We start from the raw sequence: 57,671 nt of genomic DNA, 5'->3' as shown, positions 1-57,671 counted from the left end.
TCGGCTATGGCGTGGCGTTCTGGATGCTGACCCTGGTGGTGCGCACCGTGCCGGTGGGCGTGGCCTACGCGGTGTGGGCGGGGCTGGGGATCGTCATGGTCAGCATCGCGGCGCTGTTTATCTATGGGCAGAAGCTCGATCTACCGGCGATGCTGGGAATGGGCCTGATTGTGCTGGGGGTGGTGGTGATTCAGTTGTTTTCAAAAACAGCGGGCCACTGACCTTCTACAGTTGTTGATCCTGGGCAAAGATCCCGCTGTCGAGTCTGTATACTTGGCCTCTTGTTCTGAACACTGAGGTCGCCCCATGCCATCCGTTATTTCCACCGACGTCCTGATTGTCGGCGCCGGGGTTGCCGGCCTCTGGCTCAATGCGCGCCTGCGCAGCCAGGGGTTTTCCACGCTTGTGGTGGAGAACGCGACCCTGGGTGGTGGGCAGAGCGTGAAGTCCCAGGGGATCATTCACGGTGGTGCAAAATACGCCCTACATGGCGCCCTGACCGGTGCCTCCGAAGCCATTGCCGATATGCCACGACGCTGGCGCGAAGCCCTGGCGGGCACCGGCGAGCTGGACCTGACGGGCGTGCGCCTGCTGTCCCAGGCCCATTACCTGTGGTCGCCGGGCACCCTGGCCGGCAACCTCACCAGTTTCTTCGCCAGCAAGGCAGTGCGGGGCCGCGTCGACCAGGTCAAGGGCGACGATTTGCCGCCGGCCCTGCAAGACCGCCGCTTCAAGGGCAAGGTCTATCGCCTGGCCGAACTGGTGGTGGACGTGCCGAGCCTGATCGAGCGCCTGGCACAACTGGCTGGCGACGGCCTGCTCGCCGGGCAACAGATCGAGCCGCTGCTGGAAGGTGGCCTGCTGGTCGGCCTGAAAGTCGATGGCCGGGCGATCCGCGCCCAGCGCATCGTGCTGAGTGCCGGCGGCGGCACCGCCGAGCTGCTGACGGCCCTGGGCCTGAGCCAGCCGGCCATGCAAAAGCGCCCGCTGCATATGATCATCGCCAAGGGCCCCGGCCTCAAACCCCTGTATGCGCACTGCCTGGGCGGCGGCACCAAGCCACGGATCACCATCACCACACACCCGGCCGCCGATGGCAACTGGGTGTGGTACATGGGCGGCGATATTGCCGAGACCGAAGGCGTGCACCGCACGCCCGCCGAACAGATCGCCACGGCGCAAAAGGAGCTGGCACAGCTGCTGCCGTGGATCGATATGAGCCAGGTCCAGTGGGCGACCCTGCGGGTGGATCGCGCCGAACCCCTGCAAACGGGCCTGACCCGGCCAGACAACGCGTTCCTCGCCGAGCAGGGCCGCCTGTTGGTGGGCTGGCCAACCAAGCTGGCCCTGGCGCCGGACTTCGCCGACCGCGTGCTGAGCGCCCTGGAACGTGACGGCATCCAGCCAACGCCAAGCGCACCGCTGCCCGAGCTGCCACGCCCGGCCATCGCCCAACCCGCCTGGGAGCAATTGTTGCCATGAGCCTGCCGACCCTGCATGACCTTCATCGCCCCCTGGGCAGCACCGGCCTGCTGGTGTCGCCACTGGGCCTGGGCACCGTAAAGCTGGGGCGCGACCAGGGGGTGAAGTACCCCAATGGTTTCCAGATCCCCAACGATGAAGAAGCGCGGATGTTGCTGCGCCAGGCCCGCGAACTGGGGATCAACCTGATCGACACCGCCCCGGCCTATGGTCACAGTGAAGAACGCCTGGGGCCGCTGCTGCGGGGCCAGCGCCAGGACTGGGTGATTGTCAGCAAGGTCGGCGAAGAGTTTGCCGACGGCGTGTCCCGTCACGACTTCAGTGCGGCCCACACCCGGTTGTCGGTGGAACGCAGCCTGAAACGCCTGGAAACGGATTTTATCGACCTGGTGCTGGTGCATTCCGACGGCAACGACTTGCATATCCTCAACGATTGCGAGGTCTACCAGACCCTGGCGCAACTCAAGGCCGAGGGCAAGATTCGCGGTTTCGGTTTCTCGGGCAAAACCGTCGAAGGCGGGGTGAAGGCTCTGGAACAAGGCGATTGCGCGATGGTCACCTACAATCTGAACGAGCAAAACGAAAAAGCCGTGATCGATTACGCCGCCGCCCATGGCAAAGGCATCCTGGTGAAAAAGGCCCTGGCCAGTGGCCATGCATGCCTTGAACCAGGAATGGATCCAATTCATGCCAGTTTCGTCTTGTTGTTTGCGCAAACGGGCGTGGCCAGTGCTATTGTCGGCACCATCAACCCGCTGCACCTTGCCCATAACGTGGCAACCGCTGCCCAGATCATTCGCCAATCCTGATGCCGCCGACGCGGCCGACCCCGACGCAAGAAGGAGCCGACATGCCGCGAACGCTCATAAGAAAAAACCCCAGCAACTTCAAGACTCTGCCGCTGTACGTCGAAGCCACCCCCGAAGGCCTGAGCTACCAGAGCGTGGGCATGCCGCTCAACTTTGCCCAGACCCTGCAACGACGCAAGCCGGTGGAGGTGGCGGATGCCGAGCGCTTTGCCCTGGAGTTGGCCAACCTCGGGGTATCGGTGCGCCTGACCCTGCATTGGCAAAACCGCGATTACTGGGTCTTGGTGCGCCAGCGCCGGCAGGACCGGGGCGATGTGGTGCTCAAGCTGATTTCCGGCTACGTGCCGGCCCACGAACTGAACCTGCCGCTGCACACCGCCATCCAGGAAATCGCCGAGGAATGCCTGCTGGAAACCCCGGAAGGCTGGCTCGGCGGGCGTTTCAACGACACCTGGCTGCCGGCGCCCTACTCCGCCGCCCTGCATTACCGCGAGGCCTTGCCGTTTCGCCTGTCGCCATTGTCCGGCGCCGCCCGCCCGGTGCGCTGCGCCAATATGCAGTTGATCGAGCGCCCGCGGGCCTATGTGCACCTGCCCACGGCCTCCCTGCAATTGATCTATGACCTGCGCCTGGAAGTGCCCAAGGAAGCCAAGTCCCTGAGCCTGTTCCATGTGGACGAACGCCTGGAGGGCGACCAACTGGTGGCGCGCCTGGACCGCCAGCGCCCGGACTTGTACCTGATGCCCCTCAAGGACGGCCAGCCGTGCGCTGAGCTGTATACCCTGAAGAAGGATCAACTGATCCCGGCGAGCACCCGTGGGGTGTACCTGGCCGAGAGTTTTGCCCAGCAGGAAGGCTGGCTGGTGCGTGACGAGCGGATCAAGTGGAAGGATTGGCTCCAGCAACAGGGCCTGAGCGCGCCAGAGAAGGAATCGAAGTTGAAACAGCTGACCGGGCGGGCCAGGCAGATCCTGCGCAAGATGGTGCCGAAGAAGGCGGGTCGCTGAAGCAGCCCCGCCTGTGGCGAGCGATGCCTACGGGTTGAGCAGCTTTTCCAGGCCAACCTTCAACGGTGTCGGCTCAGGCAATGTGAAACTCGCCGCCAAGCGCTGGTTATTAGCCCTGGAATGCCGGATATCCCCCGAGCGCGGCGCCGTGTAGCTGACAGCCGGCAACGCGCCGACAATTTCCGACAGTGCCTGCAGCAGCTGCTTGAGGGTGGTGGTGCGGTTCCAGCCGACATTGATCGCGCCCAGAGGCGCATCGGCCATTTCCACGGCTTGCACCAGCACAGCCACCAGGTCCCCGACGTACATGAAGTCACGGGTTTGCTCACCGTCGCCAAACACGGCAATCGGCAGGCCTTTTTGCACGCGCTCGCTGAAGATGCTGATCACCCCGGAATACGGCGATGAAGGGTCCTGGCGCGGGCCAAAGATATTGAAGAAGCGGAAAATCACCGGCTCCAGGCCATGCTGGCGCCGATAGAAGTCAAAGTAGTGCTCGCTGGCCAGCTTGTCCGAGGCATACGGCGTCAACGGGGCCTTGGCGGTTTGCTCGTCGATGGAGTCGCCCTCGCCATTGTTGCCATACACCGCTGCGCTGGAAGCAAACACCACGCGCTTGACCCCAGCCTGGCGCATGGCTTCGCAAACGTTCAGGCTACCCACGAAGTTGCTCTGGTGCGTACTGACCGGGTCATCCACCGACGCCTGCACCGAAGCGACGGCCGCCAGGTGCACCACCGCCGTCGCCCCTACCGCCGCGCGCGCGACCAGCGCCGCATCGGCCACATCGCCTTCGAGCAGTTGCAGGCGCGGGTTATCCAGCGGCAGGTTGCTGCGCTTGCCGGTGGACAGGTTATCCAGCACGCGCACCGCGTAGCCCTTGGCCAGCAGTGCATCGACCAGATTGGAACCGATAAAGCCGGCACCGCCGGTAATCAGTACAAGAGCATCAGACATAGCGGTAAAACCTATTGAGCGGCATCGTTGGTTTGGCGAATTTTTTCGACAATCGCGGTGGTCGAGCTGTTTTCCACCAGCCCCAAGACTTTGACCTTGCCACCATAGGCGTTGACGATATCGGCACCGACCACCTGGTCGACCGAGTAATCCCCCCCCTTGACCAACACGTCCGGCTTGACCTGGGCCAGCAGGTTTTCCGGGGTGCCCTCGGAGAAGCTGATCACCCAGTCCACCGCGCCCAACCCAGCCAGCACCGCCATGCGCCGGTCCACACTGTTGATCGGCCGACCCGGCCCTTTCAGGCGGCTGACCGACGCATCGTCGTTGATCGCCACGATCAGGCGATCACCCTGGGCGCGAGCCTGCTCCAGGTAGGTCACATGGCCAGCATGCAGGATGTCGAAACAACCGTTGGTGAAGACGATGCTTTCGTTATGCGCCCGGGCATCGTCAATCGCCAGCAGCAATTGCTCAAGGCTCAACACGCCACGCTCCGAGCCTTCCTCACGCTGGATCGCGCGACGCAGTTCCGGGGCGCTGATGGACGCAGTACCCAGCTTGCCCACCACGATGCTCGCCGCCAGGTTGGCCAGGGCCACCGCGTGGGGCAATTCCTCGCCGGCCGCGATCGCCGCCGCCAGGGTGGAGATCACCGTGTCGCCGGCGCCGGTGACATCGAATACTTCCCGCGCCCGCGCCGGCAAGTGCATGGCCGGGTGGCCGGGGCGCAGCAGGGTCATGCCGTGTTCGCCACGGGTCACCAGCAAGGCGCCGAGGTCGAGGTCGGCCATCAGGCTGGCGCCTTTGCTCACCAAATCGTGCTCATCGACACAACCGCCGACGATGGTTTCAAATTCGCTGAGGTTCGGCGTAATCAGGCTGGCGCCTCGGTACACCGAGAAGTCCTTGCCCTTGGGATCGGCCAGCACCGGGATACCCCGGGCCTTGGCGGCCTGGATCAGCACCTGGTGGTTTTTCAATGCACCTTTGCCGTAGTCCGACAGCACCAATACCTTGATGCCTTCGAGCAACGCATCGACCTGGTCACTGAGGGCCAGGGCGTCGGTGGCAAAGGGTTCTTCAAAATCGATACGCAGCAATTGCTGGTGACGGCTCATGACCCGCAGCTTGACGATGGTCGGCTGGTGGGCAATACGCTGGAACAGGGCACGCACGCCAGCGCCGCGCAGGCTGTTGGTCAGGCTGTCGGCGGCTTCGTCGTCACCGGTCACGCCGACCAGGGAGGCCGGGGCGCCGAGTGCGGCGATGTTAAGGGCGACGTTGGCAGCGCCGCCTGGGCGGTCTTCGATTTGCTCGACCTTGACTACCGGTACCGGTGCCTCAGGGGAAATCCGTGAGGTACCGCCATGCCAGTAACGGTCGAGCATGACATCGCCGACCACCAAGACAGGGGCTTGATCGAATCGCGGCATGGACAACTTCATGGAGCAACCCACATACAAAATGAACAGGGGCGCGATATTAGCACAGGGAAAAGCATCGACCGCTTCAATCCTGGCGGTCGATCCCGGCCCAGCGGCCATGGCGCCTCAATAGGCATCCGTCACGTGGGTGGGCGCCACCGGGTCGCCCTCTTCAAACTCCTTGGCGTGCAGCCGCGCGTAGTAGCCATTCTTCGCCAGCAGCTCGACATGGGTACCGCGCTCGACAATCTGGCCGTCGTCCATCACCAGGATCAGGTCGGCTTTCTCGATGGTGCTCAGGCGGTGGGCAATCACCAGGGTCGTGCGGTTTTTCACCACATGGTCCAGGGCCGCCTGGATATGGCGCTCGGACTCGGTATCCAGAGCCGAGGTGGCCTCGTCGAGAATCAGCAGCGGCGCATCCTTGAGCAGGGCCCGGGCAATCGCGATGCGCTGGCGCTGGCCGCCGGACAGCAGCACGCCGTTCTCGCCCACCAGGGTTTCATAGCCCTGGGGCATCTTCACGATGAACTCATCGGCATAGGCTTCGCGAGCAGCATGGAGCACCGCATCGGTGGGCGCGCCGGCCAGGTCGCCATAGGCGATGTTGTTGGTCACGGTGTCGTTGAACAAGGTGACCTGCTGGGTCACCAGGGCAATTTGCCGGCGCAGGTTGCGCAGGGTGAAATCCTGCACGCGTACGCCATCGAGCAGAATCTGCCCCTGTTCGTGCTGATAGAAGCGTGGGATCAAGCCCGCCAGGGTGGATTTGCCGCTGCCCGAACGCCCCACCAGCGCGACCATTTGCCCAGGTTCGACGATAAAGCTGATGTCGTTGAGCACCTTCTTGTCGCTATCGGGGTATTGGAAGCTGAGGTTGCGCACTTCGATGCGCCCGGCCAGGCGCTCATGCTCAATCACACCTTGGTCAACTTCTACCGGCTCATCCAACTGCTCGAAAATACTCTCGGCACCCGCCACACCCTTCTGGATGGTGGAACTGACTTCGGACAGCTGGCGGATCGGCTTGGGCAGCAGGCCGGCCATGGTGATGTAGGCCACCAGGTCGCCGGGCGAGGCATCGCCACGCAAATACAGGACCAGGAACATGACCACAGCCATCGCACTGTAGGTCACCAGTTGCAGCATCGGCGTGTACACCGCGCCGGTCTTGGTCATTGCCAGTTGTTTCTCGGTATTGCTCAGGCTCGCCTGCTCGAAACGCACCTTTTCATAGTGCTCGCCGCCAAAGCTGCGGACCACGCGGTAGCCGTGGATCGTCTCGGAGGCCACATGGGTCACATCGCCCATGGACACCTGGATTTTCTTGCTTTGCTTGCGGAATTTACGGCTGGTGCTGTTCACCATCATGCCGATCACCGGCAGGATCGCCAGCATCACCAGGGTCAGTTTCCAGTTCATCCACACCAGGGTGCAGAACAGGAAAATCACGGTCATGCCTTCGCGGATAACCACCTTGATCGCATCGGTGGCCGCGCCGGTGACCATGGTGACGTTGAAGGTAATGCGTGAAATCAGGTGGCCGGAGTTGTTCTTGTCAAAGAAGCGGTTGGGCAGCTCCAACAACTTGTTGAACAGCACCACGCGCAGGTCATGGACCAGCCCCAGGGAAACCCGGGCCAGGAAGAAGTTACCGAGGAACGAACCCACGCCCTGCCAGGCCGCGATCAGCACGATCATCAGTGGCACGGTTTCCAGCAACTGCAACTTGCCCAGATAGGGGTTGCCGGGGAACAGGCTGGCCTCGGGGTTCGCCAGGCCATCGACGAAATATTTGAGAATGTAAGCGAGCATCGGCTGGGTCGATGCGAAGATCAGGAACCCGACGATACTCAGGATGAACAGACCCACATAAGGCCGTACGTAAGTCAGCAGGCGAAAGTAAATCGCCAGCGTCGACTGGGTTTTCGGTTCAGGACTGCTCATGGGAATCCGCGCAAATCAGTAAGGCGCGGATCATATCACAGGCCTCTTCCCCCCAAAAAACATGAGCAGGGGCCAGCCTTGCATCAAGTCGGTTAAGATAACCGGCTATTGATGGGAGTCAGGCATGCAAGTAATCGATCACAACACCTATGAGGCATTGCGTGCTGGCGCGCAGGTGCTGGAAGCCGATGGTTCTGGCGACAAGGTGCTCCGGTTGACCGATGGTTGCATGCTCAAACTGTTCCGGCGCAAACGCCTGCTCAGCTCGGCGTTGTTCTACCCGTATGCCCAGCGTTTCGCCAACAACACCCGCGCCCTGCAGCAACGGGATATCCCCTGCCCGCGCATCATTGCGGTGTATCGCATCCCCAGCATTGCGCGGGATGCGGTGTATTACAGCCCGCTGGCCGGGGAAACCATCCGCCAGCTGAAACTCGCCAAGGCCGAGGCCGACGCCTTGCGTGTGCGCCTGGGCTGTTTTATTGCGCAACTGCATGAGAAGGGCGTGTACTTTCGCTCGCTGCACTTTGGCAACGTGGTGCTGACGCCGGAAAACACCCTGGGGCTGATCGATATTGCCGACCTGAGCTGCCAGAGCGCCCCGCTGAGCCAGAACAAGCGCCTGCGTAACTTCAGCCATCTGCGGCGCTATCCCGAGGATAGGCAATGGCTGCTGGGCGATGATGCCGGGCAAGCCTTCTTCAATGGCTATCGCCAGGGCTTGCCGGCAGGCAGTCAACAGGCGCCGTTGATTGAGCGCCTGCGACAACTACTGGACTGACTTCACTGGGTGATGACCAACACCGTGGCGCCTCGACGATTGGCGAAGCGCTCGACGATGCGCAGGTTGCGCTCGGCCAGCCAGCTGGTGAGCCAGGGCTCGTTACCGCGGGCTTCGATCAGGAAGTAGCGGAATTTATCGGCGTGGGCCGGTGACATGGCAGCCTCACGGGTCAATTGCTTGAGCCGATAACCACGCCCGGCGTAATAGCCGATCCTCCCGTCGTCGAAATACGCAGGGGCGTCCGGCTCGACGTTCGCCGCCATCCAGCGCCCCGCTTCGACGTACTGGACCTTACCCGGTCCGCTGGACACCACATTGGACAGCATCACCAACAGGCATACCGCCACCAGGGCCTTGCCCAGGCGCGGGAACTGTTGGGCAAACATCTGCAGCGCCAAGGCCAGCGCCGGCACAAACAGTAGGTTCAGGAAGCTCATGTAGCGCAAGTTCATGAACTGCTGCTGGATAAAGAACAGCAGCAATATCAACAGGTACAACAGCGCGGCCCAGGCAAAAGGCCGGTATTCATGCCAGTAGCGCTTGATTGCCTGCCAATTGCGCCCGCGCAGAAACGGCACGGCAAAAGGACCGCAAATATTCACAAAGCCGATGGCCATGGCCGCCAGGATGCCAAAAAAGATGATGCGTCCGGCTTCATCCTGGGAGTACTTGTTGATCAGCGAGTTGGCGAACTGCTCGCGCAGCAAATCAAATGACGCCAGCACACTGCTCGGGTTGATCAGGTCCAGATAGTAGGCAACGCGCGCCGATGAAAAACCACCCGTGACCGAGACCAGCACCATCCCCGCTACAACACCCAGCAGCGGCAGTGCGACAAACTGCAGCAGCGCCAGACGCCGCTCGCGCACCCACAGGCCAGGCATCTGCCACAGCCCCAATGCAGGCAACAGTAACAAGGCTTCCAACCGGAAGGCTGCCGCCGCGACAAGTGCCAGGTGGAGGGTTGCCGCCCGCAGCCAGCCCCCGCGTGCCTGCCAACGCATGGCCAGCCAAAGGGTCAGGATGCAGAAGAACCAGAAGCCAAACTCACGCAGGATTTCGCCACGAAACTGGTTGAACGCCGGCATCGCCAACACCACCAGGCAGGCCCAGGGCGCAAGCTGCACCGAGCGCTGGCGCACGCAGTCAACCAACAGCGCGCAGGTCCCGGCAGCGAACAGCGCACACCACAAATAAGCACTCAGTTCTATGGGCAGGGCGGAAACCCAATGGGTGCCCGCCAGGAGCAGGGAGAACCAGGGCCAGTTGAATACGGCAAAGGCGGCTTGCGGGCCATCGACTTGAACGTCCTGGGCAATGGTCAGGTAGAAAGCAGCATCACGCCCGACAGTCGCTGCGCCCAACACCGCGATCAGGGACAGCAGCAGGCTCCCAAAAAATGCCACTCGAACAGGACGCTCGACGACAATACTCAACATCCGGGCCCACCACTTGCTGCCTATACCAACCACACCCCCCCCTTAAAACCTGGCGTCACATCATGTGCACAAGATTTGAAAACATATATTCCAGAAAAACCACTGCACCACGAAAACCCGGCGCCAAGTCATTGCAATCAACTCAGGCGCTGCCTAGGTCATTCCCGGCGTAGCGTAGCAGGCTATAAAACGCTTACTTGAACATCAGCTGAAGCGCTTTGCGTGTGTACGACCAGCGCGTCAGGGCGCGCCAGTCTGTACGTATCGCCTGGCAGTAAAACTGCTTGGCAAGCGTGTATTCCCCAGCGCTAAAGCAATTGCGAAACAACGACAGGCAGCGCTGCGCGAGAAACGCACTGCGCAGGCCCTGCAACTCTGCAGGCATACGCACCGGCGAAAACACCTCGTCTACCAGGCTCACGCCAGCCGCGACACTGTGGTTGATGTCATGTCGCAAGCTGTCCGCATGCTTGTAGATCAGCGCCAGTGGCTGGTCGATGACCGTGCAAGGTACGCGCGCCAGGGCCTGGGCAAACACCGGGATATCCTCGGCGTTACGCATGCGCTCCGGGTAGTTGCCCACCGCGAAGATGTCACGGTGCATGGCGCAGGCGCCATTGGAGATCGCGATGGTCTTCTCCAGCAAATACCCGCGCACCCGCTGATAAGGTGTGGCGGGCAGCGGCTTGACAGCATGCAGGCGGCGCTTGCCATCCTCGAACACCGACCAGTGGCCACCGATGATCAAGCGACTGTCCGGGTGAGCGGCAATATGCTGCGCGACCAGGGCCAGTGCACCGGGAGCCATTTCATCATCGGCATCCAGGAACATCAGGTACTGGCCAGTAGACTCTTCAATCCCACGGTTGCGCACCGAGGCCAGGCCGCCATTGGGCTTGCGCAAAACCCGTAAACGCCCCGGGTGCTTGGCCATCAACGCCTCGAGCACCTGCGGCGTCTCGTCGGTAGAACCGTCATCGATCACCATCAACTGCGCATCGGCTTCGTCGAGTTGCGCCAACACCGATTCAACCGCGCGCCCCAAGGTGCGCGCATAGTTATAGGCGGGGATGACGACGCCAATCAGTACCTCAGTCAATGACTTGCCCTTCCACGCCGTCCTTGACTACCAGAATATCTTCCATGATCAGGTACTGCAGGTCGGAGCCGAAGAACATGTTCAGGGCATCGGTCGGCGAGCAGATCATCGCTTCACCACGGCGGTTGAGCGAGGTGTTCAAGGACACGCCGTTGCCGGTCAGCACTTCCAGCTCTTTCATCATGTCGTAGTAGCGCGGGTTGTACTCGCGCTTGAGCACCTGGGCGCGGGAGGTGCCATCTTCATGGACCACTTCCGGCACGCGGGTTTTCCATTCTTCGGCCACTTCAAAGGTGAATGTCATGAACGGAGCCGGGTGATCGACCTTGATCATCTGCGGGGCCACGGTGTCGAGCATCGACGGGCAGAAAGGCCTCCAGCGCTCGCGGAACTTGATCTGGTGGTTGATCCGGTCAGCCACGCCCACGGCGCTCGGGCAACCGATGATCGAACGACCGCCCAAGGCACGCGGACCGAACTCCATGCGGCCCTGGAACCAGGCCACCGGGTTGCCGTCGACCATGATCTGGGCGATGCGCTTGGGCATATCGTCGATCTGGCGCCACTTTGGCTTGCTCGGGTGCTTGGCGCACGCGGCAATCACTTCTTCGTTGCTGTAGGACGGGCCGAGATAGACGTGCTCCATCTTCTCTACCGGTACACCACGGGCATGGGACACATAGGCCGCCGCACCCACGGCAGTGCCGGCATCGCCGGACGCCGGCTGTACGAACAGCTCCTTGACGTCGTCGCGGGCAATGATCTTCTGGTTCAACTTGACGTTCAGCGCGCAGCCGCCGGCAAAGGCCAGCTTGCCGGTTTCCTTGAGGATATCGCCCAGGTAATGGTCGATCATCTGCAAGGCCAGCTTCTCGAACAGCGCCTGCATGCTGGCGGCATAGTGGATGTACGGCTCGTCGGCGATATCGCCTTCGCGCTTGGGACCCAGCCACTCAATCAGTTTTGGCGAGAAGTAGAAGCCCTTGCCCTTCTCTTTATAACGGCGCAGGCCAATGACGTTGGCGTAGTCGGTGTTGATCACCAGCTCACCGTTCTCAAAGGAAGCCAGGCGCGAGAAGTCGTACTTGCTGGCATCGCCATACGGCGCCATGCCCATGACCTTGAACTCGCCGTCGAGCATCTCGAAGCCGAGGAACTCGGTGATCGCGCCATACAGGCCGCCCAGGGAGTCTGGATCGTAGAACTCCTTGATCTTGTGGATCTTGCCGTTCTCGCCGTAGCCGAAGAAGGTCGTGGCGTACTCGCCTTTACCGTCGATCCCGAGGATCGCGGTCTTCTCCTGGAAGCCCGAGCAGTGATAGGCGCTGGAAGCGTGGGCCAGGTGGTGTTCAACCGGCTCGATCTTGATCTTCTTCGGATCGAAACCCAGTTGCTCCAGGCACCAGACAATCTTGTTGCGGTAGCGCTTGTAGCGCCGGTTGCCCATCAGGATCGCGTCCAGGGCGCGGTCCGGGGCGTACCAATAACGCTTGGCATAGTGCCAGCGGGCCTCGCCGAACAAGCTGATCGGGGCAAACGGGATCGCCACCACATCAACATCAGAAGGCTTGATGCCAGCCTGCTCCAGGCAGAATTTTGCCGATTCGTAGGGCATGCGGTTCTTTGCATGTTTATCGCGTACGAAGCGCTCTTCTTCGGCGGCCGCGATCAGCTTGCCGTCGATATACAGGGCTGCGGAAGGATCATGGCTAAGGGCGCCGGACAGGCCAAGAATCGTCAATGCCACTGGGGTCTAGCCTCTTTTAGTCTGCATGCAGGCGCTGGCGCCTGAAAAAATGTGTGCCCCTCGCCTCGGCGAGAAAAGCTAAAGGGCGGGATTATAGCTTAAAAGCGGCAAAACGCCTCTAGCCGAAAATGCCCCGGAGAAACAAGAGGCATCATCGGAAAATCTCGATACTGCCGTCGCGGTTCTGCCGGTAGACGGTATAGGGCAGTACCAAAGTATCGAGAACGCCCGACAGGGCAAAATCAATGGCGATCCAGGGCACCGAGGCGATTTGCTGGTCATCCAGGCTTTTCTTGCCGTTGGGTTCGCCATTGAGGGAGCAGAAGTCATACACCACACCACTGTAGATACGGGGCACGCTCTCGCAGTGGCTGCGCAGGTCCTTGAGTTTCTGGCTGGCCACCGCGTCCTCGCGAAATACGGTGTCGAGGGTACCGCAGGCCGTGGTCGAAAGGACAATAGCGGCAAGCAGCAAAATGTTTATAGGATTCACGGGCAACCCTCTTTGGCATGGGGCCAACAGCCTAACGCAAGACTGCGTAAGACGAATATGCCGGCATTTTGCAGGAAGATTCTTCGTAAAGGCCTCGCAGAATCATTAAACTCGCGCCCTTTTTTTCCGCGCTTGCGCTGCACCTTATGAGCGTTGGTTGGCTCATGAACGTCGTTGCTCCCTGGCCTACACCCGTCTGCAAGCCACCTACGACAGTGAAATCCGCATCAACCCTTACAAAACATAAAACCCCAACCAACACACCGGCCACCCCATCAATGTAAGCCCCGGGCTAAACATAACCACGCACAGACATGACATACCGACCTATTTCGACAAGCGTTGCTGGGCCAATAGTTCATGCTCTGGCACCTCGTCGCTTTATACATTTGCCCCAGCCCCACAAGCCCCTCTTTAAGCAATCACCGATCAGCTTTTAATTGCCCCCCATAAACCAGCTCATGATCTATGGATTCTCGATAGGAAGGACCAAAGTTCACATAACCACCATCACCCTTGCCATTAGAGGCCGTTGGCTGCCACTCCTGGCTCTCGGCGCTAAAAACTCGGCACCCTCGCCAGCAGTTTTATCCAATGGGTTACGGTGATCCCCCCGAACCTTGTCTATTTTACCGTCTGATCCCTCCTTCTTTACTGGCTTGCTTTTATCAAATAAAACATTATTTATAAAAAGCGGAAGAAGAAATGTTATTGCACTCATTTTTACACCCCCAATATCAATACCTAGAGCATTCAACCAAGGCTACCTACACAGGCATCCTCGTTGAATATCGATGCAACCTATCAACCTAAAAAGTAATGACTTAATCAAAATATCAAGTCGCACTAACCATCTGCCTTTGCAAGCCCACCAGCGGCAGGGCACGGTCGCCGTGACTCATGAATCAATAAATCTTCGGTAAACAAACACGACAACCCGCCTGAGAGCATGCGCAACATCCTGGCCTATCGAGAACTATCACTCTCCCCCATAAAGGATATCTGAGCGACCATCGCCCCCGGAATCACCGGCAACAACAAAGTGTCCACCTTCCCGAAGAACGTAGATCCCAGGTTCAAGAGGGGTTTCCTTATCATCCCTCGGCTCTCCAGCCGGGCGATCACGATCATTGACCAGAGGCTTATCCACGTTCCTATCGCCTGCATCCTCAAAATATTTAACATTAGCAGCAAAAAAAGCAGCAGCATTAATAGAAGACATAATCAAACCCTCTTAACCAAGAATCAAAACCAAAACAACGCTGACAAATAAAAAACTACACAACAGCCCACTTACTTTCAACACAACAAAAATATCAAATCAGCAGCAAACATCACAGAATGTAAAGCCTCATAGACTCACACATACAACTTCCAAGCCCGCCATCAGACAAATCCGACGCACAGCCTTTCCATAGTCCTTCTGGAATAGTCTCCATGACTTGATTTTGCAATCTCAAATATTTATCACGCCAGGTCAGCGTTAATCATCGCCACGATGAAACATAACGAATAAGTTGGACAGCCGGCGCCCCGCCCCATAGGCGCCGGTAAGCCGATGGCTACAGGTCAGTGTCGATGCGTTTGGGCAAGCGCTGGTCGATCACACGATACAAAGCGCTGTCAGCCGGCCAGTTGCGCATAAACCGCGCACGGTCCTTGGCAAACGCCGGCGCAAAGCTGCTCAGCGAGCCATGCTGGCACATCGAATCCAGATCAATCAGCACCCAACGTCCCCCCTGCCAGAACAGGTTGCGTCCCTTGAAGTCGCCATGGCTGATCCGCTCGCGAATCAGCTCGCCAAACAAGCGCTCCAGGGCCAGCAGTTCAGGTTCGGGCACTTCGCCGCTGTCCACGTAAGGGGCCAGATGCTCAATCAGGTCTGGCCCGGACAGGTGCTCGGTGACCAGATAAGCGCGGCTGCGCAACCAGAAAAAGCGCCGCTCCAGGATTGCCAGGGGCTTGGGCGTGGCAATGCCCAGGAACGCCAGGCGATTGCCTTCGCACCAGGCGTGCCAGGCACGACTTGGCCGCCAGAAACGCCTGAGCCAGTGGGCAAAGCCCTTGATGTTGTAGCGCTTGATCACCAGCGGTCGCCCCGCGACGTCCACCCTGGCCACCGTGGCCGAGGCGCCGGCCTTGTACATCTGGCCCTGGCCCATAAGCCCATCGACCTGCGCCAGGACCGGCAACAGGGTCGGTGCTTCTTCACGGCGGATCGCCCGCAGCCCAAAGGCCCCGCGCACCACGCTGAACAAGGTGCAGTCGCGGCCGACCTTGCCCAGGAAGTCTTTCAGGCGCCAGGCCCGCACTTTGCGCACCTGTTTTTGCAGGGCTTCCAGGGGCAAGGCGTGTTCGCCATTGCTCAGCAAATAATGCACCAGCAGTTCTTCGGTAAACGGTTCGAGATTGCTCGGCAACTGGGCAAAAAACACCCCGAGGTTTTCCAGCACCCGGTTGCGTGACAGGGGTTTGCCCGCCTGTTCGACGCAGATCCCGCCACCGTCGATCAAATACAGCGTGTCGCCCTGACGCATCAGGTTGTCCAGGTGCAGGTCTTCCTGCCACAGGCCCTTGGCGTGCATCTGTGCAATCGCACCCAGCGCTTCGGCCAACACAGCCTGTTGCTCATCCGCCAGGGGCGGCATTGCTTCAACAGCCGCCCAGGCCTCGGCCAGGCTTTGTGCGCCGTCGAGAAACTCGAACAGCAACCAGCTGCCCTCACCGTCTTGCAAACCGTCAGCCAGCAACAGCGGCGTGGTCAGGCCTTGTTCGGCCAGCAGGCGCACGCCCTGGAGTTCACGCTGGAAATGCCGGGCGGCGCTGCTACCCACCAGCAACTTGGCCAACACCGGCCGGCCGCGCCAAACCGCCGCGCCCACATAACGCTGGCCCGGCAACACTCGCAACAGGCTCAGCAGTTGCAACTGCCCGGGGCCGGCCGCATCCGCCAACTCAATACTCATGGGCAACGTGGGCGTACGCCCGGCGCTTTTGAGTTCAGACAAGCGCATCAGCGGGCCTCCTTGTGACTGCGGCGCCCAGCCAAGTACTGTGCCCACGTATCCACCAGCGAGCTGTCCACCGGCTGGTCGAGGTAGGCCGCCAGAAATTGCCGCACCTGTTCGGCGGTCCATGCGCCAGCACGGCGCAGCAGTGGTTCCAGGTCCTTGACCCGGTCACGCCGGCCCAACAACAGTGGCCGGGTTTTTTCCAGGTCGATCAACTGCGCGGCGTAACCGTCGCCAGTGGCCTGCAGGAAGATATGCTTGGGGTAAAAACAGCCATGCACTTGGCCGACACCATGGAGCGTGCGCGCCAATTGGCCACAGGCCACGAGGATCGCGTGGTGCTGGGCGTCGCTCAGGGCCGGCCACTGCTCCAGCAGTGAATCAAGGTCATTCCAGCCATCGAGCGCGCGGGTCAGCAGCAAGGCGCGGTATTCGCCGGCGACTTTGCGCTCGCCATAAAAGGCCGCCTGCAAGGCCGGGATCGCCTTCTGCCGATAGCGGCTGATATTGCGAAACTCGCGGGCAAAGGTCGGCTCGCCAAAGGGCCGATGCAGGGTACGCGTCAGGTAGTTGCTCTGGCGCTTGAGGTAAAAGCCACGGCCCTCCAGCTCCAGGCGGAACACGCTGCTCCAACCGCCGCGGCTGATATTGGGTTCGTCCACTGCATCCAGTTGCCTGGCCCACAGGGCGTCGAAGTCAGCCAGGCCATTGCGTTCCAGCAAGGCCCGGTCTTCAGTTGCCAGGAAGTCGTTCATTCGCGCCCCTCGAAAAACTTCAGCACATGGCGAATCCGCTGTTTGTCCGATTCGCTCAGGTGGTTGCGCCGACAATATTGCATGTAGAAACGTAGGCGCTGGGTGGCCGACAGGTGGTATTTGGCGACCTTGTCCAGGCACGCCAAGTCCTTGGTGATCCGGTACTTGAGCCAGAACCCGCGCCAGAAGTCGCCATTGGGGCAGTCGATCAGGTACAGGGTCTGCTGGTCGTCGATCAACAGGTTGCGCCACTTCAAATCGTTGTGGGTAAACCGGTGATCGTGCAGGGTCCGGGTGTATTCGGCGAGCTGGCGGCTGACCTTGTCGACCCACACCGGGTCGGACAGTCGCGGGTCCTTGCGCTCAGCCAGGGCCGCCAGGTCTTCGGTGCGGGGCAGCTCGCGGGTGATCATCGCCCCACGGTCATAGGCCAGGCCCTTGCGCTCCAGGCCCCAGGCCACGACGTCGGCCGTGGGGATGCCCCACTTGGCGAAGCGCTTGAGGTTCTGCCACTCGGACTTGACCCGTGGCTTGCCCAGGTAACGGCGCAAGCCTTTGCCGGCGCCGGTGTAGCGCTTGACGTAATAGTTGACCCCGCCACGCTGCACACGAATGACTTCGGACAGCGGATCACGGGTCAGCCGCTCGCCTTGCAGGGCAAACACCGCGTCGAGGCTACCAAAGTCGTGCACAAGCTCCGAGTAAGCAGGTTCCAGGTTCCAACCCGCCATCAGAGCGCGCCTCCGTAGCGGACTTTACGGTCATAGAGCTTGCTGGCCTTGCGCTCCAGCCACTGCAGCAACGCGCCTTCCTCGGCCAGGATCTGGCGCAGGGGCTGCTGGAAGTAGCCTTTGAGGAAGCGCAGCTTGTCGCGGCGGGTCAGGCCGATATCCAGGATCGAGAAATACAGGGCTGCCAGGTCCTTGTTGCGCCAGCGCTGGCTGATGCGCGGCCGCACCTGGGCGCGGTGCAGGTCGATCACCGACAGCTTGAAGTCATCGGCCGTCACCGGCTTGTCGGTGTGCAGCAGGAAGTGGCAGATGTAGCAGTCACGATGGTTGACGCCTGCGCGATGCATCATCCCGGTCATGCGCGCCACCTCGGCAATCAGTGCACGCTTGAGACGCGGCTCGGGCGGCTGCCGGAGCCAATCCATGCTCAAGTCTTCCAGGCTGACGGTCGGCGCCAGCTCCTCGGTGACAATAAAGGAATGCTGGTCGGCCGGGTTGGCGCCGCGCTCGCCGTAGGCCACGGCGGTCATGGTCGGTACACCCACTTCGTGCAGGCGCTGGATCGCCTGCCACTCCTGCCCGGCGCCCAGCACCGGCAATTTGGCGGTGAACAGGTTCTTGAAGATCTCACCCCAGCCGATGCCACGGTGGATTTTCACAAAGTAGCCGCGCCCCTCCACCTCGGTGCGCAAGGTGCGACGGGCTTCCAGTTCACGGTAAACCTCACCCTCCAACAGCTCGACTTCAGCGAACGCATCGCGCCCGGCCCAAAGGCTCTTGAACGGTTCGGCAAGAATCAACTTCATCAGTGTTGCTCCGCCAGAATTACATCCGCAGCGTGCTGCGGCATGCTATAGAGGTCGGCCGTCTCGGCGAAGGCCAGACCATTGCGGCTCCAGGCCGCACGTTGCTGCTGATCACTGAGCATCCCAGCCAGGTACTGATTGAGCTGGGCCTGCTCGAAAGGTTCGTCCAGTACGCGCCCGCAATCGGCCTCACTGATGTAATGGGCATACCCACACACCGCCGTGACCAATACCGGCAACCCGGCCACCAGGGCTTCGAGCAGCACGGTCCCGGTGTTTTCGTTGTACGCCGGGTGAATCAACAGGTCGGCGCCCAGCAGGAAACGCGGGATATCACTGCGCCCCTTAAGGAACTGCACATTGTCGCCCAGGCCCAGGGTAGCACTCTGCAATTGGAATACTTTGGGGTCGTCCTGGCCAATTACAAACAGGCGAGTGCGCTTTTTCAGCTCCGGTGGCAGGGCGGCCAGCGCCTTGAGGCTGCGGTCCACGCCCTTGGTCTTGAAGCCCGAACCGATCTGCACCAGCAGCAGATCGTCCTCGGCAAGGTTGAATTCGGCACGGAAGCCCGCGCGGATCTCGGCCGCATTCGGCGGCGCCCGACGGTCCTGGGCGATGCCCGGCGGCAACAGGTGGAAGCGCGCCAGCGGCGTGTCGTAATGCTTGATAAACAGCGGCTGCTGGACCTCGGAGATCATCAGCACTTGGGTCTTGGCGTCCCTGGCAAACACTGCGCGTTCGTACTCGGAAAAATGCCGGTAGCGGCCAAAGCTGCGGTACAGCGAGTGCCGCAGGTTCTGCGCCTTGTCCTCAAAACAGCCGTCTGCCGCGTAGTACACATCCAGGCCGGGCATTTTATTGAAGCCGATCAGGCGGTCCACCGGGCGCTGGGCCAGGTCGGCCTGCATCCAGGCCGTCAACTTCTCGTTGCGCCGATGGTTGAAAAACGCCTTGACCGGCGCCACCAGCACTTCAAACCCGGGCGGTACGTCGCCTTCCCAGATCAGGGTGTAGACACGGATCTGGTGGCCGCGCTGCTGGCACTCCAGGGCGATGCGCATAAAGTCGCGCTGCAAGCCACCAAAGGGGAAATATTTGTACAGTACAAATGCCAGTTGCATCAGTGCAGCTCCTCAGCCAATAACAACGTGCTCAGTCGGCTGGCCACACGCTCAGGGTTCAGGCGAGTGAAGCACAGTGGCCACTCGCGCTTGAGATCAAACCGGCGCTGGTCTTCAGCGGTCGGTTGGTAGGTGCATTTCTTTTGCAGGCAGGGCGCGCAGGGGAAATCGCTGCCCAGATGGATCTGCGCCTTGCCGTAGGCCCCGGTCAGGCCCGGGTTGGTCGGGCCGAACAGGGAAATTGTCGGCACATCCAGCGCGGCGGCCAGGTGCCCGAGGCCAGTATCCACCGCCACACAAGCCCTGGCTCCGGCCAATACCCGCGCCACACCCGCCAGGTTCAGCTTGGGCAGCACCTCAGCATTGGCCAGGCCCTGGGCCAGGCGTTCGGCGCGGGCTTTTTCGGCGGCATTGCCCCACGGCAGTTTCACATCCACCCCCAGGCTACCCATGCGCTCGGCCAGCTCGCGCCAATAGGCTTCGGGCCAGTGTTTGGTGTCCCAGGTGGTGCCGTGCAGCAGCAGCACAAAAGGTTTCTTCGGCGGCAGGCCGAGCAGTTTTTCGGTGCTCAGGCCGTAATCCCCCAGGCCTTTGGGCAGGTCATAGCCCAGGGCCACGGCGAACAACTGGCGCAAGCGCTCAACCGCATGCTGGCCACGGGCAACCGCCAGGCGCCGGGAGTAGAAACGTGCGGCAATTGGCTCGCGGGCCGACTGCTTGTCGAAGCCGGCTACCGGCGCCCGCACATAGCGGGTCAGCCAGGCGCTTTTCAACAGGCCCTGGGCGTCGATCACAAGGTCGTATTTAGTCGCCTGGATCTGCTGCTTGAAGCGCCGCCATTCGCCGCTCTTGAAGGTCTGCCAGAGGTTCTTGCGCCAGCGGCGAATCGCCACGGGGATCACCTTGTCCACCGCCGGATGCCAGGTGGGGATTTCGGCAAAGCCTTCTTCCACCACCCAGTCAAAGCGAATCCCCGGGATCGCCCGGGCCGCGTCGGTCAATGCCGGCAAGGCGTGGATCACATCGCCCAAGGATGAGGTCTTGATTACCAATACCCGCAACTCAGTGAACCTCGACCACGTTGCCCTGCAAACGCTGCAAGGCCTCGGCTACCGAATCGGGCAGCAACTGGCGCAGGCAGTTGTAGTGGCCGAAACGGCAGGTGCGGTCAAAGCAGGGGCTGCACTCCAGGCCCAGGCGCACCACTTCGACCTTGTCGGCCAATGGCGGGGTAAAGCCCGGCGAGGTGGAGCCGTACACTGCCACCAATGGGCGGTTCAGCGCGGCGGCCACGTGCATCAGCCCAGAGTCGTTGGACACCACCGAATCGGCGCAGGACAGCAGGTCGATGGCCTCGGCCAGGGATGTATCGCCACTGAGGTTGACCGCTTCTTCACGCAGGCCGGGGATCAGGCGCTGGCGGATGTCTTCACCCACCGAGTGATCGTTTTTCGAGCCAAACAGCCAGACTTGCCAGCCTTCGCGGATTTTCAGCTCGGCGACCTTGGCGTAATGCTCCGACGGCCAGCGCTTGGACTCGCCAAACTCGGCGCCCGGGCACAGCGCCAGCACCGGCCGGTCGAGGCTCAGGCCGAACTTGGCCAGGGCCGCGTCGCGGGTGACCGGGTCAATTTGCAGGCTCGGTCGCGGATACGGCGTCGGCAATTCGGCACCGGGCGCGTAGGCCAGGGCCATGAAGCGCTCGATCATCAGCGGGTAGCGGGCCTTGTCGAGCTTGCGCACGTCGTTGAGCAGGCCGTAACGGAACTCGCCGCGCCAGCCGGTACGCTTGGGGATGCCGGCGAAGAACGGCACCAGGGCCGACTTCAGCGAGTTGGGCAGCAGGATCGCCTGGTCGTACTGGCCGGCCAGGGACTTGCCGATGCGCCGTCGGGTCGCCAGTTCCAGCGCGCCGTGGCCGAGCGGGAAGCTCAAGGCCTGCCGGACTTCGGGCATGCGCTCCAGGATCGGCCGGCTCCACTCGGGGGCGAGCACGTCGATTTGGCAGTCGGGATGACGCTGTTTCAGGCACTGGAACAGTGTCTGCGCCATCACCATGTCACCGACCCAACTGGGCCCAACGATCAGAATATTCATGTAGTTTCCACAAACGATTCGGGGAGGCTCATGCCTCCCCGCCTCGATAATTACTGTAGGTCACGGTGTGTGTGGGAGCGGGCTTGCCCGCGATAGCATCACCGCGTGCTGTCAGCCAGACCGCAGCGCCTGCATCGCGGGCAAGCCCGCTCCCACATACAGCCGGTCTCCACATTCAATTGGGGTCGCTGTAGTGTTTTAGCTTAACCCCAGTTCTTGCCAGATCCGTTTCACCTGGCGCCGTTCGTCAGCAAACTGATCCCCGGCAACCACGCCCGCCTCGTTCTGCAAGGCCTGGCGATGGGCCGCCGAGCGGTAGGCCTTATACACCTCACGCAACAGGTGGGCATCGGCGGCGGGCATCAGCCCGACCTGCTCCAGGCCTTCCAGGATGCGGATATTGTCGGTGTAGCGCAGCAACGATGGATGTTGCGCAGACCACGCCAAAGCGGCGTATTGCACCATAAATTCAATATCGACGATACCTCCGGCGTCCTGCTTGAGATCGAACACCGCCGTGGCCTCGAAGGCATTCGCCGCCGTACCGGCCGCCGTGGACTTGGTGCCCAGGTTGTCACGCATCTTGGCGCGCATCTCGCTGACCTCCTGGCGCAGCTTCGCCAGGTCCTGCGCGCGCCCCAGTACCTGTGCGCGCACGCCTTCAAACGCGCGGCCCACGTCCTGGCTGCCCACCAGCACCCGCGCCCGCACCAGGGCCTGGTGCTCCCAGGTCCAGGCCTCGTTTTCCTGATAACGGGCGAAGGCCCCCAGGGAGCTGACCAGCAACCCGGATGCGCCAGAAGGTCGCAGGCGCATATCCACTTCATACAATTGCCCGGAGTTGGTCTGGGTGGTCAGCAGGTGAATAATCCGCTGGCCCAGGCGGGTAAAGAACTGCGCACCATCGATCGGCTTGGCGCCATCGGTCTCGGCCTGGGGATCACCGTCGTGGATAAACACCAGGTCCAGGTCCGAGCCATGCCCCAGCTCGATGCCGCCGACCTTGCCATAACCGACGATGATAAAGCCGGGGTCGCACAAGGTGCCGTCCAACCGTTGCGGCGTACCGTGGCGCGCCACGGTCTGGCGCCAGGCCAGGGCCAACACCTGTTCCAGAATGGCCTCGGCGAGCCAGGTCAGATAGTCGCTGACCTTCATCAACGGCAAGCTGCCGGCGATTTCCGAGGCGGCGACCCGCAGGCGGTGCGCCAGCTTGAAGTGGCGCAGGGCTTCCATCTGCTGCTCAAGGTCATCCTCGGGGATACGCGTGAGGCGCTCGCGCAGTTCGGCGGCCAGCTCCGGCGCCAATGGCGGTTTGAACAGGCGACCTTCGTTGAGCAACTCGTCCAGCAGCAGCGGGAAGCGGGTGATCTGCTCGGCAATCCACGGGCTGGCAGCGCACAGGGTCAACAGCCGACGCAGGGCGTCAGGGTTTTCCGTCAACAGCACCAGATAAGCGGAACGCCGCGCCACCGCTTCGACCAGCGGCAGTACGCGCTCCAGCACCAGGTCCGGGTTGGCGTGCTCGACGGCCTGGGCCAGCAGGCGCGGGATAAACGCATCCAGCCGCTCACGCCCCAGGCGTTGCATCGCCCGCAGTTGCGGGCTGCCGCGCAGGCTGGCCAGGGCTTTCAGGGCCTTGGGCGCGTCGGCAAAGCCGCCTTCGGCCAATTGGCGACAGGCGGCCTCCTCATTTTGGGATTCTTCCCACAAGGGCAACCACTCGCCACCGACCACCAATTCGCTTTCTCCCCCCTCCTCTTCATCTGGATCGGCAATCACCTGGCGGAAATGCCAGTCCACCCGGCCGCGCCAGTACATCAATTGCTCATGGAACGCGCTCCAGTTGGCAAAACCCATCATGAATGCGATGCGCGCCTGATCTTCATCACTGTTGGGCAGCATCTGGGTCTGACGGTCGGCGATGGCCTGGATCGCATGCTCGGTGTAGCGCAGGAACTCATAGCCGCTGCGCAACTCGGCAATCACCGCCGGCGGCAGGTAGCCCTGGCCTTCCAGGGTGCCCAGCACCTTCAGCAATGGCCGCTGTTGCAGGCTCAAGTCGCGGCCGCCGTGAATCAGTTGGAACGCCTGGGCGATAAACTCCACCTCGCGGATGCCGCCCGCGCCCAGCTTGATATTGTCGGCCATGCCCTTGCGCCGCACTTCCTGCTGGATCAACTGCTTCATGGTGCGCAGCGCTTCAATGGCAGAAAAGTCCAGGTAGCGCCGATAGACGAACGGGCGCAGCAGATCGAGCAGTTGCGCACCGGCCACCTGGTCGCCGGCCACCACCCGCGCCTTGATCATCGCGTAGCGCTCCCAGTCGCGCCCCTGGTCCTGGTAGTACTGCTCCAAGGCATTGAAGCTCAACACCAGCGCCCCGGCCGAACCATAGGGTCGCAAGCGCATATCGACACGGAACACAAAGCCATCGACGGTCATCGGGTCCAGGGCCTTGATCAGCTTCTGGCCCAGGCGGATAAAGAACTCCTGGTTGTCCAGGGCACGCTTGGCCCCCACGGTCTCGCCGCCTTCGGGGTAGGCGAAGATCAGGTCGATGTCCGACGACAGGTTCAACTCCACCGCGCCCAGCTTGCCCATGCCGAGGATGACCATCTGCTGCGGCTCGCCGCTGCGCCCGCCGGTGGGGGTGCCAAATTGCGCGCAGTGGCGCTGGTACAGCCACTGGTAAGCCTGGTCGATGCTGGCGTCGGCCATGTCCGACAGGTCGCGGCAGGTCTGTACCAGGTCCGCCTGTCGGGTCAGGTCGCGCCAGATAATCCGCACCTGCTGGCGGGTGCGCTGGCGACGCAGCATGCGCCCCAGCTCATCTTCTGTTTCAGCCTGTTGCACGGCTGCAGCAATCTGCCCACACAGCTCATCGGGTGCAAAGCCGCGGTCCAGCTCGCCCCAGGCCACCAGTTCAAGCAACATCAAAGGGTCACGAACACTCTGTTCAATCACAAAATCACTGGCGGCGCACACCCGGGCGAAGTCGGCCCAACGTTGCGGCGTCCACGCGGACAGGCCATGATCGTCATCCAGCCTGGCCACGGCGTCACGAAATGACTGCTCGGCCCGGCTCGCAAATGGCAACAGAACAGCAGGGAGTTCAACCAGCACGGGAAGGCTCATAGTCTATCCTTGATCGGCGCGTAAATGGCTTGTGGCTGTGAACGCAAGAACCACGCTCGATGAAGGACTGTCGAACAAAGGTTAGAAATAGCTGAAAAAATATTAATTTTGGCAGGTAACATTAAACTTCTACCTTTTCTTGTTCACAAAAGATCAACAATAACGATTATGCTCATCAGCCAGACCGAGCAACCCCCTCGGTCTTGTGTAGTTTTACTACTCGTATATACATCCGAAAGGCTGAAATGGCCGACGATTTGTAGTAAAACTACAGGACGCCGAAGCAACCTTCGGCCACCCAAGAATTTATGTCGTCTGCCCACAAGGCCAGTCGCAAACTTCAGGCAACCGATTCTGGTAGCCTTTCCGCCCTGGAGCAAGCCATGCAAGACCTCGATCCCGTCGAAACCCAGGAATGGCTGGACGCCCTGGAATCGGTTCTCGACAAAGAAGGCGAAGACCGTGCGCATTACCTGATGACCCGTATGGGCGAACTCGCGACCCGCAGCGGCTCGCAACTGCCTTACGCCATCACCACGCCATACCGCAACACCATCCCCGTGACCCACGAAGCACGCATGCCTGGCGACCTGTTCATGGAACGCCGCATTCGCTCGCTGGTACGCTGGAACGCCATGGCGATGGTTATGCGCACGAACTTGAAAGATTCTGACCTGGGCGGTCACATCTCCAGCTTCGCTTCCAGCGCAACCCTGTATGACATCGGCTTCAACTACTTCTTCCAGGCCCCGACCGACGAACACGGCGGCGACCTGATCTACTTCCAGGGCCACACCTCGCCAGGCGTCTACGCCCGTGCGTTCATGGAAGGTCGCATCAGCGAAGAGCAGATGAACAACTTCCGCCAGGAAGTCGACGGGGGCGGCCTGTCGTCCTACCCGCACCCTTGGCTGATGCCTGACTTCTGGCAGTTCCCGACCGTCTCCATGGGCCTGGGCCCGATCCAGGCGATCTACCAGGCCCGCTTCATGAAGTACCTGGAAGCCCGTGGTTTCATCCCCGAAGGCAAGCAGAAGGTCTGGTGCTTCCTGGGCGACGGCGAGTGCGACGAGCCGGAATCCCTGGGCGCCATCTCCCTGGCCGGCCGCGAGAAGCTGGACAACCTGATCTTTGTCATCAACTGCAACCTGCAGCGCCTCGACGGCCCGGTTCGCGGCAACGGCAAGATCATCCAGGAACTCGAAGGCGTGTTCCGCGGTGCCCAGTGGAACGTGACCAAAGTCATCTGGGGCCGTTTCTGGGACCCACTGCTGGCCAAGGACGTCGACGGTATCCTGCAACGTCGCATGGACGAAGTCATCGACGGCGAGTACCAGAACTACAAGGCCAAAGACGGCGCGTTCGTGCGTGAACACTTCTTCAACACGCCTGAACTCAAGGCGATGGTTGCCGACCTGTCCGACGACGAGATCTGGAAGCTCAACCGTGGCGGCCACGACCCGTACAAGGTCTACGCGGCGTACCACGAAGCGGTCAACCACAAAGAACAACCGACCGTCATCCTGGCCAAGACCATCAAGGGTTATGGCACCGGTGCCGGCGAAGCGAAGAACACTGCGCACAACACCAAGAAAGTCGACGTCGACAGCCTGAAGTTGTTCCGCGACCGCTTCGACATCCCGGTCAAGGACGAAGAGCTGGAAAACCTGCCGTTCTTCAAGCCGGAGCCAAACAGCGCCGAAGCCCGCTACCTCAGCGAGCGTCGCACTGCACTGGGCGGTTTCGTACCACAGCGCCGCGCACAGAGCTTCAGCGTACCGACGCCGGACCTCAGCACCCTCAAGGCCATCCTTGACGGTTCGGGCGACCGTGAAATCTCCACCACCATGGCTTTCGTGCGGATCCTCGCGCAGTTGGTCAAGGACAAGGAAATCGGTCCGCGCATCGTCCCGATCATCCCGGACGAAGCCCGTACCTTCGGTATGGAAGGCATGTTCCGCCAGTTGGGCATCTACTCCTCCGTCGGCCAGCTCTACGAGCCAGTCGATAAAGACCAGGTGATGTTCTACAAGGAAGACAAGAAGGGCCAGATCCTCGAAGAAGGCATCAACGAAGCGGGCGCCATGAGCTCCTTCATCGCTGCCGGTACTTCGTACTCCAGCCACAACCAGCCGATGCTGCCGTTCTACATCTTCTACTCGATGTTCGGCTTCCAGCGCATTGGCGACCTGGCCTGGGCAGCAGGCGACAGCCGTACCCGTGGCTTCCTGATCGGAGGTACCGCCGGGCGGACCACGCTGAACGGCGAAGGCCTGCAACACGAAGACGGTCACAGCCACATCCTGGCTGCCACCATCCCGAACTGCCGCACCTTTGATCCAACCTACGGCTACGAGCTGGCGGTGATCATCCAGGACGGCATGAAGAAGATGACCGAAGAGCAGCAGGATGTTTTCTACTACATCACTGTGATGAACGAGTCCTACCAGCAACCTGCCATGCCGGCCGGTGTCGAGGAAGGCATCATCAAGGGCATGTACCTGCTCGAAGAAGACACCAAGGAAGCGGCACACCACGTACAGCTGATGGGCTCCGGCACCATCCTGCGCGAAGTGCGTGAAGCGGCGAAGATCCTGCGTGAAGAGTTCAACGTCGGCGCAGACGTATGGAGCGTTACCAGCTTCAACGAACTGCGTCGCGACGGCCTGGCCGTGGAACGCAGCAACCGCCTGCACCCAGGCCAGAAGCCTGCGCGCAGCTACGTCGAAGAGTGCCTGGCTGGCCGCAAGGGGCCGGTGATCGCCTCTACCGACTACATGAAGCTATTTGCTGAACAAATTCGCCAGTGGGTCCCGTCCAAGGAATTCAAAGTCCTGGGCACCGACGGTTTCGGTCGCAGTGACAGCCGCAAGAAGCTGCGTCATTTCTTCGAGGTCGACCGTCACTTCGTGGTGTTGGCAGCCCTGGAAGCCTTGGCTGACCGTGGTGAGATCGAACCCAAGGTGGTGGCTGACGCTATCGTCAAGTTCGGGATCAACCCGGAAAAACGCAACCCACTGGACTGCTGAGGAGACTTTTTGTGAGCGAACTCATTCGCGTACCTGACATCGGCAGCGGTGAAGGTGAAGTAATCGAGCTGTTTGTGAAGGTCGGCGACAAAGTCGAAGCCGACCAGAGCATCCTGACCCTGGAGTCGGACAAGGCGAGCATGGAAATCCCTGCTCCCAAGGCCGGCGTGGTCAAGAGCCTGAAAGTGAAGCTGGGCGACCGCCTGAAAGAAGGCGACGAACTGCTGGAACTGGAGATCGAAGGTGCCGCCGATGCGGCCCCAGCAGCGGCGCCTGCTGCCGCTGCTGCACCGGCGCCGGCTGAAAAGCCAGCGGCGGCGGCCGAGGCCCCTGCGGCCCCGGCGGCTGCACCGGCGGCGGCGACGGTCCAGGACATTCATGTCCCGGACATCGGTTCGTCGGGCAAGGCCAAGATCATCGAGCTGCTGGTCAAGGTCGGCGACACCGTCGAAGCCGACCAGTCGCTGATCACCCTGGAGTCCGACAAGGCCTCCATGGAAATCCCATCGCCGGCTGCCGGCGTCGTGGAAAGCATCGCGGTCAAGCTCGAAGACGAAGTCGGCACTGGCGACTTCATCCTCAAGCTGAAAGTCGCGGGCGGCGCTGCCCCTGCTGCGGCTGCGGCGCCAGCCGCTGCTGCTCCTGCCGCCAAGGCTGAAGCGGCACCTGCTGCGGCCCCGGCTCCTGCGGCAAAAGCCGAGGCCGCCCCGGCCCCGGCTGCTGCCCCTGCGCCAAGTGGTGCCAAGGCCCATGCCGGCCCTGCCGTGCGTCAACTGGCCCGTGAATTCGGCGTCGAGCTGAGCGCTGTCAGCCCAACCGGCCCGCACGGTCGTGTGCTCAAGGAAGACGTGCAGGTCTACGTCAAATCCATGATGCAAAAAGCCAAGGAAGCTCCGGCTGCCGGCGCGGCTACCGGTGGCTCGGGCATTCCGCCGATCCGCACCGTAGACTTCAGCCGCTTCGGCGAAACCGAAGAAGTGCCGATGACCCGCCTGATGCAAATCGGCGCAGCCGGTCTGCACGCCAGCTGGTTGAACATTCCGCACGTGACTCAGTTCGACCAGGCCGACATCACCGACCTGGAAGCTTTCCGCGTTGCGCAGAAAGCCGCGGCCGAGAAGGCCGGCGTCAAGCTGACCGTACTGCCATTACTGCTCAAGGCCTGCGCGCACCTGCTCAAGGAACTGCCGGACTTCAACAGTTCGCTGGCACCAAGCGGCAAAGCGATCATCCGCAAGAAGTATGTGCACATCGGCTTTGCGGTCGACACCCCGGATGGCCTGCTGGTACCGGTCATCAAGAACGTCGACCAGAAGAGCCTATTGCAACTGGCTGGAGAAGCGGCTGCACTGGCGGCCAAAGCCCGCGACAAGAAGCTGACCCCGGACGACATGCAAGGCGCCTGCTTCACCATCTCCAGCCTCGGGCACATTGGCGGCACTGGCTTCACGCCAATCGTCAACGCGCCGGAAGTGGCGATCCTCGGTGTTTCCAAGGCCACCATCCAGCCTGTGTGGGACGGCAAGGCCTTCCAGCCGAAGCTGATGCTGCCGCTGTCGTTGTCCTACGATCACCGTGTGATCAATGGCGCGGCCGCCGCACGCTTCACCCAGCGCCTGAGCCAGTTGCTGAACGATATCCGCACCATCCTGCTGTAAGCCGCAGCGGCCTCCCCTTCACCGGGGAGGCCTGGCTGTACGATTTCCGAGCGCCACGCTCGTACCTCAACCCCGCCAATTGGCGGGGCTTTTTTTTGCCTGTGGTTTGTAGAGGCTGGCAAGCCGGCGCCTACAGGGAATCGACAGACCATCTATCAGGCCGACTGTAGAAAACCGCTGCGCCGCCGATAACACACTTATAGCACTTAGCCTTCATCCTCTCTTGTCAGTCCGTGCTGCATGATGCAACCTTGCCATAGGCAGCAGTAAAGAGGGCGATAGCCCGGCGCAATGCGCATTTTTCCAAGCGAGTTTCCCCATGAAAAGCCAACCCGATGTCGCCCGAACGGCGGCCGAGGTCGTGACGCAATTACCGGTGCCTTCGCGCCTCGGTATGCTGCGTTTCGAGCGGCTGAATGAGGCTAGCTGGGCACTGCTGTACCTGGACCCCAATTGTGAACGCCAATTCGGCTTGCCCGCGGTAGAGCTGTGCTCGCTGGTCGGCTCGCCCTACGCCAGCCTGATGGAACCCCAGGCGCGCTACCAGCTGCATGATGCGATCCAGCAGCAGCTGACTGCCAGCCCCCATTACCGGGTGCGCTACACCCTGCACACCAACGACGGCCCGTTGAGCCTGCTGGAGGTGGGCGAGGCCTACAAGCAGCACAATCGCCACCTGCTGCGCGGCTACCTGATGGTGGTGGACGGTTTGTTCAGCAACCTGCCACCCATGCCTGCGGCCGACCTGGAAGACCAGAACAGCCGCTTGCAGATCGCCCTGGAGCTCAACCAGCGCGCACAACAGGAGCAATTGCAGCACCTGGAACGGGTGCGCGCCCAGCAGGAACTGATCCTGCTGCTGGCCCGCCAGCGCTACAGCACCAACAACTCCCTGCAAGAAGCCGCCGAACTGATCACCCGCAGCGCCTGCGATATCTATCAGATCGACTGCGCCAGTATCTGGAACCTCGAAGGCCAGCAACTGGTGCCGATTTCTGCGTTTCATCGCGCCGACCAACAGCACCATCTGCCAGCGCCAATTGATGCCAGCAGCTTCCCGGACTACCTGGAAGCCCTGCAGAGCAGTCGCGCCATCGATGCCTGCAACGCCATGCGCGACCCCCGTACCCGGGACATGGTCGAAAGCCTGCGCCCCATGGATATCCACGCCATGCTCGACGCCAGTATCCGCGTCGATGGGCAGGTGGTCGGCGTGCTGTGCCTGGAGCAAAGCGCCAGCACCCGGGACTGGTTGTCCGATGAAATTGCCTTTGCCGGCGAACTGGCCGACCAGTTCGCCCAGGTCATCAACAACCACAACCGCCGCACCGCCACCAGCGCGCTGCACCTGTTCCAGCGCGCGGTGGAGCAAAGTGCCAATGCCTTCCTGCTGGTCAATTGCGACGGCGTGGTGGAGTACGTCAACCCCAGCTTCACCGCGATCACCCAGTACAGCACCGAAGAAGTCCACGGCCATCGCCTGGCCCAGTTGCCGGCCCTGGAGAACCTCAGCGAACTGCTGTTCGACGCCCCCTCCAGCCTGGCCCAGAGCAACAGCTGGCAGGGCGAGTTCAAGAGCCGACGTAAAAACCTCGAACCGTACTGGGGCCAGTTGTCGATTTCCAAGGTCTATGGCGACAACCGCGAACTGACCCACTATATCGGCATCTACGAAGACATCACCCAGACCAAGCTGGCCCAGCAGCGTATCGAACGCCTGGCCTACACCGACAACCTGACCAACCTGGGCAACCGCCCGGCGTTTATCCGCAACCTCGATGAACGCTTCGCCCGTGACAGCGACGCGCCCATCAGCCTGCTGCTGGTGGACATCGACAACTTCAAGCGGATCAACGACAGCCTCGGCCACCAGACCGGCGACAAGTTGCTGATCAGCCTGGCCCGACGCCTGCGCAACAGCCTCAATGCCGGTGGCAGCCTGGCGCGCTTTGCCAGTAACGAATTTGCGGTGCTGCTCGATAACGCCGACCTTGAGGTCGGCCAGCAAATGGCCTCCCAGTTGTTGATGACCCTCGACAAACCGATGTTCGTCGACAACCAGTTGATCAGTGTCACCGGCTCCGTGGGCCTGGCCTGCGCACCACTGCATGGCCGCGACCCGCAGACCCTGATGCGCAACGCCGGCCTGGCGCTGCACAAGGCCAAGGCCAACGGCAAGCACCAGGTGCAGGTGTTTACCGAAGCCCTGAATGCCGAGGCCAGCTACAAACTGTTCGTGGAAAACAACCTGCGCCGCGCCCTGACCCAGAACGAGCTGGATGTGTTCTACCAGCCCAAGCTGTGCTTGCGCAGCGGGCGCCTGCTGGGCATGGAAGCCTTGCTGCGCTGGAACCACCCGGAAAAAGGCATGATCCGCCCGGACCAGTTCATCAGCGTCGCCGAAGAAACCGGCCTGATCATCCCCATCGGCAAATGGATCGCGCGCCAGGCCTGCCGCATGAGCAAGCAATTGAGCGCTGCGGGCATGGGCAACCTGCAGGTGGCCATCAACTTGTCGCCCAAGCAGTTTTCCGACCCGGACCTGGTGGCCTCCATCGCCAGCATCCTCAAGGAAGAACAGTTGCCGGCCAACCTGCTGGAACTGGAGCTGACCGAGGGCCTGCTGCTGGAAGCCACCGAGGACACGCGCCTGCAACTGGACCAGTTGAAGAGCTTCGGCCTGACCCTGGCCATGGACGATTTCGGCACCGGTTACTCATCCCTGAGTTACCTGAAGAAATTCCCCATCGACATCATCAAGATCGACCGCAGCTTTATCCATGAAATCCCCGATAACCAGGACGACATGGAAATCACCTCGGCGGTGATCGCCATGGCACACAACCTCAAGCTCAAGGTGGTCGCCGAAGGCATCGAGACCGCCGAACAGTTGGCGTTCCTGCGCCGCCATCGTTGCGACGTCGGCCAGGGCTACCTGTTCGACCGGCCAATCCCCGGCTCCGAGCTGCTGGACAAGCTCAAACGCTATCCGCGTGGGCCAATCGCCTGACAGCGCTGTAACACTCGGGCACACTGTGGGTCTGAACTGTTAACTCAACCTGACGAGAGGACTGATCATGGTCTTGCGCTCGGAAATTCTGGTGAATAAAAACGTGCTGCCTACTGCCGAACAAGCCTTGCCTGGTCGTGAAACGCCGATGAACCTGCCCGAGACGCACTTCGTCAACGGCAACCCGCTACTGGGCCCGTTCCTTGACGATGTAGGGTTTGCGATCTTTGGCCTGGGCTGTTTCTGGGGCGCCGAACGCAAGTTCTGGCAGCGTGACGGCGTAGTCAGCACCGTGGTCGGCTACGCCGGCGGCTTGACGCCCAACCCGACCTACGAAGAAGTCTGCTCGGGCCTGACCGGCCATAGCGAAGTGGTGCTGGTGGTGTATGACCAGGCCAAGCTCAAGTACGAAGACCTGCTGAAGATGTTCTGGGAACTGCATAACCCGACCCAGGGCATGCGCCAGGGCAATGACATTGGCAGCCAGTATCGCTCGGTGATCTATGCCACCACGCCTGAGCAACTGGAGGCTGCGAAGGCCAGTGCACAGGCCTATCAGGAAGAACTGACCAAGGCTGGCCTAGGCGCGATCACCACCGAAATCGACCAGGCGCCAACGGTGTACTTCGCCGAGGCCTATCACCAGCAGTACCTGGCGAAGAACCCCCAGGGTTATTGCGGGATCGGCGGTACTGGCGTGACTTGCCCGATCTGACCTCAAACGCATCGCGGGCAAGCCCGCTCCCACATGGGAACGCATTTCCACTGTGGGAGCGGGCTTGCCCTAATGCCAGTCAGTTAAGCGGATTCTGCTTTCTGTAGGAGCGAGCTTGCTCGCGAAGGACGTCAACGATAACGCGTGTTTGCTAGGTAAACGCGGCGCTCTCAAGTTCTTCGCGAGCAAGCTCGCTCCTACAAAAAGGCTTAACTGACTGGCATTAGGGCTTGCCCGCGATAGCACTCTAAAGAGCGACGCCGTTATTCGGCGATCAACCAATCCATCTGCCACCCACCCTGGGTCTGCCCCAGTTTCTTCGACAGCCACGGCAGCAGCTCACGCAACTCCTCCTCCAGCCCCCACGGCGGGTTGGCAATCGCCAGGCCCGAGCCAGTCAGGGTGTTGGGGGTGTCCAGCGGATGCACCAGCAATTCCACACGCAGCAGCTTCGGCGCGCCGGTGCCGGCCAGGTCCTGGTAGAAGCGGCGCAACATGCGCTGGTCCTTCACCGGGTACCAGATCGCAGCGACTGTCTGGCGCATGCGGCCCACGGCTTCCTTGAGGGAGGCGGCGCAGCGCTGCATCTCGTCGAGTTGCTCGAACGGTGGGTCGATCAGCATCAGCGCGCGCTTTTCCGGCACCGGCAGCAAGGCCCGTGGCACGTGCCAGCCTTCGCCCAGGTGCACCTTAACGCGGCGGTCGCCCTTCATATTGTCCTTGAGCAACACACCGTCTTCGGGGTGTTTTTCGTTGAGCAGCACGCGGTCCTGGGGGCGGGTCAGGCGCCGCGCCAGCTCTGGCGAGCCTGGGTAATAACGCAACTGGCCATCCGGGTTCATCTCGTGCAGCACCCGCATGTAGTCGGCGGTCAGCGCCGGCAGGTCCGCCTCGCCCCACAGGCGGGCGATGCCTTCCAGGTATTCACCGGTGCGGTTGGCCTGGTCGCCTTGCAGGTCGTACAGACCAATCCCGGCGTGGGTGTCGAGATAGGCAAACGGCTGCTCCTTGCGCGACATCAGGGCGATGAGGCGGGTCAAGGTCAGGTGTTTGAAGACATCGGCGTGGTTGCCGGCGTGAAAGGCGTGACGATAATTCATGGTTGCTCCTGCGCAGGGGGCGAAGTTTACCTTTTACGCGGGCAAAGGTGCAGGGCTGCATGCCGGGCGGTGCTTATGTCGAAAACCTAGGAACAGCCCCGAAAACGTTCTAGTGGGTTATGTAGGTGCGGGCTTGCCCGCGAGGCAGGCGACACGGTATTACCCATATGCTGCGGTGATGCTATCGCAGGCAAGCCAGCTCCCACCTTGTCCGGGGCTACCCATGCAATCCAAGGAGGTCCAACTGCATCATGAAAGACGCCACCCTCGCCCTGCACCACGGTTTCAAGTCGGACCCGACCACCAAGGCCGTTGCCGTGCCGATCTACCAGAACGTCGCCTTCGAGTTCGATAACGCCCAGCACGGCGCCGACCTGTTCAACCTCGACGTACCCGGCAATATCTACACGCGGATCATGAACCCCACCAATGACGTACTGGAACAGCGCATGGCCGCCCTGGAGGGCGGGATCGCGGCCCTGGCCGTGTCGGCGGGCAGCGCGGCGATTCACTATGCCATCCAAGCCCTGACCCGCGCCGGCGACAATGTCGTCTCCACCCCGCAGTTGTACGGCGGCACCTACACCCTGTTCGCCCACCTGCTGCCCAGCTTCGGCGTTGACGTGCGCTTGGCCCGCAATGACTCGGCCGAGGCCATCGCCGAGCTGATCGACGACAACACCAAGCTGGTGTACTGCGAAAGCATCGGCAACCCGGCCGGCAACATCGTCGACCTGCAAGCCCTGGCCGACGTTGCCCATGCCCGCGGCGTACCGCTGATGGTGGATAACACCGTCGCCACGCCGATCCTGTGCAAGCCGATCCAATTTGGCGCGGATATCGTCGTGCATTCCCTGACCAAGTATGTCGGCGGCCACGGCAACTCCCTGGGCGGGGTGATTGTCGACAGCGGCACCTTCCCCTGGACCGACTACCCGCAGAAATTCCCCGGCCTCAACCAGCCGGAGCCGGCCTACCATGGCGTGGTCTACAGCGAGAAATTCGGCCCGGCGGCCTTTATCGCCCGCGCCCGCACCGTGCCGCTGCGCAACACCGGCGCGGCCCTGGCCCCGATGAACGCCTTCCTGCTGCTGCAAGGCCTGGAAACCCTGGCCCTGCGCATGGAGCGCCACACCGAGAACGCGCTGAAAGTAGCGCAGTTCCTGCAGGCCCACGAACAGGTGGAATGGGTCAGCTACGCCGGCCTGCCGGATCACCCGCACCATCACCTGGCGCAAAAGTACATGCAGGGCAAACCCTCGGCGATCCTGTCCTTCGGCCTCAAGGGCGGCTATGCCGCTGGCGTGCGCTTCTACGATGCGCTGCAAATCTTCAAGCGCCTGGTGAATATCGGCGACGCCAAGTCCCTGGCCTGCCACCCGGCGTCCACCACCCACCGGCAGATGAACGAGCAGGAGCAAGCCAAGGCCGGCGTACGTCCAGAGATGATCCGCCTGTCGGTGGGCATCGAGGCGATCGAGGACCTGCTCAATGACTTGCAGCAGTCACTGAACGCCTGACTCAACCCCGCTCGCCGGCCAGATAGGCCACCAAGGCCTGCTGCCCGGCGTAGGGCGGGCGCACAAAATACGCGACCTTGTGCTGCAAGGTCGCTGGCGCGAAGGCGTCGTGCAGGTCGGGGTGCTCCTGGGCCAGCCATTGCAGCAGGTTGTCCACCAGGGTCACGCTGGACTGCTCGCCAAGCTGCTTGAGTAACGTGGCGGGCACCTCCCACCAGGGGCTTTTCCTCGCCGCCCCCACGACCGTAGCCGGCACTTCATGAAGCTGGCCGTTGATCCAGTAGCGTCGAAATACCGCAAGCAGCTCCCCCGCCCCAGGCCCCAGCGCGTGCAGGATCGGCAGTAGATAACCACCCTCCCAGAAGCGGAAAAACACCTCCTGTCCCTCGGGCAAACGCACCTTGGTCAGGCTGGCGAGATGCTCGACCACCGTGGGCAGCGGGCTGGAGGAAACGCCCAGCCAACCCCAATCGGTCGCGGCGCATTCAGCCACCCAGTCGAGAAACCCACTGCTGTCGCTGACCAGCGCCACATAGGGCATGACTTCAGCCCAGGTCGCGTACTCGCTGCCAGCCCACACCGGGCTCAGTGGCCCGCCATCCGCCTGGCGCCAGGCCGCCACCGGCTGGCACTCGCTGGTGCTGGCCAGGATGACGAACAACTGCTCGCCAGCCTGCAACGGCTCCCGGGCCAGCCACTCACGCGGGGTCATCATCGCACGCCTCCCACTCGATGCTGCGGGGTCTCACAGACACCCTGCTTGCAGCGCTCACATTCCTCGCAGAACGGCGCGCTGCGCTTGAGGCTGAACACCTGCGCGGCACTCAATGGCGCTGCCAACGCCGCCAGCAGCGTCTCCTGAACACCCGGGCGCAAGGGTGATGGCGCCACGGCCACCGACGGCGCGCCACCCTGCTGGATCGGCGTACTGCTGAAAATCCCCCCGGCCGACAAGGTGATCCACTGCCCACCGGCTTGCAGCGTCAGGCTGGCACCACCGTCGACCACCATTTGCTGGCCCGCGCCAAGGCTGATCTGCTGGCCCGCCTGCAACGAATAGCGCGCCACTTGCACCTGCTGCTGGCCCGCGATCAGCAGATGATCGTCCTGCTTGAGTTCCGTCAGCCGGTTGCCGTGGGTAATGCGCTGCTCTTGGCCGTGCAACTCGTGGTGCGACTCGCCACTCACCTGCACATGGCGCTGGTGATCCACCTGCAGGCGCAAATCGTGGAGCACATGCTGGGTCCAGTCACGCTGGGCACGCAGGTAGATCTCCTCGGCGCCCTTGCGGTCTTCGATACGCAGCTCGTTATAGCCGCCACCTCCGGGGCTGCTCTGGCTGCGGAAGAGGCTGCGGGTCTTGTCCGCCGGCAGGTCGAGGGGCACCGGCGTCGCGCCATTGGCCAGGCAGCCGAGCACCAGCGGCATGTCCACATCGCCGTTGACGAAGCCCACCAGCACTTCCATGCCTACCCGCGGGATCACCACGCTGCCGTAATGCTCATGGGCCCAGGCACTGGCAACCCGCAGCCAGCAACTGGTGTGTTCGTTGTATTGGCCGTGGCGATCCCAGGCCAGTTGCACCTTGACCCGGCCGAACTCATCGCAATGGATTTCGCTGTCCACAGGCCCGGTGACCACAGCGTTCTGATAACCGCCGATCGGCGCCCTGGCCGCAGGCAGTGGCGGGCGAAACGGTACATCCCAGGGCGTGGCGAAGAACTCGTTGCGGTAGCCCTGCTCATCCACCGCGCCAACGGACTCTTCCAGCACTTGCGGCTGTCGGCCCTGGTGGATTACCCGTGTCACCAGCCACAGGCCGTTCCACTCCTGGCGCGGATGGTCGGCCAGTGTGAGGAACTGCCCGCTGACCAGTGCCGGCTGATCGCTCTCGCCCTGGGCCTGGCGCTGGTCGCTGCGATGACGCTCCAGCGCCCGTTGCGCCAGGTGCTTGCCATGGGCACGGTCGGTGAAATGCCCAGGGTAGCCCTGGGCCTCCAGCGCCGGCAGTTGCTCACCGAGGGCGGCGCTTTCCAGCACCAGGCGCGGCTTGCGAAAATCATAGTCGCGCAGGTTGACCCCGGTGGTCCGTGCCTCCAGGCGCAGCGTGAAACGCTTGATCACCGGCGCTGCCGCCACCATCCCCGAGCCCGGCGCATAGCTCGTCGGCTGCCCGGCCTGGGCAAACACCGTCTGGTCATCGCCGAACACCAGCCGGTGCCCGTCCGGCGAATGCTGGAAGTGATAGTGAATCCCCAGTTCGGCGCACAGCCGCTGGATAAACGCCAGGTCGGTTTCATCGAACTGCACGCAGTATTCACGTTCGGGATAGGTCGCACCCAGGCGCCATTCAAAGGCATCGCGCTGGATACCCTGCCCTTCCAGCACCAGGCTGACGATCTGCGGCACCGTCTTGTGCTGGAAGATGCGCTGGTGGGCACTGTGTTGCAGGTAGGCCAGCTGCGGCACCAGGCTCAGTTGATAACGGGTCAGGCGCCGGCCCGAGTCACCTTGCGCCACCCGCTGGACCTGCCCATGGATACCATGGCCCTGGGCATCGAATGCCAGGAAGGCCTGGCGATGCAGGAGGCTCTCCAGATCCAGGTCCGGCTGTTCGCTGACCAGTTCAAGGTCAAAACAATAGGGCTGACTGATAGCCTCCTCGCCCCTGAACGCCAGGACCTTGAGGTCACTGGGCTGGCCATCGACGGTCAGGTTAAACGCAGGGTGGTTGGCAGGAGCGAACATCCGGTGTTTCTCTGCAAGTGAAGGGCCTGGGATTCTGCACCAGCCATTTGCCAAGCTGCGTGCGCTGCAGGGAATTCAGTAAACCCCTACAAGACAACCGCCACCGTCGCACCGAAAAAAAAGGCCCGCCATCCAGGGATGCGGGCCTTTTTTCAGTTCAGCGGGCCATCAAGGCCAACATGAACGCCTCACTTGTTGAGGTTGTAGTCTTTCTCGGCAGCCGTGAAGCGCTCAACCATACCGGCAGTCGGGGCGCCCATCTTGCTCACGAAGTAGATCGCCAGGCTGGCGAACAGGAAGCCTGGGATGATTTCGTACAGGCCCAGCAGCTCGAAGTGTTTCCACACGATCACGGTGATCGCGCCGACCAGGATCCCGGCCAGTGCGCCGTTGCGGGTCATGCCTTTCCACAGTACCGAGATCAGGACCACAGGACCGAACGCAGCGCCGAAGCCGGCCCAGGCGTAGCTCACCAGGCCCAGTACGCGGTTTTCCGGGTTGGCGGCCATGGCGATGGCGATCAACGCCACCACCAGCACCATGATCCGGCCGACCCATACCAGCTCAAGCTGGGACGCGCCCTTGCGCAGGAAAGCCTTGTAGAAGTCTTCGGTCAGGGCGCTGGAGCACACCAGCAACTGGCAGCTCAGGGTGCTCATCACGGCAGCCAGGATGGCCGACAGCAGCACGCCAGCGATCCATGGGTTGAACAGCAGCTTGGCCAGTTCGATGAACACACGCTCAGGGTTTTCGGTCACGGGACCGGCGACTTCAGGGTGTGCCGAGAAGTAGGCAATACCGAAGAAGCCGACCGCCACAGTGCCGGCCAGGCACAGGATCATCCAGGTCATGGAGATACGACGTGCCTTGGCAATCGACTTGACCGAATCCGCCGCCATGAAACGCGCCAGGATGTGCGGCTGGCCGAAATAGCCCAGGCCCCAGCCCATCAGCGAGATGATGCCGATGAAGGTGGTGTTTTTCAGCATGTCGAAGTTGGTTGGATCGTTCGCTTCGATGGCCAGGAACGTGGTATCGACACCGCCGGTGGCCAGCAGCACGATGATCGGCGTGAGGATCAACGCGAAGATCATCAGCGTGGCTTGTACGGTATCTGTCCAGCTTACTGCCAGGAAACCACCAATGAAGGTGTAGGCAATCGTCGCCGCGGCACCGGCCCACAGCGCAGTCCCGTAGGACATGCCGAAGGTGCTTTCAAACAGACGGGCGCCGGCCACGATGCCGGAGGCGCAGTAGATGGTGAAGAACACCAGGATCACCACTGCCGAGATAATCCGCAGCAGGCCGCTCTTGTCTTCAAAGCGGCTGGAGAAGTAGTCCGGCAGGGTCAGGGCGTCGCCGTTGTGTTCGGTCTGCACGCGCAGGCGACCGGCCACAAACAGCCAGTTCAAGTAAGCACCGACGACCAGGCCGATGGCGATCCAGCTTTCCGACAGGCCCGACATGTAGATGGCACCTGGCAGGCCCATCAACAACCAGCCGCTCATATCCGAGGCGCCAGCCGAGAGTGCGGTGACGACGCTGCCGAGGCTGCGACCACCGAGGATGTAATCGGAAAGGTTATTGGTGGAGCGATAGGCCATGAGACCGATCAGCACCATTGCCGCGATGTAGATCACAAATGTGATCAGGGTTGGATTACTTACGCTCATTGAGTTACGCCCTGGCTTTGTTTTTATGTAGCGGCGGTCTGTCAGCCCATCTACAAAAGAGTCGTTTGTAGACGAAACTGCGTGCCGCGCATTTATGACTGACGTTTCCCCAGGAAAGCCATCAGCCGATGAACCGAACTTTGCAGATGGTTGCACCTTGGTGCGCGAATGCTATTCAACAAAGCAAATAAGGTGCAACCAGTTTCGTGAGAATTAGTTGCACCTGTACGCGTTTTTCGGCAAACGGCAGGTTTTTGCTCCTTTTCGGAGCAAGAACAGCCAAATCCAGAAGCAAATGCACCAATACCAAGCCGATTCCGTCGAGTCAAAATGATTTCTGACGAGCAGCGCGGATTTCATGAAGAAAATGGGTTGCACCCGGTTGCACCTCGTACTGCGCGAAGCTAATCTTGCCGCCAGCTGATGCCACGCAGTAGTGGCACCCATGAGGATAAAAATATGGCTACGACCACCCTTGGGGTCAAACTCGATGACCCGACCCGCGAACGCCTGAAGGCCGCCGCGACCTCCATTGATCGCACGCCGCACTGGCTGATCAAGCAGGCAATTTTCAATTACCTGGAGAAACTCGAGGGTGGTGCAACCCTGACCGAGCTCAACGGTTCAGGCCTCAAGGACGCAGACGACGCTGGCGAGGTGCAGAACGACCACGCCCACCAGTGCTTCCTCGAATTTGCCGAGAGCATCCTGCCGCAATCGGTGCTGCGCGCCTCGATCACCGCCGCTTACCGCCGCCCCGAGCCGGAAGTGGTGCCGATGCTGATCGAGCAGGCCCGCCTGCCCGCGCAGATGGCCGAGGCCACCAACAAGCTGGCCGCCTCGATTGCCGAAAAACTGCGTAACCAGAAGAGCGCCGGCGGCCGTGCCGGTATCGTCCAGGGCCTGCTGCAGGAGTTTTCCCTGTCGTCCCAGGAAGGCGTGGCCCTGATGTGCCTGGCCGAAGCCCTGCTACGGATCCCGGACAAGGGCACCCGTGACGCGCTGATCCGCGACAAGATCAGCACCGGCAACTGGCAGCCGCACCTGGGCAACAGCCCGTCGCTGTTCGTCAACGCCGCCACCTGGGGTCTGCTGCTGACCGGCAAGCTGGTCGCCACCCACAACGAGGCCGGCCTGACCTCGTCCCTGAGCCGCATTATCGGCAAGAGCGGCGAGCCGATGATCCGCAAGGGCGTCGACATGGCCATGCGCCTGATGGGCGAGCAGTTCGTCACCGGCGAAACCATCGCCGAAGCCCTGGCCAATGCGAGCAAGTTTGAAGCCAAGGGCTTTCGCTATTCCTACGACATGCTCGGTGAAGCCGCACTCACCGAACACGATGCACAGAAGTACCTGGCCTCGTACGAACAAGCCATTCACTCCATCGGCAAAGCCTCTCACGGCCGTGGGATTTATGAAGGCCCGGGCATCTCCATCAAGCTGTCGGCCCTGCACCCGCGCTACAGCCGCGCCCAGTACGAGCGCGTCATGGACGAGCTGTACCCGCGCCTGCTGTCCCTGACCCTGCTGGCCAAGCACTACGACATCGGCCTGAACATCGATGCCGAAGAAGCCGATCGCCTGGAGCTGTCCCTGGACCTGCTCGAGCGCCTGTGCTTCGAGCCGCAACTGACCGGCTGGAACGGTATCGGTTTCGTGATCCAGGCTTACCAGAAGCGCTGCCCGTACGTGATCGACTACGTGATCGACCTGGCACGCCGCAGCCGTCACCGCCTGATGATCCGCCTGGTAAAAGGCGCGTACTGGGACAGCGAGATCAAGCGCGCCCAGGTCGAAGGCCTGGAAGGCTACCCGGTGTACACCCGCAAGGTGTACACCGACGTTTCCTACATCGCTTGCGCACGCAAGCTGCTGTCGGTCCCGGAAGTCATCTACCCGCAGTTCGCCACGCACAACGCCCACACCCTGTCGGCCATCTACCATATTGCCGGCCAGAACTATTACCCCGGCCAGTACGAGTTCCAGTGCCTGCACGGCATGGGTGAACCGCTGTACGAACAGGTTGTAGGCAAGGTTTCCGAAGGCAAGCTGAACCGTCCGTGCCGCGTGTACGCTCCGGTCGGCACCCACGAAACCCTACTGGCCTACCTGGTGCGTCGCCTGCTGGAAAACGGCGCCAACACCTCGTTCGTCAACCGGATCGCCGACCAATCCATCTCGATCCAGGAGCTGGTGGCCGATCCAGTGGCCAGCATCGAGCAGATGGCGACGCTGGAAGGCGGCTTCGGCCTGCCGCACCCGCGTATCCCGCTGCCGCGTGACCTGTATGGCAGCGAGCGCGCCAACTCGGCCGGTATCGACCTGGCCAACGAACACCGCCTGGCCTCGCTGTCCTGCGCCCTGCTGGCCACTGCGCACAACCACTGGAAGGCCGCGCCGATGCTCGGCTGCGCCTCCAGCAATGAAGCCGCTGTGCCAGTGCTGAACCCCTCCGACCTGCGTGATGTGGTCGGCCATGTCCAGGAAGCCACCGTCGAAGACGTCGATAACGCGATCCAGTGCGCCCTCAATGCCGCACCGATCTGGCAGGCCACCCCGCCGGCCGAACGCGCCGCGATCCTGGAACGGGCCGCCGACTTGATGGAAGGCGAGATCCAGCCACTGATGGGCCTGCTGGCCCGTGAAGCCGGCAAGACTTTCGCCAACGCCATCGCCGAAGTGCGTGAGGCCGTGGACTTCCTGCGTTACTACGCGGTGCAGGCCCGTAACGATTTCACCAACGACGCCCACCGCCCACTGGGCCCGGTGGTGTGCATCAGCCCATGGAACTTCCCGCTGGCGATTTTCAGTGGCCAAGTCGCCGCGGCACTCGCCGCCGGTAACCCGGTACTGGCCAAGCCGGCCGAACAAACCCCGCTGGTCGCCGCGCAAGCCGTGCGCCTGCTGCTGGAAGCCGGCATCCCTGAAGGCGTGCTGCAACTGCTGCCGGGCCAGGGCGAAAGCGTCGGTGCCCGCCTGGTGGGCGATGATCGCGTCAAAGGCGTGATGTTCACCGGCTCCACCGAAGTGGCCCGCCTGCTGCAACGCAATGTCGCCGGGCGTCTGGATGCCCAGGGCCGCCCGATCCCGCTGATCGCCGAGACCGGTGGCCAGAATGCGATGATCGTCGACTCCTCGGCACTGACCGAACAGGTGGTGATCGACGTCGTGTCCTCGGCCTTCGACAGTGCCGGCCAGCGTTGCTCGGCCCTACGTGTACTGTGCTTGCAGGAAGATTCGGCAGACCGCGTCATCGAAATGCTCAAGGGTGCCATGGCCGAATGCCGCCTGGGCAACCCGGAGCGCCTGTCCGTGGATATCGGCCCGGTGATCGACGCCGAAGCCAAGGCGGGCATCGAGAAACACATCCAGGCCATGCGCGACAAAGGCCGCACTGTGTACCAGGTGGCGATTGCCGACAGCGAAGAAATCAAGCGCGGCACCTTCGTGATGCCAACCCTGATCGAGCTGGAAAGCTTCGACGAGCTGCAACGGGAGATCTTCGGCCCGGTCCTGCACGTGGTGCGTTACAAGCGTAAGGAAATCGACCAGTTGATCGGCCAGATCAATGCGTCTGGCTATGGCCTGACCCTGGGCGTGCACACCCGTATCGACGAGACCATCGCCAAGGTGATCGACAACGTCCATGCCGGTAACGTCTACGTCAACCGCAACATCGTCGGTGCCGTGGTCGGCGTGCAGCCATTCGGTGGCGAAGGCTTGTCGGGCACCGGTCCGAAAGCCGGTGGCCCGCTGTACCTGTACCGCCTGCTGTCGACTCGTCCTACCGATGCGATCGAGCAATCCTTCGTACGGGGTGATGCACTGGCCGCACCGGATGTGCGCCTGCGTGACGCCATGAGCCAACCGTTGACCGCCCTCAAAACCTGGGCCGACAGCCATAAGTTCAGCGACCTGAGCGTCCTGTGCAGCCAGTTCGCCGCGCAATCGCAAAGCGGTATCACCCGCCTGCTGGCCGGCCCGACCGGCGAGCGCAACAGCTACGCCATCCTGCCCCGCGAGCACGTCCTGTGCCTGGCGGATGTGGAAGGCGACCTGCTGGCGCAACTGTCGGCGGTATTGGCCGTAGGCAGCTCGGCGGTGTGGCCGGAATCTGACCTGACCAAGGCGCTGTTCCCACGGCTGCCGAAGGAAGTTCAGGCGAAGATCCAGCGTGTAGCCGATTGGACCAAGGACGAAGTGATCTTCGACGCCGTCCTGCACCATGGCGATGGCGACCAACTGCGTGGGGTTTGCCAGCAAGTGGCGCAGCGCAGTGGCGCGATTGTCGGGGTCAATGGCCTGTCTTCGGGCGAAACCAACATTGCGTTGGAGCGCCTGGTGATCGAGCGGGCGTTGAGCGTCAACACGGCTGCGGCAGGGGGTAATGCCAGCTTGATGACCATCGGCTAGTCCACCGATCACTCCCACGCTCTGCGTGGGAGTGCCGCCCAGGACGCTCCGCGTCCGCGACGCAGAGCGTCGCAAGAGGCGTTCCCACGCAGAGCGTGGGAACGATCTTGTGTATCCAGCCTTTGTTTTGCTGCTCCATCACCCAGATCAATCTTGCTATCGCGCCTCTATTCGCGCACTTAGACTGCGGCCTATTCCCACCTAGGTAAGCCGCCATGTCCGAGACGCTCCTCAGTTCCCGCAATCTGGCTTTCGAGCTGTACGAAGTCCTCGATGCCGAGGGCCTGACCCAGCGCGAGCGGTTTGCCGAACACACTCGCGAAACCTTCGATGCCGCCATCGGCACCGCCCGCTCCATCGCCGAAAAGTACTTCGCCCCGCACAACCGCAAGGGCGACGAAAACGAACCGCGCTACGAAGACGGCCAGGCGATCCTGATCCCGGAGGTGAAACCTGCCGTGGATGCCTTCCTCGAAGCCGGCTTTCTGAATGCGGCGCGCAGTTTTGAAGCCGGTGGCATGCAACTGCCGACACTGCTGTCCCAGGCCTGTTTTGCGCACTTTCAGTCAGCCAATGCGGCCTCCACCTCGTACCCGTTCCTGACCATGGGCGCGGCCAATCTGATCGAGAGTTTTGGCAGCGAGGAGCAAAAGCGGCGTTTTCTGCAACCGATGATCGAAGGCCGGTTCTTCGGCACCATGGCCTTGACCGAGCCCCATGCTGGCTCGTCGCTGTCGGATCTGCGCACCCGCGCCGAGCCCGCGGCGGACGGCACCTACCGCCTCAAGGGCAACAAGATCTTTATCTCGGGCGGCGATCATCCGCTGTCGGAAAATATCGTGCACATGGTCCTGGCCAAACTGCCGGATGCGCCTGCCGGGGTGAAGGGCATTTCGCTGTTTATCGTGCCCAAGTTCCTGGTCAATGACGACGGCAGCCTGGGCCCGCGCAATGATGTCGTGCTGGCTGGGCTGTTCCACAAGATGGGGTGGCGCGGCACCACCTCCACGGCGCTGAACTTCGGCGATAACGGCGAGTGTGTTGGTTATCTGGTGGGCAAGCCGCACCAGGGCCTGGCCTGTATGTTCCAGATGATGAACGAAGCGCGGATTGGCGTTGGCATGGGCGCGGTGATGCTCGGTTACGCCGGTTACCTGTACTCCCTGGAATACGCCCGGGAACGCCCGCAAGGCCGCCTGCCGGACAGTAAGGACCCGAACACCGCGCCGGTGTCGATCATCCAGCACGCGGATATCAAACGCATGCTGCTCACGCAAAAAGCCTATGTAGAGGGCGCTTTCGACCTCGGCCTGTACGCGGCGCGGCTGTTCGATGACACCACCACCCTGGACAACGAGGCCGGGCGCCAGCAGGCCCATGAGCTGCTGGACCTGCTGACCCCGATCGTCAAATCCTGGCCCTCGGAGTTCTGCCTGAAGGCCAACGAACTGGCGATCCAGATTCTCGGCGGCCACGGCTACACCCGCGACTACCCGGTGGAGCAGTACTACCGCGACAACCGCCTGAACCCGATCCACGAAGGCACCCACGGTATCCAGTCCCTGGATCTGTTGGGGCGCAAGCTCGGGCAAAATGGCGGCGCGGGGTTGAAGCAGTTGATCCGCCTGATCGCCGAGACCGGCGCACGGGCCCAGGCCTATCCATCACTCACGGCATTGCGCGAACCGTTGGAACAACTGGTGGCACGCCTGCAAAGCGTGACCCTGGGGCTGTTGACGGATCTCGCCCAGGGCAAGGTCAACAGCAGCCTGGCGAACTCGGCGCTGTACCTGAAAGTGTTTGGGCATATGGTGATTGGCTGGCGCTGGCTGGAACAGGCGATCCACGCCGAAGAAGGCTTGAGCAAGGGCAATGCGGCAGATGTCGCCTTCTATAAAGGCAAGCTGCAAGCGGCCCGGTACTTCCTGACCTGGGAAGTGCCGGGCTGCCATCATGAACTGTCGATCCTGCAGGCACGGGACGATACGTGCCTGGCCATGCAGGATGAATGGTTCTGATCAGGGCTGGCCGATGGCCTTGGCAATGACGTCGACCGTGGCGCTGACTTGCTCTTGGTAACGATCGAGTTCCTGCTGGTGACGCTGCTGCATGTCGATCTGCTCGGCACATAGGTTCAGCGCCGCCAGCACCAGCAGTTTATCGCCGATCAGGGTCGGGTACTTCTGCTTGGTGGTGGCCAGGGACGCCTTGAGCAGGGTCACGGCCTTGAGCAGGGTGTTGTCCTCCCCGTCCGGGGCCTTGATCGAGTAATCCTCACCGAGAATCGAAACGACCTTTATCCCGTCATTCATGCGCTGACAGGACCTGCGCTCACACGCTCAACCAACGCCTGGATACGGGCTGCGGTGGCGCCCTGCTTTTCTTCCTGCTCCATCAGGTTCAGTTGCAGGCTGTCGTTCTCATCCTTGGCGCGGGCCAGTTCCGCCTTGAGGGATTCGTTGGTACCCAGCAATGCTTGATTCTGCTGCACCAGGTCACTGACCAGTTGTTCCAGTTGGCTGAGGGATGTTTCTAACATTTTGAATTCTCGGGCTTTTTCAAAGGGCGGTGACGATAAAGAAAAATCACCGTGGAAGCCAGGGATATCCTGGCGCGCAGCCTTGATTTCATGGGCCAGGCCACGCTGTAGAGCCTTAGTGACTGTATTTACGCCATCTGGTTCCTCAATCCATTCCAATGCGCAGCGTGTGCGACAAAAGCGCGCACCCCCTCAAGACTTTAGTCGTATGTCCGATAGGTCAGGCTTACCCCGCCTCAACGCCGCACGGATCGCGCCTATCCCAGGACCACTGCATGTCTCTTCGTAATATGAATATCGCGCCACGTGCGTTTCTCGGCTTCGCGTGCATTGGTGCGCTGATGTTGTTTCTCGGTATTTTTGCCCTGAACCAGATGGGCAAGATCCGGGGCGCCACCGAAAACATCACCCTGCGAAGCGTGCCGAGCATTCGCGCCCTCGATGACTTCACCCAACTGACCCTGCGCCTGCGCGTGCTGTCCTACCGCCTGCTGACCAACCGCGAGCCGGACGTGCAGCAAAAGACCCTGGAAGCCTTTGAACTGCGCAACCAGCAGATCCGTGCGGCCCAGGACGAGTATGAAAAGCTGATCGACAGCCGCGAAGAACGCTCGGCCTATGACGAGTACGTACGCCTGCTGGGCCAGTACCGCCAGATTGAAGAGCGGATGAAAAGCCTGTCGCGCAACAACCAGACCGAAGAGCTGCGCACCTTGCTCAACACCGAACTGTTGAACAACTCCGAGGCGGTCAATGCCGTCCTGACGCGCCTGCTGGACATCAACAATTCGATGGCCAACGACAGCAACCAGAAAGCCGCCGAGCAATATGATGCGGCTTTTAACCTGGTGGTGGCCTTGCTGGCGCTGGCCACGGCGCTGACCGTGCTGTTCGCCTGGCTGCTGACCCGCAGCATCACCCTGCCGATTGCCCAGGCGTTGAGCGCTGCCGAGAAGATTGCCGACGGTAACCTGACCCAGCCGATCAAGGTCGATGGCGACGACGAAGCCGGCCGCCTGCTGCTGGCGATGCACAAGATGCAGGAGAAGTTGCGCGACACCCTGCAACGCATCTCCGGCTCGGCCACCCAACTGGCCTCGGCTGCCGAAGAGCTGAACGCCGTCACCGACGAAAGCGCCCGTGGCCTGACCCAGCAGAACAACGAGATCGAGCAGGCCGCCACCGCCGTCAACGAGATGACCAGCGCCGTCGAAGAAGTCGCGCGCAATGCCGTCAGCACCTCCGAAGCCTCGAAGAACGCCACCGCCTCAGCCGGCGATGGCCGCGACCTGGTGCAAGAGACCGTCAGCGCCATCGAGCGCATGAGCGGCGACGTGCAGGGCACCGCCACCCTGATCGGCGCCCTCGCCGAAGAGTCGCGGGATATCGGCAAGGTACTGGATGTGATTCGCGGCCTGGCCGACCAGACCAACCTGCTGGCGCTCAACGCCGCCATCGAAGCCGCACGGGCCGGGGAAGCCGGGCGCGGGTTTGCCGTGGTGGCCGATGAAGTGCGGGCCCTGGCCCATCGCACCCAGCAGTCCACCAGCGAAATCGAGCGGATGATCGGCAGCATCCAGGTCGGCACGGAACAGGCCGTGGACTCGATGCGCAACAGCACCGAGCGCGCCGAATCCACATTGAACATCGCCAAAGGCGCGGGCATGTCCCTGGACACCATCAATAGCGCGATTGTCGAGATCAACGAGCGCAACCTGGTGATCGCCAGCGCCGCCGAAGAACAGGCGCAAGTGGCCCGGGAAGTGGACCGCAACCTGGTGAACATCCGCGACCTGTCGGTGCAATCGGCCACCGGCGCCAGCCAGACCAGTGCAGCCAGCAATGAGTTGTCGCGCCTGGCGGTGGATTTGAATGGGATGGTGGGGCGCTTTCGGCTCTGATTGAAGTCATGAGGAATGGAGGGCATTAACCTCCATTCCCCGCACGAAGATTATCGAGTGCGTTTGTGTCTATATAAAAACTCCCCATTTATCCTACGTCGCCCTTCCCCCCCAAAACCAAACTTCAACACAACAATAAAAACGCAAATATTAGAAACATACCAGCACTGGCAAATAAAAAGACGCCCGTGGAATACTTAATTATCGCACTAGCGATAAACCACCCCATTCGAGTTCGGGACATACATTCAAACACAGAGACGTGAAACATTATGACCATTTCGAACGTGAATAACTTAGTGACACTTCCCCCCGTTCAGGATTCTTCCTCCACCCCAGCGGGTGAAGCCCGGGGCATTAGAGTGAGCTCTAACGATAGAGGAGGAAACACCTACTCTATCTATGGCCCATCCGATCCAAGAGCCGGCTCTCATAAAATCCAGGGCTTCCAGACCGGTAAAGATCTCATAGATTTTTCCGACACTCTAAAACACATGGGCTTAAACTCTTTCGCCCTCCAAACCTTAGGTCCTGACGCCATAAAAAAACCAGGTGACACATTGTTGAACTGGGTTCCAGAAGACAATACAACCTATATTCATGTGCACAACCGACCGCCGCTTAGTATCACCGCAGAAGGCGAAGTAAGGAATGGGGATATTGTCGGCTCCGGCTGGACGTGACAACTTCCCTGACATTGCCCATATCAATAACAGGCAGTCCGCCTAACTAACCACAGTAGGTTCATGTTTTCTTAATGAGCCCGCGGAAACCAACACTAATCGCAACATACATATGTTTTTTGATAAGAAGCCACCCGCCGGCGATGAGTACTGGAACTACCTGCCATTTGATAGGCGCAACCTGAAAGCTTTTTGACAGCGTAGCAATTCAACAGGTTAGAATCGCTGGCACGCAGGCTGCATGGCCAGTCTGCGCCCCGCCTTTTTTTCCGGAGTACTGCCTTTGAATGCGACGACCATCAACAGCCTGTTCTTGATCGGCGCGTTGCTGGTAAGTGCGAGCATTCTGGTGAGTTCTCTTTCATCCCGCCTGGGGATCCCGATCCTGGTGATCATCCTGGCCGTGGGCATGCTGGCCGGCGTCGATGGCGGCGGGATCATTTTCGATAATTACCCTACCGCGTATCTGGTGGGCAACCTGGCATTGGCGGTGATCCTGCTCGATGGCGGCTTGCGGACCCGGGTCGCGAGTTTTCGCGTGGCACTGTGGCCAGCCCTGTCGCTGGCGACCGTGGGGGTGTTGATTACCACCGGCCTCACCGGTATGGCGGCAGCCTGGCTGTTCGACCTCAATATCATCCAGGGCTTGCTGATCGGCGCCATCGTCGGCTCCACCGATGCCGCCGCCGTGTTCTCGCTGCTGGGTGGCAAGGGCCTGAATGAACGGGTCAGTGCCAGCCTGGAAATCGAGTCCGGCAGCAACGACCCCATGGCAGTGTTCCTCACCGTAACCTTGATCGACATGCTCGCCAGCGGCCAGACCGGCCTGCATTGGAGCCTGTTGACCCACCTGATCCGCGAGTTCGGCATCGGCGGCATTATCGGCCTGGGCGGCGGTTGGCTGATGCTGCAACTGGTCAACCGGATCAACCTGGCCAACGGCCTGTACCCGATTCTGGTGATCGCCGGCGGCCTGTTTATCTTTGCCCTGACCAACGCCCTGCATGGCAGTGGCTTCCTCGCCGTGTACCTGTGCGGCCTGGTGATCGGCAACCGCCCGGTACGCAGCCGCCACGGCATCCTGCATATGCTCGACGGCATGGCCTGGCTGGCACAGATCGGCATGTTCCTGGTGCTGGGCCTGCTGGTCACGCCCCATGACCTGCTGCCGATTGCCCTGCCGGCCCTGGGCCTGGCGCTGTGGATGATCCTGTTTGCCCGGCCACTGTCGGTGGCGGTCGGCCTGCTGCCGTTCAAGGCCTTCCATGGCCGCGAAAAAGTGTTTATCGCCTGGGTCGGCCTGCGCGGCGCGGTGCCGATCATTCTTGCGGTGTTCCCGCTGATGGCCGGCCTGCCCCACGCCCAGCTGTATTTCAACCTGGCCTTCTTTATCGTGCTGGTGTCGTTGCTGGTGCAAGGCACCAGCCTGCCGTGGGTGGCCAAGCTCTTGAAAGTGACGGTCCCGCCCGAGCCTGCGCCGATTTCCCGGGCGGCCCTGGAAGTGCACGTCACCAGCGAGTGGGAGCTGTTTGTCTACCGCCTGGGGGCCGAGAAATGGTGCATCGGCGCCGCCCTGCGCGAACTGAAAATGCCCGAAGGCACGCGGATCGCCGCACTGTTTCGCGGCCAGCAACTGCTCCATCCGTCGGGTAGTACGGTGCTGGAAGTCGGCGACCTGCTGTGCGTGATCGGCCATGAACACAACCTCGCCGCCCTCGGCAAACTGTTCAGCCAGGCACCGCAACGGGGCCTGGACCTGCGCTTTTTCGGCGACTTCGTGCTGGAGGGCGACGCCCAGTTGGGCGCGGTGTCGGCGCTGTACGGGCTCAAGCTCGACGGCATCGACCCGGACATGCCGCTCAGCCACTTTATTACCCAGAAAGTCGGGGGCGCGCCGATTGTCGGCGACCAGGTGGAGTGGAACAACACCATTTGGACCGTCGCGGTGATGGACGGGAACAAGATCGGCAAAGTTGGCGTCAGATTCCCCGAAGGAAGTCGCCCGGGCCCCGGGCTCTTCCTCTAAACTGCGGGGCGACGGCGTGCCACTGGATGCCAGGACGCCCCCTATTTCCCACCTTGTCCGACCGGTCTCTATGACAATCCTGCGCACCTTTTTTGCCACTGCCCTGCTGGGCCTGAGTCTCTGCGTAAGCCCCGTGTTCGCTGCCGAGCCGCCGAGCGTCGAGAGCGTACAGCAGACCCTGGACAAGCTGCCGGACCGCAAACTACCCGACGCCGACATGAAGGCGCTGCAAAATGTGTTGCAGCAGACCCTGACCTTGCTGGGCAACAAGCAGGATTACGAGCAGCGCCTGAGCGATCTCAAGCGCCAATTGCAAGACGCGCCGCGCCAAACCACGGAAAACGCCCGTGAACTGGCCCGGCTCAAAGCCACCAAGGTCATCCCAGTGGCCCAACGCTATGCCAGCCTGCCGGTGCCGCAGCTCGAACAACTGCTGGTACAGCGCAGCACCCAGCAAGGCGACCTGCAAAAGGAGCTGGCCGACGCCAACAGCCTGAGCATCGCCGCCCAGACCCGGCCCGAGCGCGCCCAGACCGAAATCAGCAACAGCCAGACCCGCATCCAGCAGATCAACGGCATCCTCAAGGCCGGCAAGGACAACGGCAAACCCCTCAATGGCGACCAGCGCAACCTGCTGAACGCCGAGCTGGCGTCGCTCAACGCCTTGATCCCGTTACGCCGCCAGGAACTGGCGGGCAACAGCCAACTGCAAGACCTGGGCAACAGCCAACATGACCTGGCAGTGGAAAAAACCGCGCGCCTGGAGCAGGAAATCCAAGACCTGCAAACCCTGATCAACCAGAAACGCCTGGCCCAGTCCCAGGAAACCGTGACCCAGCAGTCCATCGAAGCGCAAAAAGCCGGCAGCAGCAGCCTGCTGGCCACGGAAAGCGCGGCCAACCTGAAACTGTCCGACTACCTGCTCAAAAGTACCGACCGGCTCAACGAGCTGACCCAGCAGAACCTGCAAACCAAACAGTTGCTGGACAACGTGACCCAGAGCGACTCGGCCCTGGACGAGCAAATCAACGTACTCAAGGGCAGCCTGCTGCTGTCGAAGATTCTCTACAAACAGAAACAGGCCTTGCCGCGACTGCGGGTCGACCGCGACCTGGCGGACGATATCGCCAACATTCGCCTGTACCAGTTCGAGGTCAACCAGCAGCGCGAGCTGATCAGTTCGCCAAGCACCTATGTGGATAACCTGCTGGCCAACCAACCGCAAGACCAAGTCACACCGCAATTGCGCCGCACCCTGATGGAACTGGCGGTGACCCGCAGCGACCTGCTCGAACGCCTGAGCCGGGAGTTGAGCGCGCTGCTCAACGAATCCATCACCCTGCAACTGAACCAGAAACAACTGCTCAGCACCGCCGCCAGCCTGCGCGCAACCCTCGACGAACAGATGTTCTGGATCCCCAGCAACAAACCGCTGGACGTCGAATGGCTGGAAACCGTGCCCACCCGCCTGGAAAAGCAGGTCGACACCCTGCCCTGGGCCTCCAGCCTCAGCGAGCTGTACGACGGCCTGGCCCAGCGCCCGTTGCTGTTCCTGCCCCTGCTGCTGTTGATCGGCGCGCTGTTGTGGCGGCGCAGCAACCTGTACGAGCGGCTGAGAAAAATCCATATGGATATCGGCCACTTCAAACGTGACAGCCAGTGGCACACCCCCATCGCGATCCTGGTCAACATCCTCCTGGCCTTGCCGGTGACCCTCGGCCTGGCGCTGTGTGGCTACGCCCTGCAAATCGACGCCCGCGGGCAGAACGCCAACCTGGGCATGGCCCTGGTGCAGATCGCCCAGGCGTGGCTGGTGTTCTACACCGCCTATCGGATCCTGGCGCCGGGTGGCGTGGCCGAATTGCATTTTCGCTGGGAAAAACCCCAGGTCGAATTCCTCCAGGGCTGGATCCGCAAGCTGGGGCTGGTGGTGCTGGCGCTGGTGGCCGTGGTGTCGATCGCCGAACATCAACCGGCGGCCCTGGCCGACGATGTACTGGGCATCGCCGTGGTACTGACCTGTTATGCACTGATGGCCTGGTTGCTCAGCCGCCTGCTGCTCAACAGCCCGACCCATGAAAAAGCCTCGCTGTTTCGCAAGCTGGTGGGCGTGCTGTTTACCGCGCTGCCCATCGCCCTGTTTATCGCCGTGTGCTTTGGCTACTACTACACCGCCCTCAAACTCAGCGACCGCCTGATCAACACCCTGTACCTGCTGATGTTCTGGCTGGTGATCGAAGCCACCTTCGTTCGCGGCCTGGGCGTGGCCGCACGGCGCCTGGCGTACTCCCGGGCACTGGCCAAGCGCCAGGCCGCCAAGGAAGCCGGCGACGGCGAAGTGGTGATCGAGGAACCGACCCTGGATATCGAGCAGGTCAACGAACAATCCATGCGCCTGATCCGCCTGGCCCTGCTCGGCGGCTTTATCGCGGCGCTGTACTGGGTCTGGTCCGACCTGATCTCAGTGTTCTCCTACCTAGACAACATCACCCTCTACGAATACACCAGCGGCACCGGCGCCAATATCAGCATGGTGCCCATCAGCATCGGTGACATGCTCGGCGCACTGATCATCATCGGCATCACCTTTGCCCTGGCGCGCAACCTGCCGGGCCTGCTGGAAGTGCTGGTGCTGTCGAAACTGGACCTGGCCCAGGGCAGCGCCTACGCCACCACCACCTTGCTGTCGTATGTAATTGCCGGCGTGGGCTTTGTGTCCACCCTGTCGACCCTCGGGGTGAGCTGGGACAAGTTGCAATGGCTGGTGGCCGCGCTCTCGGTGGGCCTGGGCTTCGGCATGCAGGAGATCTTCGCCAACTTTATCTCCGGCATCATGATCCTGTTCGAGCGCCCGGTACGGATTGGCGACACCATTACCATCGGCAACCTGTCGGGCACGGTGAGCAAGATCCGCATCCGTGCCACCACCATCACCGACTTCGACCGCAAGGACATCATTGTCCCGAACAAAACCTTTATCACCGGGCAACTGATCAACTGGTCGCTGACCGACACCATCACCCGGGTAACCCTCAAGCTCGGCGTGGACTACGGCTCCGACCTGGACCTGGTGAAGGATTTGTTGCTCAAGGCCGCCAGGGATAACCCACGGGTACTGAAAGACCCGGAACCCCATGTGTACTTCCTCAACTTCGGCGAAAGCACCCTCGACCACGAGTTGCGCATGCATGTGCGCGACCTGGGCGACCGCAACCCGGTGATCGATGAGGTCAACCGCTTTATCAACCGTGAGTTCAAGAAGCAGAGCATCAATATTTCGTTCCGGCAGATGGAGGTCTACCTGAAGAACCTGCATGGCCAGGAATACAAGCTGGTGGAAATCGAGCCCCTGAGCAAACCGGCCAATGACGGCTCGCCGCAACCCACCCCGCCGGCCAAACTCGACTAACCGCGCTATCCCCAGCAGAATGCTCGGACATTCTGCTGGAGATGGCCGGTGAAAGCCCTCGACGACCTGACCTTCGACAACCGCTTCGCCCGCCTGGGCGACGGTTTCTCAACCCACGTATTGCCCGAGCCCATCGACGCGCCCCGACTGGTGGTGGCGAGCAACGCCGCCCTGGCCCTGCTGGACCTCGACCCGGCCGTCGCCGACACGCCGGTGTTCGCCGAACTGTTCGGCGGCCACACGCTGTGGGCCGAGGCCGAACCGCGGGCGATGGTCTATTCCGGGCATCAGTTTGGCTCCTATAACCCGCAACTGGGGGATGGCCGCGGCTTGCTGCTGGGCGAGGTGTACAACGCGGCGGGCGAACATTGGGACTTGCACCTCAAGGGCGCCGGGCAAACGCCTTACTCGCGCATGGGCGATGGCCGCGCGGTGCTGCGCTCCTCGATCCGCGAGTTTCTCGCCTGCGAAGCCTTGCACGCCCTGGGCATCCCCAGCAGCCGCGCCCTGTGCGTGATCGGCTCCGACACCCCGGTCTGGCGCGAAAAACAGGAGCGCGCCGCCATGGTGCTGCGCCTGGCACCGAGCCATATCCGCTTCGGGCACTTCGAGTACTTCTACTACACCCAGAAAACCGAGCTGCACCAGCAACTGGCCGAGCACGTGCTGCAGCTGCACTTTGCCCACTGCCAGGGGCAACCCGAGCCGTACCTGGCGATGTTCCGCGAGATCGTCGAACGCAATGCCGAGCTGATCGCCAAATGGCAGGCCTATGGTTTTTGCCATGGGGTGATGAACACCGACAACATGTCGATCCTGGGGATTACCTTCGACTTCGGGCCGTTTGCCTTCCTCGATGACTTCGACGCCCATTTCATCTGCAACCACTCCGACCACGAAGGCCGCTACGCCTTCAGCAACCAGGTGCCCATCGCCCAGTGGAACCTCAGCGCCCTGGCCCAGGCGTTGACGCCGTATATCAGCGTTGAAGCCCTGCGCGAAACCCTCGGCCTGTACCTGCCGCTGTACCAGGCCCACTACCTGGACCTGATGCGCCGCCGCCTGGGCCTGACCACCGCCGAAGACGACGACCAGAAACGGGTGGAGCGTTTGCTGCAACTGATGCAGAACAGCGGCGTGGACTACACCCTGTTCTTCCGCCACCTGGGGAATGAGCCCGCCGCATTGGCCGTGGCGCGCCTGCGCGATGACTTCGTCGACCGCGCGGGCTTCGATGCCTGGGCCGACGATTACAAGGCCCGGGTTGAGCGCGACGGCACAGGGAGCGAGGCAGAACGCCGCGAGCGGATGCACGCGGTCAACCCGCTGTACATCCTGCGCAACTACCTGGCACAAAACGCCATCACTGCCGCCGAGTCAGGCGACTACAGCGAAGTGCGAAGGCTGCATGCGGTGCTGAGCAAGCCATTTGAAGAACAGCCGGGGATGGAGCAGTACGCGCAGCGGCCGCCCGATTGGGGCAAGCATTTGGAGATCAGTTGTTCGTCCTAGCCCTTCTCAGATGAACATGTCCACCGGCACTTTAAAATGCTCTGCCAGCCAACGAATCTGCCGCACGTTGAGCTGGCGCTTGCCGCTGAGAATTTCAGAGACCACTGATTGAGGACCAACGCCCGGTAAGTCGCTCTGGGTCAAACCGTGCTCTTGCATCATTGACCGCAACACATCGACCCCACTCACCTCAGGCATCGGCCAATGCTCCAGATCATAGGCCTCGACCCAGTCGCCGATGATATCCACCAACCCCATCAGCGGGTGGGTTTCGTCCTCCCCGACAATATCCAGCAATTCGTCGAGGGCCTCGACCAGCACATTGTAATCTGCCTCACTTTTAGGTTTGCGCAACAACGGTGACACAAACTCCCAGTGCTCAACGGCCTGCTCAATCAATACGCTCATTTCTCGTTACTCCTTCCACCTGCCCTTGTCATATTCATGGTGGTCCAGTACATGCCGGATATAGAGGCGCTGCATGCGGTAGCGCACAACGGCTATGAGCCGCAGTTTATTGCCACCGATATTGAAGACATGCAACGACCCAACCTTGTCCACTGAAGGAAAGACCGACCGCAATGCAGCAAAATCGCCGGGAGTAATGACCCTGACTTTGCGGTACCACTCATCCAGGGCACTGGCTGAGTGCGGCCATTTTTCCCTGGCATTTTGAATTGGCCTCACACTGATTACTCGCATGCAATATCCTTATCGCATCTTGCTATGAAGGTTAGTCCGGGGATCAAATTATCGCAATATGCGATAACTGGTCAGCAGACCAATGGCGCAATCCCAGACCCGCCCAAGCAGCCTAGATACACGGCCAAAGCTGCGCACAGACAAAAATGTGAACGCGTGCGTCACCACCGCCGAACCTTGATA

42 protein-coding genes and 1 pseudogene (1 of these 43 cut by a window edge) are annotated in these 57,671 nt (G+C 61.6%); 18 read left to right on the top strand and 25 right to left on the bottom strand.

All coding sequences use genetic code 11. The annotated features are described in order from the left end of the window. The 4 genes from AC07W7_RS05685 to AC07W7_RS05670 form a co-directional block, all read left to right on the top strand. Nucleotides 1-221: the 3' portion of a DMT family transporter gene (locus AC07W7_RS05685; protein ID WP_099170110.1), read on the top strand. 115 nt of this gene lie to the left of the window's left edge; only the last 221 of its 336 coding nucleotides appear in the window; its start codon lies beyond the left edge, outside the window; the stop codon is at nucleotides 219-221. Nucleotides 222-306: 85 nt separating this feature from the next. After that, entirely contained in the window at nucleotides 307-1,482 is a 1,176-nt protein-coding gene (locus AC07W7_RS05680) for an FAD-dependent oxidoreductase (RefSeq protein ID WP_099170109.1), read from the top strand. Next, nucleotides 1,479-2,291, top strand: coding sequence for an aldo/keto reductase (locus AC07W7_RS05675; RefSeq protein WP_495038897.1), 813 nt, complete (start codon nucleotides 1,479-1,481; stop codon nucleotides 2,289-2,291). Before AC07W7_RS05680 ends, AC07W7_RS05675 begins: the two co-directional genes overlap by 4 nt. A gap of 41 nt (nucleotides 2,292-2,332) precedes the next feature. Beyond that, a complete protein-coding gene (locus AC07W7_RS05670; protein WP_076961610.1) occupies nucleotides 2,333-3,298 on the top strand; it encodes a metal ABC transporter ATPase in 966 nt (321 codons plus the stop codon). Nucleotides 3,299-3,325: 27 nt separating this feature from the next. Here AC07W7_RS05670 and AC07W7_RS05665 read toward each other — a convergent pair whose 3' ends face one another. The 3 genes from AC07W7_RS05665 to msbA all read right to left on the bottom strand — a co-directional run bounded on the left by AC07W7_RS05665 (nucleotide 3,326) and on the right by msbA (nucleotide 7,629). Beyond that, the gene (locus AC07W7_RS05665; RefSeq protein WP_076961611.1) at nucleotides 3,326-4,255 is read right to left on the bottom strand and encodes an NAD-dependent epimerase/dehydratase family protein; all 930 of its coding nucleotides are present in this window, start codon (nucleotides 4,253-4,255) and stop codon (nucleotides 3,326-3,328) included. A gap of 11 nt (nucleotides 4,256-4,266) precedes the next feature. Continuing rightward, the gene (gene hldE, locus AC07W7_RS05660) at nucleotides 4,267-5,703 is read right to left on the bottom strand and encodes a bifunctional D-glycero-beta-D-manno-heptose-7-phosphate kinase/D-glycero-beta-D-manno-heptose 1-phosphate adenylyltransferase HldE (RefSeq protein ID WP_076961627.1); all 1,437 of its coding nucleotides are present in this window, start codon (nucleotides 5,701-5,703) and stop codon (nucleotides 4,267-4,269) included. A 105-nt stretch (nucleotides 5,704-5,808) separates the two neighbouring features. Beyond that, nucleotides 5,809-7,629, bottom strand: coding sequence for a lipid A export permease/ATP-binding protein MsbA (gene msbA, locus AC07W7_RS05655; protein WP_076961612.1), 1,821 nt, complete (start codon nucleotides 7,627-7,629; stop codon nucleotides 5,809-5,811). Between the two features lie 124 nt (nucleotides 7,630-7,753). On the opposite strand from msbA, the gene AC07W7_RS05650 reads away from it, so the two are divergent. Further along, complete coding sequence (locus AC07W7_RS05650) at nucleotides 7,754-8,410, top strand: phosphotransferase (RefSeq protein ID WP_076961613.1); 657 nt, start codon at nucleotides 7,754-7,756, stop codon at nucleotides 8,408-8,410. Nucleotides 8,411-8,412: 2 nt separating this feature from the next. Here the strand turns inward: AC07W7_RS05650 and AC07W7_RS05645 are convergent, their stop codons facing one another. From AC07W7_RS05645 to glnE, 14 genes are all read right to left on the bottom strand, one after another. Then, nucleotides 8,413-9,852 carry a hypothetical protein gene (locus tag AC07W7_RS05645; protein ID WP_495038896.1) on the bottom strand — a complete coding sequence of 480 codons (1,440 nt, stop codon included), beginning with the start codon at nucleotides 9,850-9,852 and terminating at the stop codon, nucleotides 8,413-8,415. Nucleotides 9,853-10,045: 193 nt separating this feature from the next. Continuing rightward, the gene (locus AC07W7_RS05640; RefSeq protein ID WP_495038895.1) at nucleotides 10,046-10,951 is read right to left on the bottom strand and encodes a glycosyltransferase family 2 protein; all 906 of its coding nucleotides are present in this window, start codon (nucleotides 10,949-10,951) and stop codon (nucleotides 10,046-10,048) included. After that, the gene (locus tag AC07W7_RS05635; protein WP_065942896.1) at nucleotides 10,944-12,698 is read right to left on the bottom strand and encodes a carbamoyltransferase family protein; all 1,755 of its coding nucleotides are present in this window, start codon (nucleotides 12,696-12,698) and stop codon (nucleotides 10,944-10,946) included. Before AC07W7_RS05635 ends, AC07W7_RS05640 begins: the two co-directional genes overlap by 8 nt. A gap of 151 nt (nucleotides 12,699-12,849) precedes the next feature. After that, on the bottom strand, nucleotides 12,850-13,191 hold the full coding sequence (locus tag AC07W7_RS05630; RefSeq protein ID WP_495038894.1) for a YceK/YidQ family lipoprotein: 342 nt from the start codon (nucleotides 13,189-13,191) through the stop codon (nucleotides 12,850-12,852). A gap of 496 nt (nucleotides 13,192-13,687) precedes the next feature. Next, on the bottom strand, nucleotides 13,688-13,948 hold the full coding sequence (locus AC07W7_RS05625) for a hypothetical protein (protein WP_495038893.1): 261 nt from the start codon (nucleotides 13,946-13,948) through the stop codon (nucleotides 13,688-13,690). A gap of 222 nt (nucleotides 13,949-14,170) precedes the next feature. Next, nucleotides 14,171-14,413 (bottom strand): hypothetical protein, encoded by a 243-nt coding sequence (locus tag AC07W7_RS05620; RefSeq protein WP_495038892.1) that lies wholly within the window; start codon nucleotides 14,411-14,413, stop codon nucleotides 14,171-14,173. Nucleotides 14,414-14,753: 340 nt separating this feature from the next. Further along, a complete protein-coding gene (locus AC07W7_RS05615; RefSeq protein WP_495038891.1) occupies nucleotides 14,754-16,205 on the bottom strand; it encodes a lipopolysaccharide kinase InaA family protein in 1,452 nt (483 codons plus the stop codon). Continuing rightward, nucleotides 16,205-16,957: a lipopolysaccharide kinase InaA family protein gene (locus tag AC07W7_RS05610; RefSeq protein ID WP_495038890.1), complete on the bottom strand. Its 753-nt coding sequence runs from the start codon at nucleotides 16,955-16,957 to the stop codon at nucleotides 16,205-16,207. The genes AC07W7_RS05615 and AC07W7_RS05610 overlap by 1 nt, the downstream gene beginning before the upstream one ends. Then, nucleotides 16,954-17,688 carry a lipopolysaccharide kinase InaA family protein gene (locus AC07W7_RS05605; RefSeq protein WP_169863859.1) on the bottom strand — a complete coding sequence of 245 codons (735 nt, stop codon included), beginning with the start codon at nucleotides 17,686-17,688 and terminating at the stop codon, nucleotides 16,954-16,956. The genes AC07W7_RS05610 and AC07W7_RS05605 overlap by 4 nt, the downstream gene beginning before the upstream one ends. Next, a complete protein-coding gene (gene rfaP, locus AC07W7_RS05600; protein ID WP_495038889.1) occupies nucleotides 17,688-18,494 on the bottom strand; it encodes a lipopolysaccharide core heptose(I) kinase RfaP in 807 nt (268 codons plus the stop codon). Before rfaP ends, AC07W7_RS05605 begins: the two co-directional genes overlap by 1 nt. Beyond that, a complete protein-coding gene (locus AC07W7_RS05595) occupies nucleotides 18,494-19,615 on the bottom strand; it encodes a glycosyltransferase family 4 protein (protein WP_169863863.1) in 1,122 nt (373 codons plus the stop codon). Before AC07W7_RS05595 ends, rfaP begins: the two co-directional genes overlap by 1 nt. Next, a complete protein-coding gene (gene waaC / locus AC07W7_RS05590; RefSeq protein ID WP_169863865.1) occupies nucleotides 19,615-20,676 on the bottom strand; it encodes a lipopolysaccharide heptosyltransferase I in 1,062 nt (353 codons plus the stop codon). Before waaC ends, AC07W7_RS05595 begins: the two co-directional genes overlap by 1 nt. A gap of 1 nt (nucleotide 20,677) precedes the next feature. Beyond that, on the bottom strand, nucleotides 20,678-21,712 hold the full coding sequence (waaF, locus tag AC07W7_RS05585; protein ID WP_076961771.1) for a lipopolysaccharide heptosyltransferase II: 1,035 nt from the start codon (nucleotides 21,710-21,712) through the stop codon (nucleotides 20,678-20,680). A gap of 198 nt (nucleotides 21,713-21,910) precedes the next feature. Then, nucleotides 21,911-24,850 (bottom strand): bifunctional [glutamate--ammonia ligase]-adenylyl-L-tyrosine phosphorylase/[glutamate--ammonia-ligase] adenylyltransferase, encoded by a 2,940-nt coding sequence (gene glnE, locus AC07W7_RS05580; protein ID WP_076961770.1) that lies wholly within the window; start codon nucleotides 24,848-24,850, stop codon nucleotides 21,911-21,913. 383 nt (nucleotides 24,851-25,233) lie between these two features. On the opposite strand from glnE, the gene aceE reads away from it, so the two are divergent. From aceE to msrA, 4 genes are all read left to right on the top strand, one after another. Continuing rightward, nucleotides 25,234-27,879, top strand: coding sequence for a pyruvate dehydrogenase (acetyl-transferring), homodimeric type (gene aceE / locus AC07W7_RS05575; protein ID WP_099170102.1), 2,646 nt, complete (start codon nucleotides 25,234-25,236; stop codon nucleotides 27,877-27,879). 11 nt (nucleotides 27,880-27,890) lie between these two features. Then, entirely contained in the window at nucleotides 27,891-29,537 is a 1,647-nt protein-coding gene (gene aceF, locus AC07W7_RS05570; protein ID WP_099170101.1) for a dihydrolipoyllysine-residue acetyltransferase, read from the top strand. Nucleotides 29,538-29,856: 319 nt separating this feature from the next. Then, a complete protein-coding gene (locus AC07W7_RS05565; protein WP_495038888.1) occupies nucleotides 29,857-32,547 on the top strand; it encodes a putative bifunctional diguanylate cyclase/phosphodiesterase in 2,691 nt (896 codons plus the stop codon). A gap of 67 nt (nucleotides 32,548-32,614) precedes the next feature. Continuing rightward, nucleotides 32,615-33,262, top strand: coding sequence for a peptide-methionine (S)-S-oxide reductase MsrA (msrA, locus tag AC07W7_RS05560; RefSeq protein WP_076961766.1), 648 nt, complete (start codon nucleotides 32,615-32,617; stop codon nucleotides 33,260-33,262). 263 nt (nucleotides 33,263-33,525) lie between these two features. Here msrA and AC07W7_RS05555 read toward each other — a convergent pair whose 3' ends face one another. Continuing rightward, nucleotides 33,526-34,362: a 23S rRNA (adenine(2030)-N(6))-methyltransferase RlmJ gene (locus tag AC07W7_RS05555; RefSeq protein ID WP_057958111.1), complete on the bottom strand. Its 837-nt coding sequence runs from the start codon at nucleotides 34,360-34,362 to the stop codon at nucleotides 33,526-33,528. Between the two features lie 251 nt (nucleotides 34,363-34,613). Here AC07W7_RS05555 and AC07W7_RS05550 point away from each other — a divergent pair, with 251 nt between their 5' ends. Beyond that, nucleotides 34,614-35,882: an O-acetylhomoserine aminocarboxypropyltransferase/cysteine synthase family protein gene (locus AC07W7_RS05550; RefSeq protein ID WP_495038887.1), complete on the top strand. Its 1,269-nt coding sequence runs from the start codon at nucleotides 34,614-34,616 to the stop codon at nucleotides 35,880-35,882. 1 nt (nucleotide 35,883) lies between these two features. On the opposite strand, the gene AC07W7_RS05545 is transcribed toward AC07W7_RS05550, so the two are convergent. From AC07W7_RS05545 to putP, 3 genes are all read right to left on the bottom strand, one after another. Then, nucleotides 35,884-36,597, bottom strand: a complete 714-nt coding sequence (locus tag AC07W7_RS05545; protein ID WP_495038886.1) for a DUF4123 domain-containing protein — start codon at nucleotides 36,595-36,597, stop codon at nucleotides 35,884-35,886. Then, the gene (locus tag AC07W7_RS05540; RefSeq protein ID WP_495038885.1) at nucleotides 36,594-38,630 is read right to left on the bottom strand and encodes a type VI secretion system Vgr family protein; all 2,037 of its coding nucleotides are present in this window, start codon (nucleotides 38,628-38,630) and stop codon (nucleotides 36,594-36,596) included. Before AC07W7_RS05540 ends, AC07W7_RS05545 begins: the two co-directional genes overlap by 4 nt. Nucleotides 38,631-38,818: 188 nt before the next feature. After that, nucleotides 38,819-40,303, bottom strand: a complete 1,485-nt coding sequence (putP, locus tag AC07W7_RS05535) for a sodium/proline symporter PutP (RefSeq protein ID WP_076961762.1) — start codon at nucleotides 40,301-40,303, stop codon at nucleotides 38,819-38,821. A 459-nt stretch (nucleotides 40,304-40,762) separates the two neighbouring features. Here putP and putA point away from each other — a divergent pair, with 459 nt between their 5' ends. Beyond that, nucleotides 40,763-44,716 (top strand): trifunctional transcriptional regulator/proline dehydrogenase/L-glutamate gamma-semialdehyde dehydrogenase, encoded by a 3,954-nt coding sequence (gene putA, locus AC07W7_RS05530; protein WP_197881236.1) that lies wholly within the window; start codon nucleotides 40,763-40,765, stop codon nucleotides 44,714-44,716. A gap of 215 nt (nucleotides 44,717-44,931) precedes the next feature. Next, a complete protein-coding gene (locus AC07W7_RS05525) occupies nucleotides 44,932-46,734 on the top strand; it encodes an acyl-CoA dehydrogenase (protein ID WP_099170096.1) in 1,803 nt (600 codons plus the stop codon). On the opposite strand, the gene AC07W7_RS05520 is transcribed toward AC07W7_RS05525, so the two are convergent. Continuing rightward, on the bottom strand, nucleotides 46,735-47,028 hold the full coding sequence (locus tag AC07W7_RS05520) for a cell division protein ZapA (RefSeq protein WP_076961759.1): 294 nt from the start codon (nucleotides 47,026-47,028) through the stop codon (nucleotides 46,735-46,737). Then, nucleotides 47,025-47,255, bottom strand: a complete 231-nt coding sequence (locus AC07W7_RS05515; RefSeq protein WP_029299225.1) for a hypothetical protein — start codon at nucleotides 47,253-47,255, stop codon at nucleotides 47,025-47,027. Before AC07W7_RS05515 ends, AC07W7_RS05520 begins: the two co-directional genes overlap by 4 nt. Before the next feature lie 158 nt (nucleotides 47,256-47,413). On the opposite strand from AC07W7_RS05515, the pseudogene AC07W7_RS05510 reads away from it, so the two are divergent. The 6 genes and pseudogenes from AC07W7_RS05510 to selO form a co-directional block, all read left to right on the top strand. Continuing rightward, a pseudogene (locus AC07W7_RS05510) lies at nucleotides 47,414-48,253 on the top strand (MCP four helix bundle domain-containing protein); the annotation flags it as partial. A gap of 30 nt (nucleotides 48,254-48,283) precedes the next feature. Continuing rightward, on the top strand, nucleotides 48,284-49,156 hold the full coding sequence (locus AC07W7_RS05505) for a methyl-accepting chemotaxis protein (protein WP_415756551.1): 873 nt from the start codon (nucleotides 48,284-48,286) through the stop codon (nucleotides 49,154-49,156). 272 nt (nucleotides 49,157-49,428) lie between these two features. Beyond that, a complete protein-coding gene (locus AC07W7_RS05500; RefSeq protein ID WP_495038884.1) occupies nucleotides 49,429-49,839 on the top strand; it encodes a hypothetical protein in 411 nt (136 codons plus the stop codon). A gap of 283 nt (nucleotides 49,840-50,122) precedes the next feature. Continuing rightward, nucleotides 50,123-51,865 carry a potassium/proton antiporter gene (locus AC07W7_RS05495; protein WP_076961790.1) on the top strand — a complete coding sequence of 581 codons (1,743 nt, stop codon included), beginning with the start codon at nucleotides 50,123-50,125 and terminating at the stop codon, nucleotides 51,863-51,865. A gap of 70 nt (nucleotides 51,866-51,935) precedes the next feature. Then, nucleotides 51,936-55,274: a mechanosensitive channel MscK gene (gene mscK / locus AC07W7_RS05490; protein WP_099169201.1), complete on the top strand. Its 3,339-nt coding sequence runs from the start codon at nucleotides 51,936-51,938 to the stop codon at nucleotides 55,272-55,274. A 48-nt stretch (nucleotides 55,275-55,322) separates the two neighbouring features. Next, on the top strand, nucleotides 55,323-56,786 hold the full coding sequence (selO, locus tag AC07W7_RS05485) for a protein adenylyltransferase SelO (protein WP_495038883.1): 1,464 nt from the start codon (nucleotides 55,323-55,325) through the stop codon (nucleotides 56,784-56,786). Nucleotides 56,787-56,792: 6 nt separating this feature from the next. On the opposite strand, the gene AC07W7_RS05480 is transcribed toward selO, so the two are convergent. After that, on the bottom strand, nucleotides 56,793-57,194 hold the full coding sequence (locus AC07W7_RS05480; RefSeq protein ID WP_076961755.1) for a helix-turn-helix domain-containing protein: 402 nt from the start codon (nucleotides 57,192-57,194) through the stop codon (nucleotides 56,793-56,795). Between the two features lie 6 nt (nucleotides 57,195-57,200). After that, nucleotides 57,201-57,488: a type II toxin-antitoxin system HigB family toxin gene (locus tag AC07W7_RS05475; RefSeq protein WP_099169203.1), complete on the bottom strand. Its 288-nt coding sequence runs from the start codon at nucleotides 57,486-57,488 to the stop codon at nucleotides 57,201-57,203. Nucleotides 57,489-57,671: the final 183 nt, after the last annotated feature.

This window comes from Pseudomonas sp. GW821-FHT01D09 (assembly GCF_059422465.1).
Note: the sequence above shows the minus strand (reverse complement) of the source record. Positions and strands in the feature narration are given on the sequence as shown.

Bases quoted from the DNA above. Each gene is read 5' to 3' on its own strand.
- mscK (WP_099169201.1), top strand. From the start codon at position 51,936: ATGACAATCCTGCGCACCTTTTTTGCCACTGCCCTGCTGGGCCTGAGT.
- AC07W7_RS05520 (WP_076961759.1), bottom strand. From the start codon at position 47,028: ATGAATGACGGGATAAAGGTCGTTTCGATTCTCGGTGAGGATTACTCG.
- AC07W7_RS05525 (WP_099170096.1), top strand. From the start codon at position 44,932: ATGTCCGAGACGCTCCTCAGTTCCCGCAATCTGGCTTTCGAGCTGTAC.
- AC07W7_RS05480 (WP_076961755.1), bottom strand. From the start codon at position 57,194: ATGAGCGTATTGATTGAGCAGGCCGTTGAGCACTGGGAGTTTGTGTCA.
- AC07W7_RS05665 (WP_076961611.1), bottom strand. From the start codon at position 4,255: ATGTCTGATGCTCTTGTACTGATTACCGGCGGTGCCGGCTTTATCGGT.
- rfaP (WP_495038889.1), bottom strand. From the start codon at position 18,494: ATGAAGTTGATTCTTGCCGAACCGTTCAAGAGCCTTTGGGCCGGGCGC.
- AC07W7_RS05645 (WP_495038896.1), bottom strand. From the start codon at position 9,852: ATGTTGAGTATTGTCGTCGAGCGTCCTGTTCGAGTGGCATTTTTTGGG.
- AC07W7_RS05680 (WP_099170109.1), top strand. From the start codon at position 307: ATGCCATCCGTTATTTCCACCGACGTCCTGATTGTCGGCGCCGGGGTT.
- AC07W7_RS05500 (WP_495038884.1), top strand. From the start codon at position 49,429: ATGACCATTTCGAACGTGAATAACTTAGTGACACTTCCCCCCGTTCAG.
- AC07W7_RS05555 (WP_057958111.1), bottom strand. From the start codon at position 34,362: ATGAATTATCGTCACGCCTTTCACGCCGGCAACCACGCCGATGTCTTC.
- msbA (WP_076961612.1), bottom strand. From the start codon at position 7,629: ATGAGCAGTCCTGAACCGAAAACCCAGTCGACGCTGGCGATTTACTTT.
- AC07W7_RS05610 (WP_495038890.1), bottom strand. From the start codon at position 16,957: ATGAACGACTTCCTGGCAACTGAAGACCGGGCCTTGCTGGAACGCAAT.
- glnE (WP_076961770.1), bottom strand. From the start codon at position 24,850: ATGAGCCTTCCCGTGCTGGTTGAACTCCCTGCTGTTCTGTTGCCATTT.
- AC07W7_RS05550 (WP_495038887.1), top strand. From the start codon at position 34,614: ATGAAAGACGCCACCCTCGCCCTGCACCACGGTTTCAAGTCGGACCCG.
- AC07W7_RS05605 (WP_169863859.1), bottom strand. From the start codon at position 17,688: ATGGCGGGTTGGAACCTGGAACCTGCTTACTCGGAGCTTGTGCACGAC.
- AC07W7_RS05675 (WP_495038897.1), top strand. From the start codon at position 1,479: ATGAGCCTGCCGACCCTGCATGACCTTCATCGCCCCCTGGGCAGCACC.
- AC07W7_RS05545 (WP_495038886.1), bottom strand. From the start codon at position 36,597: ATGATGACCCCGCGTGAGTGGCTGGCCCGGGAGCCGTTGCAGGCTGGC.
- AC07W7_RS05505 (WP_415756551.1), top strand. From the start codon at position 48,284: ATGCACAAGATGCAGGAGAAGTTGCGCGACACCCTGCAACGCATCTCC.
- hldE (WP_076961627.1), bottom strand. From the start codon at position 5,703: ATGAAGTTGTCCATGCCGCGATTCGATCAAGCCCCTGTCTTGGTGGTC.
- aceE (WP_099170102.1), top strand. From the start codon at position 25,234: ATGCAAGACCTCGATCCCGTCGAAACCCAGGAATGGCTGGACGCCCTG.
- AC07W7_RS05515 (WP_029299225.1), bottom strand. From the start codon at position 47,255: ATGTTAGAAACATCCCTCAGCCAACTGGAACAACTGGTCAGTGACCTG.
- AC07W7_RS05670 (WP_076961610.1), top strand. From the start codon at position 2,333: ATGCCGCGAACGCTCATAAGAAAAAACCCCAGCAACTTCAAGACTCTG.
- AC07W7_RS05540 (WP_495038885.1), bottom strand. From the start codon at position 38,630: ATGTTCGCTCCTGCCAACCACCCTGCGTTTAACCTGACCGTCGATGGC.
- AC07W7_RS05650 (WP_076961613.1), top strand. From the start codon at position 7,754: ATGCAAGTAATCGATCACAACACCTATGAGGCATTGCGTGCTGGCGCG.
- AC07W7_RS05615 (WP_495038891.1), bottom strand. From the start codon at position 16,205: ATGCGCTTGTCTGAACTCAAAAGCGCCGGGCGTACGCCCACGTTGCCC.
- AC07W7_RS05595 (WP_169863863.1), bottom strand. From the start codon at position 19,615: ATGCAACTGGCATTTGTACTGTACAAATATTTCCCCTTTGGTGGCTTG.
- msrA (WP_076961766.1), top strand. From the start codon at position 32,615: ATGGTCTTGCGCTCGGAAATTCTGGTGAATAAAAACGTGCTGCCTACT.
- putP (WP_076961762.1), bottom strand. From the start codon at position 40,303: ATGAGCGTAAGTAATCCAACCCTGATCACATTTGTGATCTACATCGCG.
- AC07W7_RS05620 (WP_495038892.1), bottom strand. From the start codon at position 14,413: ATGTCTTCTATTAATGCTGCTGCTTTTTTTGCTGCTAATGTTAAATAT.
- waaF (WP_076961771.1), bottom strand. From the start codon at position 21,712: ATGAATATTCTGATCGTTGGGCCCAGTTGGGTCGGTGACATGGTGATG.
- putA (WP_197881236.1), top strand. From the start codon at position 40,763: ATGGCTACGACCACCCTTGGGGTCAAACTCGATGACCCGACCCGCGAA.
- AC07W7_RS05475 (WP_099169203.1), bottom strand. From the start codon at position 57,488: ATGCGAGTAATCAGTGTGAGGCCAATTCAAAATGCCAGGGAAAAATGG.
- AC07W7_RS05565 (WP_495038888.1), top strand. From the start codon at position 29,857: ATGAAAAGCCAACCCGATGTCGCCCGAACGGCGGCCGAGGTCGTGACG.